This window comes from Candidatus Poribacteria bacterium, from assembly GCA_026702755.1.
Lineage (GTDB): Bacteria > Poribacteria > WGA-4E > WGA-4E > WGA-3G > WGA-3G.
Map to the genome: position 1 here is coordinate 1 of JAPPBX010000120.1, position 57671 is coordinate 57671.

The window sequence follows — 57671 nt, forward strand, 5'->3', positions numbered from 1 at the left end:
CACGCATCAAACTCAACAAATTATATCCAGCAATATAAATGTGACAGACTACTAGGCGGTTTGCGCCCATACTGATACCCGCACCTTCGGGATCGGCGTTGGCGTGATACCACTTCTCTGCCTCTATGAACGCAGGATATACTTCGGTTAAGGGGCGGTTCGGATTATATTTCTCTACAATCTCGTCTGTGATCTGATATATTCTTTCACGCATTTCGGGGTCAAGCTCTGCGGCATAAACCTCAATCAATTCAGGTGGGCATTGCAGGTGTTCGGGAACACCATCGGCAAACAACGGATTTGAGGACGTGCTAGTGGGGTTGACGAAATCCGCGGTTTCTATTGGTGTCTCAATAGCAGGTGGTGCTTCCGCCGCGGAAACCTCTGGCGGTTGTGAAACTTCCCCAGGCGCGTGTGCGGAATGCGGTTCAGCATGCCACACGTCACCATGCCAGTGTCCGCTTTCGGCAGTCTCCCCGGGCGGGGGCGGCTTCGGTGGTGCAGGTTTCTCAACCTCAACAGGTTTATAGACTTTCACAGGTTCTTGCTTAGCAGCCTTGCGCCCATAAAACAGCCCGCAGCCCATCGCTACAAGCAAGAGTATCAAAATCGGTATCCAAACTCTTTTTCTCAACATTTTTCTACTCCTTTCTGCTGTCATTTTTCAGTTTGTAAGCCCCGGTTGTGTAGGGGTTGATGTTGTAGTCCCAGCCTTGCAGTGCCTCTAATTCCTCATCGGTGATGGTGTCAAGGTTGATACGAATGACTGCGCCTTCGGCGTTCTGATCGTCGATATCGCCGATAGTGTAAGTATTCCTCACTCCATTCGTCCCCCATGTAAATTGATATCGCTCATTATTATCTATTCGGAAGGTGCGATCGCTATCGTCAGGCAACCTCAATATATTTAAGTCGGGTGTCCGTTCACCGATCTCAATCATCCGCATATTCCAAGCACGCTCTGAATCCTCTTCAAACAGCGCGAAAATCTCAGGGAAATCGAGTGTGAGTTGGACTAGCCAATCAAATCGTTCCTGCCCCAAACCTTCTCCTGCAAGGTAGGGAACGGCGTTAGATTTATACCATTTCTCTGCTGCAATAAACAGGGGCCACACCTCTGTGAGCGGACGATTCGGATTCCACTTTTCAAGGATCTCTCTACGCGCCTGATGTATTCTTTCAAAAGTTTCGGGGTCAACTTCAAAAGGTCTGTTTTCAATACGTATGTCATAAATACCGACGATCTCCGGTGGGCATTGTAGGTGTTCTGGCACGCCATCGGCAAAAAGTGGGTTCGTAGAGGCACGTGTGGGATTCACGAAGTCCGGCGGTATTTTTCTCCGGGGCACATTTGTCGTGTAGGGGTTGATGTTGTAGTTCCAGCCACCCTGACTTGCAATTTCGACATCTGTCATTTCGTCAATGTTGATGATTCGTTGACCATGGATAGGCGCAGATGGATCCGGGGGACCTAAATCATAAGATTTTACTGCCTCACGTCCCGTCTCAACGTCCATGACCTCCGTGAATCTGACGTGATACTTATAATTCGCTTTCATACGAAAGACGCGACCGTCATGAAGAACCGCAACATTCCAATCTGGGTCTTTCTCGCCCGTTTCAACAGCCACCATATGCATAGCACGAGGTGAGTCTTCCTCAAAAAGAACCAATATTTCAGGAAAGTCAAGTATCAATTGTATTAGAACATCTATTGAGACTCCTTCTGATTTTAAGTGCTGCTGCCTTTCTATCGCCACATCCCAAATCTCTGGGAGCGGGCGATTTGGATTCCACTTTTCCTTGATTTCTTCCCACATCGTTTCAACAATGGAAACAAGCTCCTCTGTCACAGATTCGTCATCTACGCGAACACCAACCCATTCTGGCGGACATTGCAAGTGTTCAGGCACACCGTCGGCAAACAATGGGTTTGACGACTTACTGGTGGGATTGACGAAATCCGCTGTCGGTTGTGTTTCTGAAACAACGGCATCGCGTTCGGTAGGTTCTGCAAGTATTTGCGGTTGCTCGGAGACCTCCGCAGGCGCGTGTGCGGAATGCGGTTCAGCATGCCACTCGTCGCCATGCCAATGTCCGCTCTCGGCGGTTTCTCCAGGTGGCGGTGGTTTCGGTGTTTCTTTTCGCTCTACCGCAATGGGAACTTTGTAAACCTTTACAGGTTCTTGCTTGGCGACCTTGCGTCCATAAAACAGACCACATCCCATCGCTGGAAGCAAAACAATCAAAAGCGGAATCCACATTCTCTTTCTTAACATATTTTTCTCCTTTCGGTTGTTCGCCGCGCGTATCTATCTCGTCTCCGTGTTGGGACAAATGATCGGTTGACACGGCGGCGGTTGTATTTCAGGGATACAAAATTCGGGGAACGGACGACAAGGTTCATCCGCAGCACGTGTAAGGTGCAGCGCGACGCTGAGTGTCGCCACGACGAAGAAAAGCGCGATGGGGACCCACCGCAAGAGGCGTGTTTTCATGTTAGGCACTCCTTTTGTAGGGGCTGGCCCCTATAAATAACACGCAACGAAACCCGTTAGCTGCTACAATAGAAACCAGCGCTGTCAAAACTACATCTTTTGGCAGTGTTACGCGTGGCGGGTGCGGGAACACCTGCTGCGCACCCCGGAAACGGGGAGGCTGCCCTGACGCGATCCACGCGGTGTTAGCGAATATGCTTCAGCATGAAATCAACGTCATGAATAATTATAAAAAAAAATGCAAAAATTGTCAAGTTTAAAATTTGGCTTGGCGAAACACAACTTAGAACTTACGCATTCTAAAGTCCCTGATAAGGCGGATTTAAGGGGGTAAATACAACGAAATACTCTCACTGCGAGGCATTTTCAACAAAATGTGATGCTCTGTTCAACTTGTGTAAATCCTATAACTTTTACCGCGCGGCCGGCGAAACACTTTCCAAATCCTGCCCAATCTTACCACTTTTTCAGCGGTTTCTAATGAAGTTTGCGAAAGTAAATCAGTCCTGCAGTGAACCCCAACGCTTTTCTGTGTGCTTTTCTGAGATGTATCGGCTATTTCTGCTGTAGGAACAAGGTATCGGGATTCGGAGACCCTCCTACGGGAGAACTAAGCCCCTCTCCTTCCCCTTAAATCCTTTGAGTTAAACGTTGAATTATGGTATCATGCCACAAACCCTGAACGGAGCCAGACGATGAAAATCAAAGACATACAGACCGTCCGAATCAACGTGCCGCCGCGAGACATCAAACGCACAGAACCCCGCCGCGAAGTGTGGAGTTCCCACGCCGAAGTCGCAAATCCGATGTCGCGCTACCCACAATACAAACGCCACCGTTCCAGTTGGATGCCGAAGAAGTGGGATACCGTTTACGTCAAAGTTACCGCTGAAGACGGCACTTGGGGTATAGGCGAAACCTCTTTCGGCACCCCAGTCGCTGCTATTATTGATGAACACTTTGCACCAATGCTAATTGGTGAAAACTGCTTTGCCGTTGAGAAGATTTGGGATATGATGTTCCGTATGTCCAAACCTTACGGTTCACAAGGCTTAACCAGTTGTGCAATGAGCGGGGTTGATATTGCCCTATGGGATCTGAACGGCAAAATCAAGAACCAACCCGTCTATGAACTACTCGGTGGACCGCTACGTGAGAAGATGTTCGCTTACGCTACTGGCAACGATACCGATTGGCAGTTGGAACTCGGATTCAAGGCGGTGAAGTTGGCGTGTCCCTATGGACCAGTAGATGGCGAATGGGGCTTGAAAGAGAACGAAAAACTGGTCGAGAAAACCAGAGAAATGGTCGGCGACGACGTTGAAATTATGCTTGATTGCTATATGGCTTTCGATGTCGATTACACCATCCGATTGGCACACCGCCTCCGTCCGTATCGTCTTAAATGGATTGAAGAGTTCCTCATTCCAGAAGACATTGACGGTTTGGTGAAAGTTAAAGAGGCTGTCGATTGGGTGAGCTTGGCGAGTGGCGAGCATCACTACACCCGTTTCCCGTTTCAGCAGATTATTGAAAGGCGGTGCTTGGATATTTTACAACCGGATACCTTCTGGGTGGGCGGCATCACCGAGTGTGTCAAAATCTGCCATCTCGCAGATGCTGCAGGACTCACCGTTATCTTTCACGGGGGTGGGCTTCGACAATCGGGACTCCATCTTTCCGCCGCTATGCCCAATACGCCTTGGGTTGAATATTATCTTGGTGTCCCACCCGGGGTGCCGTTGGAGGAGACGATACTGTTTGACGGTGAATCTCTCCCGACAGATAGCTACATCTCTCCGAATGACGGTCCTGGACTCGGTTTACACATTGAAGAGGAGTGGCTAACGCCGAGAAATCCGCGATAATATGGGACGTTATATCACCTTTCTGTTGCTATTTTGTGTAAGCAGTAACGCTTATGCGCAAACGTTAATCGATTCTGTCATTGCGGTTGTCAATACGGATGCTATCACGCGCAGCGAACTTGAAAATGAATTTCGTATCGCTGCGCTCATGCAGATACGCACTGGTGCAACACCAACGACCGCCGAACGGCGCGCAGTACTTGATACTATCATTACCCGCAAATTCGTCTTACAAGCAGCTGAGCGACGCGGCATCGTTGTAACCCAACGCGACATGCGGGTAGCGGAAAAAATAGCGGAAATCCGTGCCGAATATGCTTTTGAGGGGGATCTTCAGAGCGTTTTACAGCAGTACCAGTTGGAAGAGGAAACGGTGAAAACGCAGGTCTATGAGCAGCTAATATACGACGAATTCTTTCGCCGTATATTTTTCAATGCTGTCAACAGTGAGAAGGTCGCGAATTTAGCAAAGTCCTACTATGATGCGAATAGCACTGAATTTATTGTGCCCCCTACCGTCACCTTTAACTCACTATTTATTATCATGCCGAAGGATAAATCCGCAGCAGAAAAGCAGGCTGCTGAAGATTTAGTGCAACAACTCAGCGAGCATTTGCAACAAGGTGAAACATTTAAGACTGTCTATGAAGCTTATAAAACACGTTTGGCACTCTGGATTGAGGAGTTGACACATGAGGTAGACACCCCGTTGGGCACCATTGTGACAGAATTGCAAATTTCTGAACGGAGTGCACCGCTCCCCGTTTCAGAGGGATATCAGATCGTCGAACGCGTTCGGAATAACCCGTCACGCCAGAAACCCTATTCGGAAGTCAGTGAGGAGATTTCAGAACGGATTCGTCGGGATTTAGCAGAAAGCGAGTTTGAGGCGTGGTTAACGGAACGAAAAGAAGAGGAGACATGGCATATTTTGGATGATGAACTTGTGCAGGCAGAAGGTGAGACGAGGCAAACAGATGTGGAATAACCCGCGCTTAAAGCAGACGAGGGATAGAATTGCTCAGAAGCCTATATCTATGCGGTGGTGGAGGCATTTTGCCGTTGGAGTGCTGCTGTTTGTGTTTGCTGTGTCAGGATCGGCGGACGATATAGCAGATTATTCTAAAACGTTCCAGAAGCAGTTGAAGGACGCACAGCGTGCGTTTCAAGCGGAGCAGTGGCATGAAGCACGCCGTTTATACCGAGGTCTTGCCCAAGAGGCTCCTGAATTCCCGATTGTTTACATCGGTGAAGGGGATGCCGCCGCAAAACTGAAAGATTATCCCGCCGCTATTACTGCTTTTCAGCATGCTTTGCAACTTCTCTCAACACAGCCGCAAGGCGATATTGCAAGGGTGCGCTTAGAAATTATGGTGCAAGCCAAGCTCGCTGCTGCGTATCACCGCAACAAGCAGCTTGACCAAGCCGATACATGGTTCCAAAGAGCCATCAAGGGTGCTGGTGAGGATGCCCCGGTGGCATGGTATGTCGCTTTGGGACAGATTGAAACAGAGCGTGGGAACTTGGAGCAGGCACGCCGCTACTATATTGTCGCTGTGCAGCTGCACCCGGATACAACTGCTGCCTATAATAATCTCGGACATGTCCTGCTCAAGCTCAATCGCATTGACGAAGCCGATGCTGTCTTTCGGGAAGCACTCACCCAAGACGGGACGCTTGCCAGTGCCGCCTTCGGACGCGGTGAGGTCGGAGCAAGACGCGGGCAACTCCCTGTCGCCCAACGTTTTTATGAACGTGCTGTCCAACACGCACCTGACGAACCAATATTCCATAAAGCACTCGCAGATGTCCTCCATGATATGGGTAGCAACGAAGCATCTGAGGCTGCATTGACGCGTTACCGCCGAACCTTGACGGAACGCTACCGTCGTCAAGCGCATTGGTTCATTGAGAATGGACAGCCACAACGTGCCTTAACGCCCTTGAAGAAAGCACTTGAAACGGATGAGGCATTTATACCAGCCTTGAAAGATTATGCCTACGTTCAGATGCAGCTCGGCGAATTAGTGGATGCCAAGCAATCGTATCAACGTGTGCTCACCATAGAGCCTACTTCGCGGCAGGCACTTTTACATCTCGGTATGATAGAAGCCAAACTTGGGAATCAAGCAACAGCAGTATCACACTATCTCACGCTCATCAAACATGAACCGGATTTTATGGATGCCTACGTGCAACTCGCAAATCTGCACGAGCGTTCAGGAGATTTGAAGGCTGCGGCGCAAGCACTGACAATGGGCATCCGACACGAACCGACATGGGCACCCGGATATTTGTGGCGTGGGAAGATTTATCAGAAACAGAACAAGTCCAACATGGCAGAAGCCGATTTCCGAAAATCCATTCAACTCGCGCCAGATGTTCCATTTCCGAAAGAGGCGTTAGCGTCCCTGCTTGCAACGGAAAACAGGAAACTCACTGAAGCACTGACCCTCGCCACCGCTGCTGTTGCGAGTGAGGGGCAACCTGCACACCGTGCCACGCTTGCCTTCATCTATTACCGACTCAACCGAATTTCCGATGCGCGACGTGAAATTGGAATTGCCTTTACCCAAGTCCCTAATCATCCTTATGTTCTAAGAATTCGTTCGGAGATCCTAAAAACCGATCCATAGAGACAATTTCTGAATAACGGCTTTTTTGTATATTTTTTCTTGAAAATTAAAGAGAAAAATAGTATAATTCACTAAAGTTGTATGGTACATAGATTTGGAGAGTCACGTTCTAACCTGAACGGGCTTTATTGTCTTGAAACTGCACCAAGAGATTCGAGACTCTTCCATAACTGCTTACTTTAAGTATATAAAAAGTATATAGAATAAGGAGCCCTAACAATGTTAAAGTTTCAGATAGTTTTAATCGCCATTTTGGCATGTTGTGTTGCCTTTATATCCTGTGAACGAACTACGTCGATGATGACACCAGTTACGGATGACATGATGGCAGATGATAGCATGTCGGACGACATGATGGCTGACGACATGATGGACGACGGCATGATGGACGACGGCACGATGGCTGACGACATGATGGACGACGGCACGATGGCTGACGACATGATGGACGACATGGATGACATGGACGACATGGACGACATGGATGGCATGGACGACATGGATGGCATGGACGACATGGATGGCATGGACGACATGGACGACATGGACGACATGGATGGCATGGACGACATGGATGACATGGATGGCATGGATGGCGAGGGCATGAATGGCAACGGTATGAATTAGCCCAATAGTTCATCTCACATCATTTCTGAAGAGGATCAGTGACTACATTCTATGGTTGCTGATCCTTTTTTTATCCGCAATCTACGATGATCAAATCTTTCTATCAGACTCACATCTTACGGTGAAATCTACAATTTGCCTAAATTGCTACCGCAATTTTTCAAGTTCACTGCTGTAGGAGCGATCCCTACCTAAAACGCGGCAGACATAGCCTTATCAGGCAATTAGCCGTTTCTCGTTCACCAACAGAGTGCATGTTTGTAGAAAACTAAAGAAAGCTATCTACGCTCTATTTTTTGTTGAGAATTAAATCCCAATATGATACTATTTGAAGTGAAGTTATGTAATATAAATTTGGAGAAGACCACAATGAAGTGGATGGCTTTGCCGCTTTAAAGCCTACAACTCTTTTTCAACTTTTAAAATATAGAATAAGGAGCATTCAGTAATGTTAAAACTTCAAGTCGTTTTCATTGCGATTTTAATCATTTGTGTCGCCTTGGTATCCTGTGAAAGAGTACAAAAAGTCATAGAACCGGTTGCTGATGATATGATGGCTACCGATGATATGATGCCAGCTGACGACATGATGATGAATATGATGAAAGTGATGGACTCGAAAATGTACATGTCGTGGGCGAGTAAAGCACTTCCAGCACCGACGATGACCGTGGAAGAAGCTGCTGCAGCCATGGATTTCGCGGGAACCGGAGCAGCCCACAATCCAGGCAGCGATATTTTTACGCCACGTACCTTCTATATCAACGATATTGGTGCCGTGGCGAACAAGGCAGGCACAGCATATCCCGCTGGGACCATGATTTTCAAAGAAATTATGGATGAGACCAACACGTTTGTCGATAAACTCGCCATGATGATGAAGAGCGACGACCCGATGTATGCTAACCACAATGGGTGGGTCTACAGAAAATATGCTCGTCCCAGTGCGGATGCTGAGTATATGCAGGTCAGAGGCTCTAATCTGGCAGATGCAGGGAACGGCTGCCACGGCTGCCACGCCAAAGCCGATAACGACAGCGTCTTCGTCTCACTCTCCATGGATACCATGATGGACATAGATCCTATAGCAGATGATATGGTGGCTGGTGATGACACGACTATGGACACGACCACGGACATGACTACCGACGCGCCTATGGACATGACTACGGACGCACCTATGGACATGATGATGAAAATGATGATGGACATGGAAACGCACAAGTCGTGGGACAGTGTTACGCTTCCAGTACCAGTGGGTACCGGAGCAGCTCACGGGACGGGAGCTCGTACTGTATATTTCAATGAAGCCGGTGCTATGGCAAACAGGGCAGGGACAGCTTATCCTGCAGGAACCATGATTGTCAAAGAGATCATGGATGCTACCAATACATTTGTCGAGAGGGTTGCAAAGATGGTAAAAACCGACTCAGCAGACCCGATGTCCGCAATGTACAAAGATCACGGCTATTGGATGTACGTCCAAGTTAAACTCGACGCAATGTCAAATGTCATAGAAGGAGAAACAAAGGGCGATGTTCCTGGGGGCAGCAGTGCCGGTTGTCATGGATGCCACTCAACAGCCGCTAATGACAAGGTCTTCGTACCGCTCTCTATGGCTGATGCTGCTGGCACGGATGGTGCCGCTACGGGCATGAATGATGCTGGCGATGGTGCCGCCCAATAGTTCCATCTAACAACACCTATAAGGAAGGGATTGGTAACCGTATTTTGTGGTTATTAGTCCCTTTCTATTTTTCTACGAATGTTTTAGACAATGAACGCTCCACTCTGCGCTGCAAGCGAGACTTTTACGGAATCTCCTGATACTGTCACCTGATTTCCATTGAGGCGGTCTTCCAAGGTAGGAGCGATCTCCGAATCGCGACTCCCTCTCAACGAAATCGGGACATCAATCGTCTGAGAACATAGACTCGTATTCAATGCAACCAGGACTTTACTATCTGCTGAAGCCTGTAAATACGCATAAGTCCCCTTCTGAACGTTTAGATGAACAACTTTTCGCTTTCCCGAAGTAAGCACCGGAAACTGTTTCCGTAGTGCTCCCAAACGTTGGAAATAAGCCAACAGGTTTTTATTCCCTTCATCCCGCCACGGTATCGGCAACCGCGCCTCCTCAAAACGTCCAAGCGGATTACGTTGTGAAACGCCCACCTCAGTACCGTTGTAAATTATAGGTGGTGCGGAAAGTGTGAACAGCACCAGTGCCGCCAATCGGACCTTTGCCTTATCTTCACCTGCCAAGTAGAGAATACGGGTCATGTCGTGGTTGTCCAAAAACGCGGGGAGAGAGAAATTTTTAGGAAAGTATCCCTCGTGTGCCGCTAAGAACGCCTCAAATTCCAGCAACGTCGAGGTTTCGAGAACAAAGGTTCGCCGGAGGGCATCCGCAAGCAGGAAATCGAGACACCCATCAAAATGTGGGATATAGGACGCAATCACTTCCGAATGGCTCACGACCTCTCCGAACAGAAAAGTGTCAGGATTCACCGCTTTGCACGCTTGGCGAAAATTTGCCCAGAACGTGTGCGGTGGACCCGGAGCATAGTCGAGTCGGTAGCCATCAATGCCGTTGCGTAGCCAATGCTGTGCGCACCTTAACAGATAGTCGCTCGCCGGTTTGTGCTTTAAGTTCAGTTGTGGCATCCCCTTTACACCGAAGAAGCTTGTGTATTCGTCGGGCCATCGCTGCCATGTATACCACCCCTGATACTCGCTGTCCTTCTCGCTTTGCGCTGCCTGAAAGGTTGGATGCTGATTGGACCAGTGATTCGCTACGAAATCGAGGATAACCCGCATATCTCGCTCATGCGCTTTTTTGATCAATTCTTTCAAGTCGCTGTTTGTACCGAATCGAGGTTCAACGGTGTAGTAATCTGTTGCATCGTAACCGTGATGTGATGGGCTTGCAAAGAGGGGTGAAAGCCAGATTGCGTTGCACCCAAGCGATTGAATGTAGTCAAGTTTCTGAATTGCGCCGCAGAGCGTTCCTCCGAAAAACCCGGAAAGATTTGTTGGCTTTTTCCATGGTACACCGTCACCCGGATAAAATCGGTCCAAGAAGATATGGTAGATAACCGCATCGCGTGCCCACATCGGTGGGTCATAGTCATCAACAAAGATAGCGAATTCAGTCGCTTCCGATAACATCCGCGCTTGATTATCCGCGAAGATCCATCTGTCTGAACCCACGGTCCGTCCACCGATTCTGTAGCGCACCATTGTACCACTTGATTGTGGGGGAATCTGTCCGTACCAGTAGCGCACGTATCGCCATTCAAGCGTGTTCCATACCGATTCTCTCGGTACGAGTTCAAACATGATATCTTCGCCATCTGCATCCATCCAACAACGAACCGAATCGTAAGGGATCCCACCGGACGTTGTCACGTGGAGGGTGATCGGTTGATTCGATGTAGGGCGTGCCAGCGATCCAGACTGCGACCTTAATCGGTGAAGGTGCTTAATGCCCGCTAAGTTGCGCCGATGTTCAACAATACGGTTTTCAAAATTTCTTTGCGGACCAAACATGGTTTCCTCTTTCAGAAAATAAAAAAGCCGTGTAGCAGGTACACGGCTTTTCGATTTCGGTAGTGAGTTTGCTTACTTGTCACCCCAAGCGCGCCCGCGTGGAATTAGTAACAGTTGTCCTACGCTCAATCTCGTCCGGTCGAAGATGTAGTCATCTTGATTCGCGGCGACCAGTCGTGTCCACATCTCTTCGTTATCGAAAATCTCAGGACGTGCTGCGATGCGTTTGAGCGCAGCCTCGCCATTTGCTTCCTGAATGTCTACTTCTTGGACATGGTATTTGTAAAGCACTTCAGGACTCGTTATGCTGAAACTGAAGGTGTGTGAATTCGCAAGGGTATTACCAGCCATATCAGCGGCACCGGAGACGGTGACAGTGTACATGCGTCCTGCGCGCATCGGCATGTCGGATGTGAACGTCACAGAATCACCGGTTCCACTCACTGTCCCTGACAACGTTGCGTTCATCGGTTCACTCATCGAATCTTCTGTTTTCGTAACTGCTACATCCACAGAGACGCTGTTACTATCAATAGGTTCACTGAACGAGACCGTCAGGCTGTTCATTACATTTAGAGAATCTTCGTATTCAGAGATGACGGTGCCATCGGCTGGTTCGTTCATCGTGACGGTTGGCGGTGTTGCGTCAGTGTAGGTAAATTGCTGTGAAAGTGTGACGGGAACTTCGGGTTTCCCTTTATTGATAACGACAACAGACACAGATTGCCCCGCCATGCCATCGGGAGTCACTGCCGTGATTTGCGTTTCACTCGGAACAGTTACGCTTTGGGCGTTTTTCCCACCGAACGTCACAGTTACGCCGTTTTTCATGTCAAATTTTTCACCGGTAATCTGCACGGTTGTCCCACCGGTCTCCGGGCCCTGCGTGGGGTTCATCCCGCTCGGTATCGGTTCTGGGTTACAGCCGCCGCAGCCCATCATCCACGTACAGATAATCGTGAGGACCGCAAACACGGCTCTTTTGGCGTAGCTTGCTAGCCAAAACTTGCTGTTAAAAGGGCTGGGTTTTTTCATTAATTTGGTCTCCTTATTGGCAGAAGCAATCTCATTCCATATCGCGCCAAATCTTACGATTGAAAGTGGTGTAGTTCACTCGCCAAAACTTGCTATTAGAAAAAAGATTTCGTGGATTAGAGGGAGCCTCTAAATTACACCTTAATTTATTATACACGTAAATCGGTACAGTTGTCAACACTTTTTTCTCCTACAAGTGTCTTAACCGCGCCAAGTTGTCCGCTTTAACGGATCGCTAACAGCAACTGCTAACTCTGGACCGAAACCTTCTACTGATAGTTTTACCGTATCCCCGTCGCCAACTGCGGTGAGTGCTTCATGGTGTGTTCCTGTGGATACAACATCGCCGGGTTCTAATGTTACCACGCTTGTTACTTCTGCGAGCAATTCGGGGATGAAACGTGCCATGGAATTCGTGGAGAAATCGTGTTGCAAACCGTCGTTAATCCAGAGTTGCACGCCGAGCGCGTTCGCGTCCTCTACTTCGTCAGCGGTGACGAGTGCTGGTCCCATTGGGGCAAACGTGTGCCAGCTTTTCCCTAAGAAGAAACCACCGGGCAACCCGCGGGCAGACACGTCAATGAATTGCGTATAACCAAATACACAATCTAAAGCATTGTCTTCGGATAAATGTTTGGCTGTTTTGCCGATCACGATGGCTAATTCTGGCTCAAAGTGAAACACGGTTACGTCTGCTTCTGGGAGTTCCACTGTATCCTTTGTGGCGATGATACCGGTCGGCGACTTCAGAAAGGCATTGAAATCTCCGCGCGACGGACTATCGGGTTCGATGTAATTGCCAGCAAGGCAGACGAGTTGCCCGGGACGTGGGAGCGGTGCTTTGAGACTGACGCTGTCTAAAGCGATTGCAGTTCCATTTTCGGCCGCGTCTGCTATTGTTGAACCAAGATTGTCAAAGTCCTCAATCACCATTTGTATTAGTTCTTGCGGTGTGTGGGACGAAAGTCCACTCAATGCATCGCTGATGTTAACAATCCCGTTTTCTGTTATTACACCGAGTTGGTAGTCATTAAAGAAGGCAAGTTTCATTTAGGTTGTTGCTCCTCTGTTAAGGCACTTTTGGCGTAGCTTGCAAGCCAAAACTTGCTATGAAATTACAAGCGGATGGCTCCGCTCCTTTAGCGGCAGTTGCACCTTTGTTCCGCTGAAATGCGAAACGTATGTCGCGCTCACGCACTCAAGCGAGGTAAGCGCGTTGCGTCCGCCGAGTTCTGGTTGACTTTTGTTAAGAATCGCATCTCGCATATTTTTCGCACTCCAAATCGTGTGGCGGGACTGCCACGCTTTTCCAGAGATCAGAAACGCTGATGCGTCAAGTTCTATCTGTTCCCACGCGGGTGTATGTGCTGCAAAAGACACATCGAACGGACAGTGCCACATTTCATCTATACCCGTGTCTGGATTCGGTTTTATCATCAATTGCCCCTCCGAACCGAGTAGGTGTGGTCCCATCATCCATCCGTGTCTGGGTTCGCGGCAGTAGAGTTCCATGATACCGTAGGCACCGTTTCCACCTCCGATGTGCACGAGCATTGTGTCTCCCGCAACGATGCCGTTGTCGCGTCGATCCGTTTTGCACAACTCGCTGCTGTGCATAATATCCGTTTCCGTTACATCGTGTCCCTGATATGTGATATGTGCCTGGATCCAAGAGATGCCGTCCAAGAAGAAATCCATCTCATCAAAATAGTGCACCCCCATCTCCATCAACTCGAATCCAGCTTCGCGTCCTTTGCCGACTTCGCGAATTGAACGAAGTTCACCGATTTTACCCGCATTGATGAGGGATTTCGCGTGCCGAAAGAGCGGTGTGAATCGGAATTGATGACTGACTGCCAAGTGCACGCCCGCTTCACGACATGCCGCGAGCATTTGGTCTGCCGTTTCTAAATCAACAGATAGCGGCTTCTCACATAAAACGTGGATACCCTCTTTTGCGGCTGCAATCGCTATCGGAGCATGTAAGGGGGCATGCGTACACACGCTCACGATATCCAAGGCTTCGCGTGCGAACATCTCTTCATAGTCGGCGTATCGGTTTGGGACATTGTATTCGTCGGCGCGAGCGTTAAGCGCATCACGGTTTATATCGCACATTGCGACCAGATCGACTCCCTCTAAGTTCGCGTGTGCGCCGGCGTGGCTCCGGCTAATCCCGCCGCAACCGACAATTCCTGCCCGTAATGTCATGAGTTTCTCCTGAATCCAGTTTGTGCGTGCTAATTTAGGGCGTATGCGGGTTCTGTGTTAAAGTGTATTATACGCTGATGGAAAAAGAGTGCAAGCAATTTATCCTGTCCCGTTCCTGTTCATCTCCAGCAATTCCTGCCATTGCGCCTCGTCCACAAGTACCCCTTTTTCAAGGCTTTCCTGTCGTGTCCGTAGCATACCTTCTCCCGGATACCTGACACTCTCATCTTCATCTAATGGAGTTGCCGTGTGGAAATCGTCAATGATTGCCGCCACCGTTTCGTCTAACGCTGCTTGTCCCATCATTCCAGAGGCGTTAATCGCAATATACACCTGAGAAACGGCATATTCCGAGCCTTGCTTTCCGATTTCGTGTGTCGCTCGTCCGCCTGAGATGACGGATGCCATCGTATCGAGCACCAGTGCCAAGCCTGATCCCTTCCAGTAACCGATAGGGAGTGCCCTGGCAGAATCAAGAATTTCTCCGGGTTCAACCGTTAGTTCACCCTTCGTGTTGTAACCACCCGGTAAGGGGAGTTGTTTCCCTTGCAGCTTGAGCACTTCCAATTTTCCGTTTGAGTATTGACTCATCGCCATGTCCAGCAGAATGTGTCCACCTTCTCTTGGAATACCAATCGCCATGGGATTGTTTCCAATCTTTTTTTCGGCAGAACCCCACGGCGGCATGAGTCGCGTCGTGTTGGTCCAGCATATCCCGATGTACCCGGCTTCCGCGGCTTGTAGCGCGTAAGCACCGCCGCGCATCCAGTGATTCGTATTTGAAAGCCCGACACATCCAATGCCGTGTATTTCAGCGAGTTCTGTTGCCCGTTGCATGCAGAAATGGGCGTTGACAAGTCCTACTCCCATCTTGCCATCCCACCGTTCTAATGCACCGAAACCCTCGGTTTTCTCTGGTTGCGCACGGAAATCGATCTGTTTGCTCTCCAGTCCAGCAACGAATCCAGGAAAACGATTGAGTCCGTGGGAGTACACGCCGTCGCGCTGATTCTCGGCGAATAGCCTTGCACATAACATCGCTCGCTCGTCGGTAAATCCGACAGTTGCGAGCACACTATAAAATTCATCACATAAAGTTTGGAAAGGCACACGTTTCATATGCTATAATAGACTGTTGTTCCAGCGTTAGCTGCTGTTATATTGCGGGTGTTACCACATTTCGACCCATTGCGTGAAGGGTGTCACGGGTTGTGTTTCGCTACGGATGACCCACTTGAAATCGGGATCCTGCCAGTAAATTGTGCCTGGGTGATCACCGTCACGGAGATAGCGAATGTCAATCGCCCAACGGACGATCTGGCTGGTAGTATGTGGTAACGAGCGGTGAAGTGTCAGGTTGTGGAACACTAAGGCATCCCCTAATTCCATAGGACACGTCACGACACAAGAGTCCTCGATAAGTTCGTCCATTACCTCAAGAAATTTCCCTTCCCGTTCTTCTGTGTGATGGTTGACGACACCTAATCGATGTGAGCCTGCGACCACTTGTAGACAGCCATTCGTCTCATCGACTGGTACCAATGGTATCCATGCAGTCGGAATGAGCGAAGTTTCGCTGACTGTGCCAAAGTAGCCGCTGTCCTGATGCCACGGGACGACGGTCAATTGCTGACCGGGGAGTTTCGGACGCGCATTGAAAACCGGATGTCCGATGACATCTGTGCCTGTGAGTTGCCCGATTGCATCCACGAGGCGCGGCGCGTGGTGCAGCTCGAAAATTTCAGATGTCGCAACTTGGTTACGCCAAGAACGACCAAAGCGGTTGGCATGTTCACCGGCGACCTGCACGAATCGCGTTTCAAAAGGAAGTTCTGATCCTTCATCTTCGATGATCCCATCCGCTTTCAACTCGCGAATTATGCCATCTACGACACCAGCAAAACTATCCCGCACACCGTTGATGGCAGATTCCGGAACAACGTTTTTCAGTAGTAAGTATCCATCATTTTCCCACTGATCCATCTGTTCAGGCGATAGTGGCGTTAACCGTTCTTGATTGGTACTCATCCGTTAGCTGCTCCTTGCTTGTAAGCGTGTGAGTTCCGCTTGGAGTCGTGCGTTCTCCGCTTCCGCCTCCTGTCGCGCGATGGCCTCCTGCTCTGCGCGTGTTTCTGCGGTTTCTGCGCGTGCTTCTGCGTTCTCTGCGCGTGTTTCTGCGGTTTCTGCGCGTGCTTCTGCGTTCTCTGCACGTGCTGACGCTAATTCCGCTTGTGCTAATGCTGACTCGGCAGGTGTCTGGAGCCAAGCATCACCAACTGGATCGTAAATACCTAAACCCATAACATCGGCAGGGAAATCTAAATTCGGGACAGGGGAATGCAGCCAACGTCCCACATCACCAATATGGAAATCTAAATTCAGGGCAGGGGAATGCAGCCCACCATCCACATTTGCAGAAATTGGGACGTATACACCATCAACCAAGGTAAAACCCATCAGCGGCGATGGCAAATATAACCCCTCTATGTCACATAAGAAGTAGTCTTGGATGCCCAATGAAGCATAAAGTTCCATCTTGTGCCCTAAGTCGTTTTGATATGTGTTTTTGCTGGAAAACTCCATCGCGAAATCGGGGACCTTGCCCTCTACCCAGACGAGATAGTTCCCTCGGGGTTTCTTGCCTAAGCCGAAGGCAACCAGCACATCGGGTGAAACCGATTTACGCGGGTCACCCTCCACATAATACATGAGTATATCGCCGGAGACATAAGCACCCGGATCTTGTTTGAAATATTCGTCAAAGACTTGTAACGTCCGCATGAGGATTCGTCTGTGAAGATCGCTCACTGCCATCGGTTCTCCATCTTCTTCAGGGTAAAATATTGACGCGTCTGTAGGAGCAGAAGGGATGTGCTCCTCTTTTTCATGGATTGCCATCGGTGTTTCTCCTTTTCCGTAAGATGCGTGAAAAACAGGTGTTAAGCGTTTAAATAAGGATTTATATTGCATTCTTAAGTATATCCACAAATCGCGATGTTGTCAAACAATTTATTACAATCACCGCCGCTGAACACGGCAACACAGTTGACATTTCGGTTAGAAAATGATACCCTATGCATCAAAGGAGGACGCATAATGGCAACTTTAACGCAGACCGAAAACCAGATCAGACCGTTGTATATTGATGGATACACCCACCAACTCAGTTATGCACCCGGTGAGGAGATTGCGTTCCATATCTCAACGAGTGCAGAAAATTACTCACTTGAGATTGCTCGTATCGGTGCGACGCGCGAGGTCGTTTGGCATCAAGATGGACTTCCCGGTGAAGCACAACCGATTCCCGCAGATGCGTCATCGCAGGGATGTGGATGGTCCCCTATCTTTACGCTTGAAGTCCCTGAAACATGGCAGAGCGGTTACTATGAAGGGACGCTCCGGGCAACAGACGGTGGGGGTGACGTTGTCTATCGGAACCATCGCACTGCTGAAAGCACGCTATTTTTTATTGTCCGTCCCGCGAAACCGGGAGAGAATACCCCAATACTACTTCAACTCTCTACCAATACCTATAACGCCTACAACAACTGGGGTGGCTTCAGTCTTTATGGGTATCATGGCGCAAGTAAGATACAGGGGAATCGCGTCTCGTTTGACCGACCCACTCGCGGCATCTTCAGTAATTGGGAATCCGCTTTTGTTGTCTGGGCGGAGCAGAACGGGTATACGCTTGATTACGCTGCGAACTCCGATTTAGAATTTCACCCTGAAATGTTGGAACATTACAAACTCGTCTTGAGTGTCGGGCATGATGAATACTGGTCTGCTCCGATGCGCGATAGTCTTGAGGCGTTTATCGCAAATGGTGGGAACGCTGCCTTTTTTAGTGGAAATTCCGTCTGCTGGCAGGTCCGCTCTGAAGATAACGGCAGAGCACTCGTCTGCTGGAAACAGACCTACAATCAAGATCCAGTCTACAAGACTGATGATTATAGTACCCTCAGTACACTATGGAGCCACTATCTGGTAGGTCGTCCTGAAAACGAACTGACTGGTGTCGGTTTCCTTCAAGGCGGTTATCACTTGAGTCATGGACAGTTTATGGATGGTGCCGGGGAATATACGGTCCATCGTCCAGAACATTGGGTATTTGAAGGAACAAACCTCGCGCGAAATGATGCCTTTGGTGGAGAAAATACCATTGTCGGCTACGAATGCGACGGATGTGAGTGGACCCTTGTAGATGGCTTGCCGGTCCCGACCTATAACGACGGCACACCTGACAGTTTCACAATCCTTGCGACGGCTCCCGTCCGTTGGCATCCTGATGATTGTGAATGGTACGAACATTGGGAAAGAGGGAGAACCGGTGCCGCAACGATGGGTATCTATACACAAGGTGGGACCGTCTTTACGGCTGCCACAACCGACTGGTCGCACGGGTTAGCCGGTGGTGATCCCATGGTTGAACGCATCACGCATAATATTCTTCGCCGACTTTCAGTATAAGCACGCGTGTTGTTGAGTTTATATCTCTTTGCGCTGAAATAAGACATGTGCCGCCGCAAATAACGCTATAAAAAAGAGCAACAACAGCGTCACGTCCAGGATCGCGCCTTTGAATGCTTCTCCTAAACGTACTTGATCCTGAAATTTGGGAACGCTTTCAAAAGAGACGGGTTTATCAGACATACCTTCCCTGACGAAAGGAACGTGTGGACTGTCTGGATCCGCGCGATCGGCAGAGATGAGAAAATCATTGAAGGCATCGGCATAACGCTCGACGTTTTCTAAGAAATTCAGATGTCTTTGAAACCCCGTTCCGGCGAGAGATTCAATCGCGTATTGGGCAATTGCTGTCGGTGAGATACGATTGAACTCTCTCGCAATCTGAATCTGGTTTATTTGTGCGTTTAAGTATGCTCTGTGTAATTTTGCGCTTTCTCTTGCCTCCTCGTTTAGAAACTCAGCCCAGAGTAGTGTTGCGGGTGTCGGTGGACGTTCACGCGTAGGAGCTTCATCTTCTAATCCGCGTGCTATGTAGCGTTCTTGGAGTCCACTACGTCTGAAATATACTGGGCTCGGACCCCGACGGATTGATGGCTGGTTCAACCCACTCATGATTGTGCCAAGCATTGACGGCACGAGAATAACCCAAATTACCCATATCAGTAGCAGAATTACAAGGCTTGTTGAAGCGTTATTAACGAGCGTGGATATGAGAAACCCTAAGGCGATAAAGACAGAGATATACATTAAACCCACGACGAAAATACCGCTGATTCTGCTCCATTCTTGGGCATTGAGTTGAAGCGTTCCAGAGAGATATAGTAACAGGAGATTAATCAACACACCGCTCATAAAAACAGTACCGAGACTAATAAGACAGCTTAAAAATTTACCAGTGAGTACCGTCCGACGCGCAACAGAATTGGATAACGTTAATCGGAGGGTACCATGTTCCACTTCACCAGAAATCGCGTCAAATGTAAAGACGAGCGCGAGAAAACTTAGAACATTGGAGATAATGAGAATCCAGTCGATTTTTAAGAACACCGGGAAAATATCTTTCGCTTTTATGGGTGGGAATCCACTATATTTCAGTCGCCAGATACCGGAGACGTTGTAGGTGTTCCCGTTTATAACCGGGTTCCTTCCCCATCCTGCGCTTTTTCCTGATGCGAATTTCGGCAGATTATTTTCACTGCCGTGTGCACAGAAAGAGAGTGGTGAAGGTTTCTTGTGAAGTTCACCCGGACCATTCAAAACGAGTTTATAGAGGTTACTGCTGTTCTGCTCAAGTCTTGCTGAGTAAGCTGAAACCTTCCGTCCATATTCTACTTGGCGTGTTTTATATTCGTCAATGTGCCCTACGGCGTTAACGAGCATTAGAAAAACTATGAGCAGCATCGCGAGTGCGAAACGGAGGCTGTTTACTTGCTCAAATAATTCTCGTTTCACAATATGCCAGAGCATCTCAGACCTCCTGCCGACTGAAAACCGCGAAGGTAATCATAAATAGCATTGGATTCAAAAGGAACAGTAGAAATAGGTCGCGGAGTGCCCGGTTCCTGGTATCCTCAAATACACTCGGTGGTTGATAAGAGAATCGTGGGACATCATCCCATCGGACGACCCCTTTATCACTCGCAAACCATTGCCGTGAACCGAACGCCTTTTTATCGTAGAAATAGTCCAATATTGTTTCCCGATAGTGTCGTCCTGCTTCAAAAAAGTCTTGCATTCTCGCCAACCCTGTACCTGCCCACGCTTCTGTTGAGAGGTGATATAAGCCTGCCGGTGAAAATCGGAGCGCGTTTCGGGCGATACTTGATTTACGAATATAGGTTTCAGAAAAGGCTTTCTCGCGTATCCGCCAGACTATGCCAGCAGTCCGAATCCGACCGGATGTTAGTTCTTGGAAATAGGCTTTAACAGTGGGGACATAGATCTCCGATGCATCTGGGATGAACGTAATATTTTTCTTTAAATGCGTGTAACTGGAACTCCCAGCACCTGACTCGCTGCCCTTTAGTAACGACGGGTTCTTAAACGGATCCCCAGGTGCTTTTTCATTCCAGTAAAATTGTTCCAGGATCTGTTCAATTGCTTGATCCGCTTGTCTTACCCTCTCTTCCGTATCAATGAAGCGATTGACGAGGAACAGACTTACATTTGGATAGAGCAGGGTCAACGCCACCCAAATAAACATTGAAACGATAAGGGAGGTCGCTGTGCGGTGAATCACGCTGGAGATAAACAATCCGATGAGATAGAACGTAGAGGTATAGATGACTGTTGTGAGAAGGATACCGCCAATCCGGAGGAAGTCATCCGCATCATAATGAATGGCATTAGATTGTAGTTGCACCAGCAATGCTAACAGGAAACTTATCAGTAATGGAAGGGTCAGGCATAGCATGGCACCTAAATACTTTGACAATACAATCAATCCGCGTCCGACCGGGTTGACAAGGATTAGACGTAAGGTGCCATTCTCGCGGTCGCCAGCGATTGCATCGTACGCGAAAACCAGAGCGAGAAGGCTAAAAAGGATTTGAAAGACGGATACCAAATCTATATCGGAAAGCAGATAGCGGAAAGGGTTACTGAAGCCTGTGTGACGACTGACATTACCCCATAAGAATGGGACCTCTCCAATCTTGATTTGGAGCGAGTTTTTCACCCGCTTGTCAAGTCCCTGATTAAAAAGGCTCAGTGGGTTGGGGGCTCTGTCGAGGGACGGCATGAAAGATGAATACGTTCTTCCGCTAAAGTTACCTTCTTGGTGTTTTTGGAAATCTTCATTATAACTCGCGAGTCTCCGCTCATAATTGTCCGTTAAGACGATGCTCCCCGCAAGCACAAGAGACATAGATGCAATAACCGTAACCAAAAAGCGGAACGTCATTAAATTCATTAAGAGTTCATGTCGAATCAGCGTCCAAAGCATTGGGTATATTCTCCGTACGATACAACTTTCACCTATACATCTGCTTGGATGCACTTTTCAAGCGTTTAGCGGAATTAGGGTTGGAGGGTCGGGATTCGGAGATCCCTCCTACAAATGTGTTGCCAATTGTATGATGACGTGCTATCCTATGTAACATGGATAGGACTTACGCATTCCTCTTAAAGTCCCCCTGATAAGGGGGATTTAGGGGGTTAAAAATACAGAAATTACCGATTTTTTGCGTCTGAATGTCCGATACTTTCTCAATTTGCGTAAGTCCTGATGGAAAAGGAAACGCTAATCCTTCAGCAACGTCAATAGGAGATTTGAACGTCATGCAAAAGGTTGCTGTTATCACTGGCGCAGCAAGCGGCATCGGGCGCGGACTGGCGGAACGGTTCGCAGCAGAAGGTATGAGGGTCGTCATCGCTGATGTTGAAGACCAAGCGTTAGCCGAACTTGAAGCGGACTTAAAAACTAACGGGGCAACTGTTCTCACCGTCAGGACGGATGTCTCAAACGCCGCCGAGGTCGAAAACCTTGCGGTGCAAACGCTGGACACTTTCGGCGCGGTGCATATCCTCTGCAACAATGCTGGTGTTGTCTGTAGTCGTCCTATCTGGGAGCATACCCTTGCCGATTGGGAATGGGTGTTGGGCGTTAACCTGTGGGGCGTAATTCACGGTATCCGGGCATTTGTGCCACGTATGCTTACACAAGGGGACGCGTGCCATATCGTAAATACGGCTTCTATTTTGGGGTTGGTAGGTGGGAGCGGCGAAGGCATCTATAAGGTAAGCAAACATGGTGTCGTCGCGCTTTCCGAAACCCTCGCCGATGAATTGGCACAGAAAGGTGCTAATATTCAGGTACATGTACTTTGCCCGGGATGGGTCCGCACAGGTATTCTGGATTCCGCCCGAAACCGTCCGGACACATTACAAAATCCAAAAGTGGAAACGCTCCCACGTCAAGAAACCATCGGTGGTTCTCGAAACGTCCGCGCCGAGATGGAGGCGGGGATGTCCCCCGCAGAAGTAGCCGAGCATGTCTATAACGCTATCCAGAACAGCACCTTCTATATTCACACACATCCTGAGCACAAAGCATGGATTCGCCAGCGTATGGAGCGTATTCTTGCATAGTTTCTGCGTTAAAATATAGAAAGTAAAATGTCTCTTTTTTCTTGACAAAAAAGTGGAAGAGGTGTGAAATATTAAAAGAGGGGCGATGTGGGTCGCCCCATACCAACCAAATGAACTGAGTAAATTTGGTCATTTTGTGTCGGCATTCTTATTTTAAACTGCTCGCCATAAAATGTCAACCCAATTTTTATGGAGGAAAAAATGGCGATAAAAGACGGATTTTTCGTTGCGGATTGCGTTGAATTTATGAGTCGTATGGATGAAGGAGTCGTTGATTTGACTGTGACTTCTCCGCCTTACGATAATTTACGGGATTATAAAGGTTATTCGTTTGATTTTGAGAATATTGCAAGGCAGTTGTATAGGGTGACAAAGTCGGGTGGAATTATTGTTTGGGTAGTTGGCGATAAAATTAAAAAAGGTCGCTCACTTACCAGTTTCCGGCAAGGTCTGTTTTTCCAAGAAATTGGTTTCCAAATGCACGACGTTATGATTTATCAGAAGAAAAACACGCCTTTTATGCGAAGTAATGCCTACACGAACTGCTATGAATTTATGTTCGTGTTATCAAAAGGGAGGCCAAATACCTTTAATCCGTTAAAGGTCGAAACAGCCAGACATGGACCAGAAATGCTTGTCTATAACAAAAAATCTGATGGTATAAACAAAAAGACGCTCAAGGAGCTGAAAAAGGAAAAGACACGTACTAACATTTGGTCCTATGCTGTCGGTCTTGGAGGCACTACAAGCGATAGGATAGCTTTCAAACATCCAGCCGTTTTCCCCGAAGGGTTAGCGGAAGATCACATTTTGTCTTGGACAAATCCAGGAGATCTTGTGTTTGACCCTATGTGTGGAAGTGGCACAACAGGAAAAATGGCACTCATACACAGACGCAGATTTATGGGGGTTGACATTTCCGAAGAGTACATTGCCATCGCAAAAAAACGTATAGAAGCACTAAACTTAGAAATGCTATGAAAATAGATGATTTTGTTATTGCAACACAACCTATCAATGGAATTGTTGTGAATTCCGTTGGGATAATCAATTCAATTTGTGAAAAAGGTGTACAGGTCTATTTCATTGGGAGAAATGAGGTCGTAATAGCACCATTTAATTCTCTTCAAGTTATAAATATTGGTGAAACTGGAGAGGAGTACTCGGTCAAAATTTGCAACGTCTGTCACATTCTCAAACCAAAAGATGAGTTTGACAGAAATCAAACCAATGCCAGCGGAAGACCTACCACACGCCCAAGTTGTAAAAACTGTCGGAAAGTTATTGAGGGAGAAAAAATGCCGACATCAGAGCGGAGGAAGATGAATGCAAGACGACCGTCGGATCAAACGGTTTTTATATGCCCCATCTGTGAGAAACGGACAATTGTAGACGTAACTGCAAAGATTGTTGCTGATCACGACCACGACACAGGAGAAGGACGCGAGTGGATCTGTGATAGTTGCAACACCGGTTTAGGTAGATTCAAAGACAACATTGCGATTTTAGAAACGGCTATTGAATATCTGAAACGTTTTGAAGACGATGAATCAGAGGATTCGGATTCACAATAAAGTGTAGAGTTATTATCTTTTGGAGGGAATCTATATTATGAGAACGAAAATCACGTTTTCGACAATTAGTTTTGTGATGTTGCTGATCGCGAGTTTATCCTTTTCCACATCGGTTTTCGCACAGCAGGCACTGGAGAATTCTATAACAAAAGACATCCCGTTGACGCATCCACATATTGATGGTGATGGTGTGCTAACGTTAGACCTATCTAAGGATTTAGGGCTAACCGCCGACAAAGTTGTTGAATTCGTCAATGCTCTATCTGTATCTGCAGGAGAGACTGGGACACTTGAAGTTGCTACTAAGGGTGGTACAATTGCACTGCTGAAACCAGCAAATTCTTCCATTCATCCCAAGGCACTTGTCCTTCGCGAGATCAAAACTGAACTCGTAGCAGAAGTAGCGGGCGTGGATGGTAAAGATGAAGAGTTTATATTTCGATTGACACCGCAACCTTTTCCAGACGAATCAATTATCCAGATTAAAAAAGTTGTCTTAATTAAGCTTTACAATACGACCAAAAGTCGAATCAACCTCCAGGATTGGCAAATTCGATTCACCTCTGGTGTGAACCCCGATGCAACAACTGAAAGGGTTATTGACACAATGAGCAATGTGGATGAAAAGACTTGGGCGCATGGCAAACAGCACGATGCACAAAATATATTCTCTGTAAAGAGTCTCATAATGTCTCGTCAGATTGATTTTAAGCTTCTTACCGATCCAATGAAGACAAAGGATGAGCAGTTATCAGCTATTTCAGATGGCACTCTGCAGACAGGTTGGAATATCAACATGAAGCCTGTTAAGCCTGAGCCGGTTGGGAATGGATTACCCCAATGGATTGAAATTTACAACCGCAAGGATGGAGCAACAACAATCCGGGTTGAGATGCGTGAAACTGATGAACCTGTAGTTCCCCCTGAAAATCCAGAAGTCATTATTGATCCTGCACCGCCAACTGAAGATTTCTAAAAGAATTAAGCAAGACTCGTTTTGTAATTTTTCTACAGGGGCGGTGCTTCTGTGCCGTCCCTTTTAGTTCGGTTTGAAGCGTCGCTGTCCTTATAGTTTCTCTTTTAAGAAACTGAGTGCCTCGTCAAGAATCAATAAGAAGAAACCTCCGTAAATTATTATTACGGCTTCAAAACCAGACAGTCCGACACCGTTTGTGATTGATGCAATAACAACAAGCAGCATTAGGATATAAATAACGGCTTGTCTGAAAGTTCGCATGATGTCTCCTTGTTAAGTCAAATCAAGCACACTCCGTGCGACTTCACCTTTTGCCAAAGCCTCAAATGCATCGTTAATCCCTTCCAGGGGATAGGTGCGCGTGACGAGTTCGTCCAGTTTGAGTTGTCCGCCTTTATAGAGCGAGACCAAACGCGGGAAGTCCACATGTGGGCGCGCGGTTCCATACATCGAACCGATAACCATTTTCTCCGGCATCAGCATCCGTGCGTCGAATTCGACAGGGGTGTTCTCGGGTGCGTGTCCGACGAAAACCGTCAGACCTCTGCTCCGTGTGCAGAGAATCGCTTGCCGGAATGTTTCACCGATCAACCCGATTGCCTCAAACGCATAATGGACACCACGTCCATTCGTAATTTCCCTAATCTGTTCTACGGGGTCTGCTTTGGCGGCGTTAACGGTGTGGGTGGCACCGAACTGCCTACCGAGTTCAAGTTTGTTGTCGAGTACATCGACTGCGATAATCGGTTCGCCGCCAGAAAGGGCAGCACCTTGGATGCAATTGAGTCCGACCCCACCGCATCCGAAGACAGCGACTGAACTGCCGGGCGCGACTTGTGCTGTATTGATAGCCGCACCAACACCCGTCATTACGCCACACCCGATGAGCGCGGCTTGGGCAAACGGCATGTCCTTATCGATAGGAACAACTGCATCCTGTGGGACAAGCGTCTCAGTCCCGAACGTTCCTAATCCGGACATCTGGTCTATCTCTCGTCCACTCGATTTTATAGCCGGTTTGCCTGATCCGTCAGCGGGAAGCGCACACAAATTCGGATATCCTTTCTGACACATCTCACAGTATCCACAGTTCCGTTTCCATGAAAGGATAACATGATCGCCGACTTCCACTTGAGTTACATCGCTTCCGATCTCTTCTACAACACCAGCACCTTCATGTCCCAGGATAACAGGTAACCTGACGAAGGGCCAATCCCCCTTAACGACATGCCAATCGGAATGACAGACACCACTCGCTACCAATCGCACCCGTACCTGATTCGCACTTGGACGCGGTAGGTCAAACTCTTCAATTTTTAAATGCGTGTCGGTTTCGTATAATACTGCAGCTTTCATGGGGTTCCTCCGAAGTTTTATATGGCGAGATCCAATCTACTTTCGCTGAAAATAGAGGCTGTCCTGAAGGAAAGGGATTAAAGCAAAAGTTATTGCTTGCGTGTAATTTTGGAGTCTATCTATTTCTCCGTTTGTAAAGAATCCGCTGGCACTCTGTTTCTCTTTTGTGTTGGTATCTTTCGCGAGTTCATCAATAATGTGTGCTAATTCGATACCTGCCAAAAATTTCTCTACGATCCAGTCAGGCAATTCGTACAATCCACTCGTGCTGAAACTGTCTCGGTGCTGCGAATCCAGTATATGGATGACGGTAAATTGGAACCACCTTTTGTGCAATTGAAGGACTCCACCTTCAATGCCGACAAAAAAGTCAGCATTGAGGCACTGTTCATCGTTGATCCGTTTTGCGTGTTCCGCACGGTTCTTGGCACCTGTGAATGTGTCTTCATTAAAAGGCTGGACGGAAACGCCAGAATCGACACGTAATCCCTTGATCTCCACAGGTTTGAAAAATTTTGAAAAACTTCGTCTCGCACTCTCAATTTTTACTTTGTTTTCTGAACCGATTAGAATTTTAGTGGGGGTCATAGGTATCATTATATCACCTTTAGAAAAAGATACAAAGCGGATTTTAGATTGACATCTGTCCCCTAAAAACGGTATAATAAACAGGTGAAGTGGGTTTCTATAGGAAATCTGCAAGCTGCCCTTAAAAAATGTGAAAGAGGAGAATTAACGTGTTTCGTTTTAACTTGCCTCGCAAGTTTATACTAAAAGGTCAGAGAATCGCGTTCGTTGGTATCTGCGTTCTTGCTATGTTTTCGTGTGGGAGCGGCGTGATTCAGAATTTTGAGGGCATCCAACTTCAATCGGACCCGCGCGTTGACAGGATCGATCTACGGATTTATCTGGTTGACAAAAATGGAATACCGCTGATATGGAACCAAAGCATTCTCAGCCCAAGTGTCGGCGTGAGTACGATCTCTGAGGCGGACTTTACCACCAGTGCCCAAGTTTACTCCATGCGCAATGGGGTGCAACATAAAAAGGTCTACGATGGACGACTCATTGATCTCCGTTGGTCTCAGGAACTCAATCGACTCGATCGGCTCATGACCGCAGAGATTCCACGCTACTTAATAGAGGAAGATCCAGAGCGCGATACACCTTTAGGGATCATCACCGTTGAAATCCAGACGGAAAAACAGGGGCCCTTCTCGGATACCTTAGAAAGAACCGCCATCTACAAGTATTAAGATGGTTGTCAATTATCGGTTACAAGAGGATTCTGTTAGACGAGGGGAAACGCCCAAGCAAAAACACCTCCTAACTGAAAACTGACCACTGAAAACTACTAAAAAAATATGCCTATTCACACGCAGGACTACCGACATTGGGAAGGAAAACTCAACCCCAGCCATTATACACGCTGGTGGATTATTGCAAAAGCAGAACTGAAACTGCTTGCACAACGCAAAATTGTCCGACTCATCGTTGCTATTCCGCCCGTAATCTACATCTTGGCTCACGCCGTAATTATCTATATCGTTAATCAGTTTCCAGGTTCCGTGCTTCCAATCAACATTGACGTTGTATTTTTCAAAAATTTCCTATTTAACGCCTCACTTTTCATCGCACTGATTGCTGTTTTTGGGGGGTCCGGGTTAATCGCCACGGATCTGAAGAACAACACGCTCTCCCTTTATCTATCCAAACCGATTTCATGGATCGATTACCTTATAGGGAAATTTGCTGTCATGGGTATATTGCTTAGCTGTCTTACACTGATCCCAGGGCTTTTGTTGTTTCTTGAACACGTGCTGTTAACCGATACCTCCTTTCTAAAAGAGAATTATTGGATGCCTTTTTCAATCATCGCCTATTCCATAATTATCATCCTCGTTTCCAGCCTGTTGATGTTGGTGTTTTCATCGCTCACCTCAAACTCTCGCTATGCCATAATAGGCTTCTGCGCTGTGTGGTTCGGTACGCCTGTTATCTATGAAATCCTCAAAGTCATTACACGCACCAGCAAAGTGGCTTTAGTGTCTATTTGGGCGAACTACGATATTCTCGGCACAGCCCTATTTGCCGTTTCACGTAACTATGCCGTGCATTGGGTCTGGGCACTCCTCACCCAAGTTGCCCTGATAGCCCTCTGTATCTTCGTTCTTCACCGTCGGATCCGCGCTGTCGAAATTGTTAAGTAACTATTGCATCGCGATTCGGAGATCGCTCCTACGGGTTACCGTAATCTGGCACCGTTCGCATCCCACATCTCAGACTCCGAATAAACTTGCGGCGGCGTTAGCGGTGTTAGCGTTGGCACCCAGTCCGCGCGGAATTGCTGAACCAATCGTACTGCGTTCTGGTAGGCGATCTGTTCCTTCGTTTGATCGTCAATCTGTGCAGATTCGATCTGTGCTTGGACGAGCCGAAAATCGTAGTACGGCAGATCGCTGCCGAACATAATTCTATCTTTGTTGAGATTATTGACGAGATGCACGAGATCCCAACTTGCATCTGCGCCTTCCGGTTTTTGCGCGACATCAAACCAGATATTCTCCTGTTTTCCACACTGCTCGATAGCATCAAGATGCCCCGCTTTGTTCATTGAAACATGCCCGATGATAAACGTTATTGACGGGAACCTTCGGGCGTAAGCAGCAATATTTTGAGTGGAACCTGCCTGATGGAGTAGACATAGTCCATTGTGCATCGCTACCACTTCCAAGAATCCGTAGAGTTCACCACCGAGTGAATGTCCAGAGAGTCCCGGATGGCACATAAATCCGACTAAGCCATCTTCCTGCATGGCTCTATCTAATTCGTCACAGCCTGCCTGCTCGTGTCGAACTTCGGCCATCCCAAGTCCAATCGGAAAGCGTTCTGGATACAGCCTGCATGCATTGGCGATTGTCTCGTGTTGCGCGCGTGTATCCAGAACGCCACGTGCCTGTGGGGAGCCGCCTGTTGGGCACGGAATCGCCCCGATAACGTTGGCGGAAGCCATCCGCGCGAGACAGCGTCCGACACTCTGACCCACAGTCGGTGCGCGTGATACCGTCATGCCGATATGACAGTGTACATCAAAATACGGGTACATAGGTTATCCTTTCGGAAGAGATTAAAATTCCGGGACAGGTGCGTATGTATTAAAACCGTCTGTCCTATCTTCACCTTGCAGCAGATAAATATGGTGCTTGCGCCGCCACTCCGCACCCGGATAACGAACATTCGCAGGCATGTAGCGCATTGTATAGCCACATCGCCGTTTCTGTGAGACGTTCGGGCTGGAGTTGTGGATGGTCCACGCATCGTGAAAATGAGACTCACCGACTTCCAATTCCAAATTGACCACTTTTGATGTATCGAGGTCTGCCTCCACAACTTCGCTTCCGAAGAGATTATTTGTGCGATCAACCTCTTCATAGCGACGATCACGTAATCTGTGGCTGCCGGCGATGACGCGCATACAACCGTTTTCAACCTTCGATTCATCCACGGCTAACCACATTGTGATAACGTGCATCGGATCAAGAGACTTACCCCAGTAAACACCGTCTTGGTGCCATGGAACTGCCATGCCATCGTGTTCCCGTTTGCTGATGAAATGGCTCGACCAGAGGACAATATCCGGTCCGATAAACCGTTCGATGACTTTCAACACCCGTGGATGCGTCAGGTATTTGAACAAAAAGGGATGCTCGAAATGCGGTACATCCATCTGTTCTGGACGTCTACCTTCCGGCAGATTCTCAATCATCTCGTCCACGTAGTCTCGGAGTGTATCCAACTCCTCTTTCGTGAAGATGCGTCCAAATGTAATATACCCATTTTCGTTGTAAAATTCGACCTGCTCGTCAGAGACACTCGTTTCCAGTTGCCAATCCATTTTTCTTACCTCCAAGATTATGTTAGATTTTGGCACAAAAGTGCCTCGGATGTCAAGCAATTTTTCAGTTTCCAAGTCCATTTAACTCTCCGTTTTAGGTAGAGCGTCGGGATCCAGGAATCCGTCTTACTGAAGAACTGAACTTGACAAATCGCTGTGCTTGTGATAGACTTTCGGTTATGAAGATTATAGTTGCGCCTGATTCATTCAAGGGGAGCGTGAGTGCGCTTGAAGCCGCGTATGCAATCGAGCAGGGACTCCGTCGCGTGTTTCCCGATGCCGTTATTGAAAAAATTCCGATGGCGGACGGTGGCGAAGGGACGGTGCAGTCGCTCGTTGATGCCACCGGTGGGCATATTCAAACACATCGTGTGGTTGCGCCTCTCGAAAACGAGGTTGACGCGCAATTCGGTATCCTTGCAGGTGAAGAAACCGCTGTCATTGAGATGGCATCTGCCTCCGGTCTCACACTTGTTCCAGCGGATAAACGTAATCCACTTCGCACGACGACCTACGGCACTGGACAACTTATCCGCGCTGCTTTGGAAGCAGGATGCAGACGCTTAATCATCGGTATCGGTGGGAGTGCTACAAACGACGGTGGTGCCGGAATGGCGGAGGCACTCGGTGTACGATTACTGGATGCCGACGGCGCGCAGATTCCGCGCGGTGGGGCAGGGCTTGGACAGTTAGCGTCGATAGATATAACGGGTTTACACCCCGCTATCGCTGAAACCGAAACAGTCGTCGCGTGTGATGTCAACAACCCTTTGACCGGTCCCGATGGTGCATCGCACGTTTATGGACCGCAGAAGGGTGCTACGCCTGAAATGATTGAAACCTTGGATCAACATCTCGCACATTTTGACTCCGTCTTGACGCGGACTCTCGGAAAGTCCTTCAATGATGTTCCGGGCGCGGGCGCGGCTGGTGGGTTAGGTGCAGGGTTGATGGCATTTCTCAACGCGGAATTGCAACTCGGTGTTGATATTATGATTGATGCCGTTAACCTTGAAGAACGGGTGAAAGGTGCGTCCGTTGTTTTCACGGGTGAAGGGCAACTGGACTTTCAGACAGCGTTTGGGAAAACACCTGTTGGGGTTGCAAAGGTCGCGAAGGCACGTAATATCCCTGTCATTGCGATTGCTGGCGGCATCGCTGAAGGGGCTGAGGCGGTTTACGACGCAGGTATTGATGCAATGTTAGGCATCGTCCAAGAGCCGATGTCTCTTGAAGAGGCCGTCGGAGACGCGTCGCGGTTGATCGCTGACACAGCAGAACAGGCTGCACGGTTAATTAGAATTGGCCAGGGTGAACTTTTTAGGTAGGTTAAGGCTAAGGTAAAAGAAAAATGGGAAGGGCGGAAGGATGGAAGAGTTTGACTGGAAGGATGGAAGCGTGAAAGAATGGAAGCACTCCATCTTTCCATTCTTCCTTTTTTCCATCCTCTTTTTCCAATCAATATACATCTTACGTTGGCAATACCGGCGTGTCTTTCATGAAATCGTCCGTCTCGATTTGCCACATTTGCATATCTGCAGCAAGAGACCGAATGCGGTCAGCATGCTCAGGTAGATCGGCAAGGTTTGTTGTCTCCCAAGGATCCTCAACTAAATCGAAAAGTTGAATGCAATCTGTACCTTTACCCGTTTCTTTGGAGATATAATAGCGGATGAGTTTCCAACGTCCATCGCTGATAGTGCGATGGATGTCTCTATACGCCGCGAAGACTGTCGCTCGGACCCGGTCTACACAGCCTTCCATCAGTGGGGCTAAACTCTTTCCTTCAGTCGTATCTGGGCATTCAACATTGGTCAGGTCGCAGACAGTGGGAAAGACATCGTACAGATAGGTCAGTGCATCGACTGTTACGCCTTCTGGAACTCCTGGACCCGCGAATATCGATGGGACGCGAATGCTGTGGTTGTAGAGATTCTGTTTGCCGAGCAGACCGTGTTGTCCGACAGCGAGTCCGTGGTCGGCGGTGTAGATGACTATCGTGTTATTGAGCTGTCCGGTGGCTTCCAATGTGCTGAGCACGCGCCCCATTTCAGCATCCATGTGGGTAATCATCCCGTAATAATCGGCGATGTGTTGTTGAACGATCTCAGGGGTGCGTGGGAATGGTGCTAATACTTCGTCTCGGATACGCATTTCGCCATTGTCGAATGGGTGTTCTGGAACGAAGTTTTCCGGGACAGGTATATCCTCTGGTGGATACATCGTCGCGTATTCTCCAGGTGCTGTTCTCGGATCGTGTGGTGAAGTAAATGAGAGGTAGAGGAAAAATGGATCCGTTTCGTCGTAGTTTTCTATAAATTGCACGGCGGCATCTGTAAACAATTCTGTAGAAAACTTTTCTCCAATGTACCTGTCGTCATTCGGATATTTTCCTGTCGGATCGAAATCGAAAACGGGTACTTTATATTGATCGCTCATGCCACCAAAGAAGATCTTAGCACCCTCATCGAAACTATTGGTAAACGTTTGTCGGTCGTTGTGCCATTTGCCGCTAAAAAATGTATGATACCCCGCCTCGCGCATGACCTGTGGCCAAACCGCCAAATCGGGGTTAAGCTGGTTTCCACCGCTACGGAACAGGTTCGCGCTGGTAAGGACAGCCGCGCGGCTTGGTACACAGACCGCGCCAACGAGGGAACCCATGATGTGTGTTTGGCGAAAAGTCGTTCCACGCGTCATGAGTGAATCCAGGGTCGGTGTTTTCACGGTCGGGTCGCCCATGCCGCCAATGGCATCCCACCGATGGTCGTCGGCGATCATGAAAAGAATATTCGGTTGTGAGGACATATTTTTAATTTTTCCTTGCGGTTCGGTCAGGTGGGTTTTACTTATAAAGTGCCTCTCCGTAGATCCGTTCTCCAAATGTAAAGCATTCTCACTGCGAAGCAAAATTATGCCATTTAAGGCATAATTTCATTACGAGCTACGGGTTGTGAGGCTACCAAAAAAGAAACATCAAAATTACCAAACAGAGTTGAAACCTAATCAGAAACCACCGCGTAATGAAATGGAGCGGTGACCAGGAGGCCATAGTTAAAAGAATGAAAATTGCTACGATTGAACAATTCTACCCACGTCGCCGGATGCGCCTTGTGAAAATTACAACGGACACCGGTATTGTCGGATGGGGAGAAACTACGCTTGAAGGTAAACCCAAAAGTACTTGGGCGGCTGTTGAAGAACTTGCCGACTATTTTATTGGTAAAGATCCGTTACGTATTGAACACCACTGGCAGCACGTTTATCGCTCTGCCTTTTTCCGAAGTGGGAATATCCTCATGTCTGCCTTGTCCGGTATTGATCAGGCGTTGTGGGACATCGCTGGTAAATATTACAATGTGCCTGCCTACCACCTCTTAGGGGGTGCTGTGCGAGACCGTATCCGCGTCTATGCACACTGGGGCATCGGCAGTTTAACGGACGAAGGCAAAGCGGCTGCCAAAGAACGCCTTGAATTCTTACAACAGAAAGGCGGTTACACAGCATTTAAGAGCGGTCCCGGCGGCAAGTGGCGTGGACATGAACCTCCCTCGGTGATTGATGAATTTGTAGAACGCGCCTATCTTATGCGCGAGTGGGTCGGTCCTGACGTTGAACTCGCCTTTGATTTCCACGGTAAGATGACACCTGCTCTTGCGGTTGAGATTTGCCATGAACTTAAAGGGATGCGTCCGATGTTTGTCGAGGAACCTATTCCGCAGGAAAATGTTGACGCGCTCAAACTGGTATCCGACCATGTGCCGTTTCCGATTGCGACGGGAGAACGGCTGCTCACCCGTTGGGGGTTTCGCGAGATTTTTGAGAAACAAGCGGTCGCTTACCTACAGCCCGATACTTCACACACTGGTGGCATTACTGAACTGAAAAAGATTGCGAACACGGCGGAGATTTATTATATGCATATCGCTCCGCATTGTGCGATTGGACCGGTTGCCTTTTCTGCTTCCCTTCACGTCGATGCCGTTGTGCCGAATTTCCTGATCCAAGAACAGATTGACGCCGGGTTAGGGGACGGTCTATTCACCGAGGATTGGCAGGTTACAGACGGACACATTGAATTGCCAACAAAACCCGGACTTGGCTTTGAGATTGACGAAAAGGAAGCGGAACAAACGCTTGATACCTACCCTGAAGAACTCGGCGGCGAGTACTATTATGACACCGATGGCAGCGTAGCGGATTGGTAGAGTTTGGCTGTCGGAAACCGTCAGCAATGAGTAGGCGAGGTTTTCAACCTCGCCATCAAAAAATTGGAAGATTTTTCTTGTAACTCGACCTACGCTTTAAACGACCTGTTTGCGGTTTGCAACGTAAGGCGGTTCCAACATTAATTTCTGGTCTTCGTCCGACATCAGGTTGCGAAGTTCGTCGTCGTATCTGCCTTGACCCCATGAGGCGTGCCCTGGTGAATACTTGAACAAAATCGAGCGTCGCTCGTGCGATGCAATCCACGGGAGCGTGCCGTGTGTCAATGCCTCCGTGAAGATGACGACATCTCCGGCTTTCTGATGCACCGGTGCCATACAAGTTTTGTTGTCTACCACCGGTCGGAACTGCGACGGACACGGGTAGTTGCTCTTGTGGCTGCCGGGGATACAACAGAAACCGCCATGCTCCGGAAGCATATCGGTTAGTGCCCACGAGGCGACAGTTAACCCATTATACATCCGATCATTTCGGAAGACATAATACTGCGCTGGGTCATAAGGTGTACCACCGCCGTGGAGTGTCCCGCCCGGATTGCCTTCTATCATTAAGATGCCGTAGACGTGATCCAACCGAAATTTTGGACCGACAATCTCTGCTAAAAATGGCATGATACGCGGGTGATTAAGGAGTTTCCGAAACGCGTCGTTCTCCCAATTCAAGAAGCCACCAAATCTCTGTGAATAGACATCATCGTCTACTGGAGCTGGATAGTCTTGGGCATCGATGAGGGCGTTCAGTTCCGAGAGTTCGTCTGCCCCCAAAACGTTTTCGATGTTGACATATCCCCATAAGTCGAATAGGTATTTTTCTTCGGGGCCCATTAAGACACCTCCGTTAAAGGTAGCAGGCACACGCCGTGTGCCGTAGTCTCTGTCTTACTGATGTGCCGAGCGCGAAGTGGGTTCAAGCCGTGTAACAACGATTTGTTCTCTGTCGATCAGTTCGCCGACGCGCGGTGAGATTTCGTTTACCCACCGGTCATCTTCATAAACGGCTGCGTAGAGTTGTTCTCGCTGCGCTTCACTCTCAAAACGGCGAATCCAGACGTAAAGATCGTCCTCTTCTTCACCGATAAAACTACCAATCACAACCATCCCTTTAGAAATCTGGAACGGGAGGATCGTTTCTTCCATGTATTCCACCCAGTTTTCGTGTTGACCGGGTTTCGTTCTATACTGTCGTAGTTCAAAAAAAGCCATAAAAATCTCCTTTTAATAGCGGTCAGTTGTCAGTCGTCAGCGGTCAGTCAAGAGAGCGTTGTGGTAAGTAAAATGTTCGCAATTGCCACACGCGTTACTGACTGCTGAAGGTTTCCGACAGCTTCCGATAGCCATTTTACGTTAGGTCCGGTTATAGCCGTAGCTTTTGCCTGTAATTTCAAAAAGTGCTGCTGCTGCTTGGAAGTGAATTTCTGCATCCTGGTCTTGAAGAATCAATTCCAGGAGGGACACTGCGTTGGCGTTTTTCGCCTCACCGAGTGCTTTGATAGCATCAAGTTGGAAGCCTCTTGTGACTTTGGCTTCATACAACGCGGTTAATTTTGCTACCAACGCGTTGACCGCCTTGTCTGTTCCAATCTTGCCCAATGCGCGCGATGCATCGCGACGAATCTCCACATGATTGTCATCGTTGTTCATCACTTCGATAAGTGCGTCAGTTGTTGTAATGTCTGTCAATTCACCAAGCCCTTGAGTTGCTGCTCGACGGACATCCTTATTGACTTCGGTTTCACCCTTCATCATCTGAACGAGTTCTGGTATGAGTTCACTGATTCCAGCTTGCCCAATGCTAAGTGCTGTGGCTTTTCGGGTATCCACATTCGGATCGGCTAATCGTTGTTTAAGTTGTGAGATGTCCAAAGTGAAGTCATCTGTATCACACCTGCCCAAGGCAACCATTGCAGCATTTTTGACAGCGACATCTTCCCATTCATCTTCAGCTCGGGCAGCCATTTTTGGTGCGACAAACGCCGGTAGGTCGAGTTTTTTAGCGGCGTTGACAAAGACCTCCCAACTCCAGTTCCGTTTCAAATCGTCTGCACCAATGGCTTTTCTGTTTACAGCGTCCTCAAGGGCGACAATATATTCAGTGTCGTCAACAAGTCGTCTCCCGACGGCTTCCGCTGCGCGTGTACCACCAATTTCCCCCAGTGCTATTGCGGCTTTTGTCCGTGCGGAAGCGTTCGCTAATGCTGCTGTACCCGTATCCATAACTATCCGCTTGTCTTCCAAAATAGCGATGAGTTTAGGTATTGCCGCTTTGCTTTCGAGTTTACCCAGAGCAACAATAGCATTTTTCGAGATGTTTCCGATTCGGCTGTCTAAAGCGCGAAGCAACACAGCTTCGATTTCTTTATTAGTGGTGACACCAATGTTTCCTAATACTGCAACTGCTGTGTTTCGGACTGCATCCGTTTCCAAAGGGTTTTCAACCATGGTTATCAGTTTAGAAACGGCTTTTGCATCCTTAAGTTTCCCAAGGGCAGCCGCTGCTTGCAATCGAATCTCAGCGTTTTCGTCCTCAAGTGCAGCCAGCAGTGGTGCAGAGGCACGTTCATCTTTAAGGGCTCCAAGCGAAAACGCTGCCGCGGCACGAATGGATTTCATTTCATCTCTGTTTTCAAGAACGGCTATTAAGGGTTCAACTGCCTTGCGTTCTTTAAAGCCACCTAACGATTCTGCAGCACGCCTTCGGACGACATAACTCGGATGTTTCAATTCTTCGAGCATCGCATCAACAGCGACTTTTTTCGCAGTCGCCCCGAGAATATGAACGAGTGCCCATCGAGTCCACTCATCATCTGCAGATTTAAGAGCATTGAGCGCAAATTCCGCTGTTGGGATGTTTCCATCTTTGATTAATGCACCGATAACCTGAGCTTGAACAGATTGCACTTCGTATCCATCATCAAAACTTCCTAAGCCCTTTTTAACGATGTCAACAAGCCCTTTATCCCCGGCTTGAATCTCTCTGAGTGCGACTGCTGCCTGGAGGCGGGTTGTTTCATACTTATCGCTACGTAGGACATCTAACAGCGGATCCACAACCTTTTGCCCTTTTATTTTCCCAAGAGCAATAGCGGCTTCCTGTCGGACAGCACCTTGCTTATCTTTCTTCAAAGCAGTAACAAGGGGGTCAATTGTGGCATCACCCTTGACTTCACCGAGTGCCCATGCGGCACTTTGTCGCACCGTTGCCCGTCCGTCGTCCTCAAGTGCGCGAACGAGGGGTTCTATCACAGTATCGCCTTTGATGATACCGAGTGCGCGTGCGACTTCACTCCGCACGAGACTTGGGATCGGTTTGAGTTCACCCCATGTCCGGTAGTTTGCACGCGGATAGTCAGGGGTCCACTGGATCTGGAAGGAATCGACCTGTGTTCGGAGGGCATCAAGCGTTTTATACTCACGTTTCATGTGCCGCTGAAAGTCTGAGATTTCGTCAAACTGTGTAGACAATACCCAGATTAACACTGGAATGCTTTCAGTGGCTTGGATTCGACTCAGTACCTTGACAGCGTTGGAACGTATGACAGGGCTGGTTTCGTCACTGAACATCAGAAGTAGCATCGATTGTGTCGCTTGTTCAGGTTTGAGTTGCCAGAGTGCCTCAATAGCGGCGGTACGCACAGTTTCACGCATCTGTTTGTCCATTGCCATGATAATCAACTTTTGGACGGCATCTTCTGTAGATACGTTGATTTTTCCAAGTGCTTCCGCTGCTTGCGTCGCTGTGGTATCGTCATAAGAGAGTGCGTTCGTAAGAGCGATGACTGTCCTGTTATTCTCACCACGTGCCCGCATATTACCGAGCCCAACGGCTGCAATTGCCTTTACCTCTTTATATGGATCGCTGTCCAATGCCTCAATCAGTGGAACAATTGCGCGCCGGTCACCGATTTGCCCGAGCGCATCAGCGACCTTGACCCGAATTTCATCTGTCCCGTTTTTGAGCGCGTCAATCATCGGTAGAACAGCAACACCGCGCATCTCGACGAGTGCCGCCAACGCTTTATCTTGCAACTCTTCGTTTGCTAGCTCGTCTATCAGTGGCTCTACTCCATCCTCCGATTTAAGCAACCCGAGTGCTTGAATCGCGGCGGATAAGGTTCCAATCCTATATTTTTTCATCCACAAACCGTCAATATAAGCACTTGCGATGTATTGGTATTCTGTGGTGAAGCCGGTATCCTCATCGGGGATGAGGTTTCGCGCTTTCGTGTCCAATATTTCAAGTAGCGGCGCAGTGGCGGGTTCCCCGATACGATTGAGCGCATCTATGGCTGTATTTTTGACATAACTGTTTGGATCTGCGAGCAATCTGATAAGATCGGGGATAGCGTTTTCCGCTTGGATGCTTCCGAGTAGTTTTGCGGCGTGCATCCGAACCTGCGCGCTGTTGTTTCTGAGAGCGAGTTGGAGTCCCGGCACAATAGATGCAGGGTCGGAGACTGCCCTCATCGATTGCTCAAGCGCAACGATTGCCCTATACGCGACCTCCGGTGCGTTTCCAATGTTAGCGAGTACTTCTTCAAAGACCGGAATGAGTTCGGGGTTCCGCATCGCACCGAGGTGGCGTATCGCCTCTTTTTGTATTGCTGTATCCTTATGTTGTATTGCCTGCCGCAATAGTTCAACAACTGCTTCCCCATTTCCGAGTTTTGCGGTAAGGTCTGCGACAGCTGCGCGTGCTTCCGGTTGATAGCATTTTTCTGCGGCTAAAAGCCCTGTAACGACAGCAGCATCTGTGTATGCTATGAGTTCAGGGAGTAGTTCTGCGCGTTTTTCGACGGCTTGCGCAAGCGATACGGCGAAGAGTCCAGAGATAGAGTGTTGTGAGCGGACGAGTCTTTCTTGTCGATCAAGCTCGTCAGAATCTGGATCTTCCTGTAATGAGATAGCAAGGATGTCCGCAGTCAATGTATCAAGATAAGCGTTTGATGCTGCAATCGCTTCGTGCCAGCTTTCCGCTTCGGTGCGCGTCCGATTTTGTAGGAAAGCCTTCAGGTGTTGTGCCTCCTGATTTCCAGCGTCTGTTCTTTGAACGGCTGCTTCTGCAGCGGTATAATCCGCTCGAACGATAGCGGCTCGCGCTTCAATAATGTCCCTATTCTCTTTCTCACCACACCCTATTACGAGGACAATAGTTAAAATGAGTAAGAGATGGATGCAGATTTTCAATGTATTACATAAGAGATGTTGTTTCATGTTTTTCTCCTGTCGTAGCGGCAGGCGCGCTTAGCCGTTCTTCCAAGTTTTTTACTCCCCAGCGATCACGAGTTTCGTCAAGTCTGCGACAGCATGGATATTTTGCGCGATTCGGTTCAACAATGCCAATCGGTTCGTACGCAGTGCTGGTTCTTCTACCATAACTAAGACATCGTCAAAGAATGTGTCTATTGCGGGTTGTAAAATGGCGAGTTGCGTTAGCAGCTTAGCATAGTCACGTTCCTGAATATTTTCTTGGAAATGTGGTTCTGCCTCAGTGATACAGGCGTACAGCTGCTTTTCAGCAGCGTCGCACAGAAGCGCGGCATCTACAGTTTCTGGCGCGTTTGGTGGTAGAATTCTCAGCACTCGATTGAGTGCATTATATACTTCCTCAAAATTTGGTGTCAAGCGAAATTCGGCAAGAACACTGGCACGTTTGAGAATATCGATGATGTCAACATCGCCGACTGCTAAAACGGCATCGGCAAGGTCGGGGGCGTATTGCTGTGCTTCCTGCAGGATAACGCGTAGGCGTTCCTTGATGAAACCCAAAACGCTTGTTTTTGTATCGTCGGCTAATTCGACGGTGTAAAGGGAGATTGCTTCTTCAACAACAGCATCTAAAGAGAGCGGCAGTTTCCTGTCTTGGAGAATTCGGATTGTGCCAAGGGCATGCCGTCGTAGTGAGTAGGGGTCTTGTGAACCCGTGGGGCGTTCTTCTATGCCGAAATATCCGACAATGGTGTCAAGTTTGTCAGCGATGGCGAGCAATGTGCCGACTTCGGTTTCGGGCAGCGGTGTATCCGCGCCAAGCGGTTGGTAGTGCTCCGCGATGCCAGCGGCGACGGGTTCAGACTCCCCTGAGTTTAGGGCGTAATAGCTTCCGGTGATTCCCTGCAATGACGGGAATTCGATGACCATGTGGGTCGTCAAGTCTGCCTTACAGAGCCACGCTGCGCGCTCCCCATGGCTAACAGTCGTTTCTTTCGCATTTAACGCTTCCAAAATAAATCGCACCAACGCTTTGAGCCGTTCCGCTTTGTCTAAGAGTGAACCGAGTTTCGCATGAAAGACAACCGCCCCCAGACGTTCAACTTTATCGGCAAGACTGGTTTTCTGGTCTTCGCTATAAAAGAACTCAGCATCGTTGAGTCTTGCGTGCAGCACACGCTCATTCCCATGTCGAACACCGTCGATATTTCCGTCTGTTCCATTGGAGATGGTAATAAATTTCGAGGCAAGGGCAGACTCATCTTTCCACATCGGAAAATAACGTTGATGCTTTTTCATCGCGGTAATCAGCACTTCAGGTGGTATTTCCAAATGCGACTCACTGAAATTGCCAACGATGGGCTGCGGGTTTTCTACGAGATAGTTCACCGTATCCAGTAGTTCATCATCTACTTTTGGGAGACAGTTTTCAGCGTCTAAAACGTCTCTTACCTGTTTTTCAATGGTGTGCCTACGTTCTTTCGGACAGGCAATGACACCGGCATTACGCAGGTTTTCAACGTAAGCCTTTAAATCGGCAGATGCCAAAGTTATCGGTTCGGGATACAAGGAACGGTGTCCATAAGTTAACCGTCCTGCGTCTGCAGCACCGTAACTGCAGTTGATGACCTCATCCCCCAATAGTGCCACAAGCCATCGGATAGGACGCGCGAAGCGAGCGAACGCACGCGGTTCTTCGGATTTGGTTTCCCAACGCATGGTTTTGGGGAAACGGAGTTCCTCAATCCATTCGGGCAGGAGTGGTTGCAATACTTCTGATGTGGGTTCCCCCGTTTCGAGTTTGGAGGCAGCCACGTACTCGCCTCGTTCGGTATCAACGATACGCAGTGCTGAGAGTTCAACACCCTGTGTCTTTGCGAAGCCAATAGCCGCTTTGGTAGGCTCGCCGTTTTCGTCGTAGGCGATACGTTTTGGGGGGCCCACCACCTCTGTTTCTTGACTTTCTTGAAGGGTCTTTATGTCCTTGATACTGAGCGTAAGGCGGCGCGGTGTGCCGAGTGTCTCAATTTCACCAAACGAGATTCTATGATTCGTAAGGGATTCGGCTGCGATCTTATGTAGCTGCTCAAGGACAGGTGGTACGTAACTCGCGGGGATCTCTTCCGTACCGATTTCAAACAAGAGATCGGCGGTTTCAGTACTGTTAGAAACCGCACCTACCGTGGTGGAGGCTGGTTCGGTGCAGTTGGAAACCGCGCTTACCATGGTAGGAGTTGCCTCCGTGCTGAAGCGTCCCATGAGCGGATGTTCCATTTCTTCACGCTGCTTGACATACGCACGTGCGATCCGCTGTGCAAGTCGTCGCACGCGTTCAATGTAACTCACCCGTTCCGTGACACTGATGACCCCGCGCGCATCTAACATGTTGAAGGTGTGCGAGCATTTCAAGACATGATCGGTTGCCGGTAGCACTAACCCCGCATCTAAACATGCATAAGTTTCCTTCTCGTAGGTGCTGAACAGGTCAAAAAGCATCTCTACATTTGCGTGCTCAAAGTTATAAGTCGAGTATTCTATCTCGCTTTGGCGGTGGACATCACCATAGTTAACGTGTTCATTCCAGCGGATGTCAAAGAAGTCGTCAACATCTTGCAAGTAGAGTGCGATGCGCTCAAGTCCGTAGGTAATCTCGGCACAAATCGGATCGAGATCAATGCTCCCCATCTGTTGGAAGTAGGTGAACTGCGTGACTTCTGCACCGTTCCACCAAACCTCCCAACCGAGTCCAGAGGCACCGAGTGTCGGGGATTCCCAATCGTCTTCAACAAATCGGATGTCATTTTTGCGAGGGGAGATACCGAGACTATAAAGGCTCTCAAGGTAGAGGGGCAGCACGTTTTCAGGTGCTGGTTTCAGTATCACCTGATATTGATAATACGCGCCGACGCGGAAAGGGTTTTCGGCGTATCTGCCATCAGTGGGACGACGGACGGGTTCTACATAGGCTGTCTGCCACGGTTCTGGACCGAGGCATCGCAAAAAGGTTGCAGGATTGAATGTCCCTGCACCGACTTCTATATCGCACGGTTGTTGGATAATGCAGCCGTGGTCTGCCCAAAATTTCTCTAACGCTAAAATTATTTCTTGAAGAGTCATATCTGTTTTTTCTTTGCACACTCCATTTTGAATTGATTGATGCACATTTATTGTAACATAACAGGTTTCTTTAAGCAAAGGATTTTCAAGGCGTAAATTTTCATTGCATTTTCAAAGGAAAATGGGATATAATAGTTGATCAACGGATTTATTTCTCAGATGTTCTTCTGCTTTGTGGTGGAGACAAGGCATCACAAGCGTGGGATATTGAATGCGCAAAAACCTATTGGCGAGAATACAAGAAGACATACCCATGAGAGAAATGGGAAACTGGCGCGAGTACCAAATTGAAAGACTGGCTAAAGACCGGGAGGCAGCAATTGACTATCTCCAGTTGACATTGGAGGAATACCTTATTGATGGTGATTTGCCTTTTTTTCTAAAAGGACTCCAGACCTTTGTAGAATCACAAGGTGGAGTTTCTGAACTTTCCAAACGCACCAATATTGAACCTGAAATTTTCTTGGATGTGTTATCCAATGGAAATGCCCCACGGTTAGACATGCTCAGAACTATTCTGAACGCGCTTGAGTGTCGGTTATCAATTGAACCCCAAGCGCGTGTGAACATCAGTCTTGAAACTGCTACTGATTCACCGTAAGCCTGAAAATATGTAACCATAGGAGAAAAGCATGAAGCAGATCGTAAGAATCGCCTTACTCAGCCTTACGCTTTTCGGTTTCCTTGTACTCGGAAACCATACTGTGCGCGCCGAAAATCAATCCGACTCGGAGCCGAAGGTTCAACGCAGTACGAAAAAGAAACCGCAGCTCCGCCGTGCAACTGTTAAGAAACAGAAAAAGAAATCGGAGAAGAAAAGGGTGAGAAACACACGCCGTATCACCAATCTCCGGAAGACTTGGGCACGAAACCGCGCGAAACAAACGCGCCAAGACCAACGCACATCTGTGCCAGCAGAAACGCGAGTGCGTCAGCCTGCTGATCCCGCCGCTACGCTTCAACCGCAGGATGCCGTGAGGCTCGGTCTCCAATCGCCGGAGTCTGTGTTACCGCAACCGTTTTACGTCGATATACAAAGCGACGGCGATAGACACAGGCTCGATGTGGGTGTTCAGACCGAAGACGGTTCGGCTCTTAGTTTCCATGTGGCGGAAGAAGCCAGCACAGAAGGGATCACCAAAAGTGTTGGTGTGGGCGGGTCAGTCACCTTTGACGAGATGCCAGGGTTTATCACGCGGACGCGCGACATCTTATTTTATGTCCCGAAAAAGATCGGTGCCGGTGTCGTGTATTTCGGCAGAGGGGTCAAGCGTTTATTCTCGTGGTAAGTGTTAAGTCGGATATAATTGCCTCAAGTGCTACACTCACAAAGCCATTGTCTGCTATCCGCTTTTGTACTGATATAAATTCTAAACATCATTTCCCTCCGAAACGGATTCCAACCAATCAATAGCAGCCTTTTCATCTTGTTTGAGCAAAAAAACTTGTCTTAACTTTACTGATTTTGTGGTCTGAATAAACGGTAGCACTTCAAGCATTTTTGCATGGGCAGATTCTAAAATCGAATCCCGAATGAAGGTACTGGCATTTAAAATTTCAATACCGATGAGTTCACCGTCCGCGTTTAATTCGGCAGTGATATTAGGACTGAGTTCAAGACTGTTGCTTTCTGGTTCCTCGGAAATCGCCAGATGCAGTATATCCTCTTTCTCAAAGTAGACCATCTTTGTTTTATTTAAGAGTGTACCTTCCTGTCCTAATTCGCGTCAGCATATCCCCATTTTTATTGACATTATACCTTATTTTAGGATATTGTCAACTCATTTCAATAATGACCAGTCGGGTTCGTCTTCTGGGTCGCCGAGGGGACCATGGGCGTTACGAACAATGCGGCGTTGCGCGTCGTACCAGTCCATATAACTGGTTGCGGGTTGGAGTTTGTCGTTGCGGGTATCCATCAGGCTGGTGAGGGTGTTCTCCATTTTATCTGCCAACGCTTTTGCTTCGGGTTTGTCAATCAGGTTGTTCATCTGCAGCGGGTCTGTCCCTACGTTATACAGTATACGTTTGCCGTCGAGCCAGCGTGCGTAGCTGTGTGTCTTTGTGCGGACACCGCGCCACTCGTTACCATCGATGAGATAATCGTAGGTAGATCCGAAGTTCATCGTCAGGACTGCATCTTGTTCAAAGGCATCGGTTTCACCGCGCCAAGACGCTGATAGATCGTAGCCTTCCACGGTTCGAGGTGGCTGAATGTCGCACAAACCGCAGAGCGATGGAAACAGATCAACAGGGGATGTGAGTGTGTCACAGGTGCGGTGGTTTCCATCGAAAACACCGGGCAGACGCATAATCAACGGCACTTTAATGGATTCTTCATAGGGTTCTCGCTTCGCCCAGAAATTGATGCCTTGCGCGCCGCCTTGCGTTCCGTGGTCGGATCCGAAGATGAGTAGTGTATTTTCGACACGTCCCGTCCTTTCGAGATACGCCATCAGTTCACCGAGCATATCGTCCACCGTTAACGTCATTGCGAGATAGTGTCGGTAAATTTCTAACGACTGTTCTTTAACCGAATCAGGAACGTTTTTTGGGAGTTGGAGTTCAGTAGGCAGCCGATCGTAGTATTCCTGCGGTGCAAACTCATAAGGTGTGGAGTGTGCTTGATGAGGTGAGATAAACAGACAGAATGGTGTATCGTTCTCCATATCGTCCATGAATTGAAAAGCGTATCGGTTCAGGGCATCGGTTTCGTAACCCTCCCATCTTTCGTTCCGCCAGTCTGTGTCGAGGTTCACAGTGCCGTTGAAATAGTCGGTATGGAAATTGTAGCCGCGCCAATGTTGGAAACCGAGGCGATCGCGTCCTTCAGGGACGTAATCACGTCCGCCGATTTCTGGGAATGAACCGGTGTGGAGATGCCATTTGCCGACCCACGCCGTTCGGTAACCGTTTCGACTGAAAACGTCTCCGAATCCTATTTCATCGTGTCGGGTTTTGACGAAGTTAATGAGATGTCCGGTCGTTTGTGGGTGTCGTCCGGTGAGTAGCATGGAGCGGTAAGGCGTGCAGACGGGCGCAGTAGCAATCGCGTTTGAAAAAACGGTGCCTTCTTGCGCAAGTCGATCGATATGCGGTGTTTCAATCTGTGTGTCACCGTATACCGGTAACGAATAGGCACGGATCTGATCGGCGAGAAGATAAACGATGTTCGGTTTGTCTGTCATATTTTTCGTAGGGTTTGCAAGTTTCCAAAACCTGCTTTTGGCAGTGATGTTCCTTCAGGACAGGATTAGTGTGGACGAAGTTCAATCGTTCCGGTTGAGAATGAAATATTGACATCAAAATGCCTCAGAAAATTCAGACCTAATACACCATCTATAATTGAATCTTCAGGTAGATCATGGCATAAGACATCAATATTCTCAACAATCTCCCCAATTGCTGTCAGTTTCCGTACGGTAATGCGTTTCATTAACTCAATGCCACTGCCCGCGAGAATTTCCTCTTCTCTTGAGTTTGAGAGATCATATCCTAAATCTAAAGCAATTTTTGTTGGAATTGAGGTAGTTGAAACTCCAGTATCTAAAGCCACAAGTAGATCCCGGAAGTTATCCGCATTGATGCCTTCAACTTTAAGAGGTAGAACGATTAACCCAAACGAGAGATTAAAGGGAATACGCGCCATTATAATAAATAACCCATCCCTTCTGGAGGTTTACCAATATAACGTATTGCTGCACCGTCTTTGTACTGCCCGGAGGCGTTATAAATATCTGTCCGGGATTTACTATGGACTAAGACGCGTCCTGATAACAGTTCGGTATTTTCGCTATGTTTGCAATCAACGATGAAGAGCCATTCATCGGGATATTTCTGTTCCATCTCTTCAAGTGTCAAGTGCTCGTTTGCCATTTTTATCCACTCCTTCTCAAAGGGTGCTCAGAGGGTGTTAATGAATTGATACGTATCTATTATAGCATAATAACTTCTGTTTTGGCAAAGGTTTCAGCGCGCTCAGAGGTATTCGATTTTTAGTCGGACTTGGGCAGCTGGTTCACAAATTCTCTGATAAGAGGGATTCAAGGGAAAATAAAAAGAAAAATTAAAGTCGGTCAAATTCGTCTGGTGTTAACCCCGCGTGTCGTAGAATAGTCCGCAACGTTCCAACTCGGATTTCACGATGATTTGGAACCATCACTGTCCGAACTTCATTTCACTTTCACGGACAAATTTTACATGACTGCCGCGTTGATGAACTATAGTAAACCCTGCTTTTTCGAGTTTGCGTTTAATCTGCCGATAGGGGAGCGGTTTCATTAAAACTGATGTTAACCTCAAATTTGCGGATCTTAGGCATCACAGTTGGACGTGGCGGCTCGAAATAGAGTTCTAACGCCTCTCTGAGATTGTTAATTGCCTCGTCTTCACTTTTGCCTTGGCTAGAAACATCCACTTCCAAGCATTGCGCAATAAACCATTTGTCTTCTTGCGTGATGCTCGTCGTAAAAGTTTGCGTTTTCATTTTCTCTCCCGCGATTTTCGGCTCGCGATACCCTTCATAATTAATCTCCCGTTTCCATAGTACTTAGAACTGTAACCCCAAACTCACTCGGTGTGTCTGTTGTAGATGTCCGAAATCGGCGTAAGCATAGTCGAGGGAAAGGACCCTTTTACCGAGATTCAGATGGATACCCAAGCCGAGTGTAAGTCCCTCTTCATCGTCGCTGCGGTCTTCTCCTAATCGGAATTTGTAGCCCCCACGAATTGCCGCCATTTTTCTGTACCAGTACTCCATACCGATGTTCAGGCGTTCGCTGTTGTCGTTGGGATGGTTGGCATCAAGCGCGAGGGTAAGGAGATTGTCCCCAGAATCAACGACATCATAAGCGATACCGAGCCGAAAATTGGAAGGCAATGGAAACTCGATAGTCTCTAAAGCTGCCTTTCGTGCCGGATTCGTTGTAGCTGGAAAGGGACGATAGTCTGCTGTCCTCGGATCACCCGCGACCTCAGCACCGCTTGCCAGATTCGGACCGCTGAAGCGCATTTCCGGTCCAAAGTTCGAGAAACACATACCAATGCGTAAGCTCCGCCAGCCCGTATGATACAGCGTGCCGACATCAATTGCCACACCTCTGGCACTCTCCCGATGAATCTGTTGGTGGATGTATTTGGCGTTGATACCGAAGGAGAGGTTAACGCCAGATTCCTTTGCGTAAAGTTGTCTGGCGTATGCTACTGAGATTGCGGTATCATAAGCGGAGTACCAAAGCCCAGTGCCATCAGGCTTTGCGAGTGTGGTGATCTCGGTATCAGGGACATTGAGGAATGTGACGCTTGCTCCCAAAGTGCCGATCTTTTCTATTGGAGTAGCAAAGGCTAAATAGTTGTAGCGAACATCGGCAAGCCAAACCGTGTGGGTGTCTGATAAACTGGTTTTTTCGAGTTGGCTTATCCCTGCTGGATTCCAGTAGATACTGGTTACATCGTCGGCAAGCCCACCAAATGCACCGCCGAGACTGTCCACGCGCGCGCCCGGACCGATTTTCAGAAATTGTGCACCAGCTGTACCGACATTGGTTGTAGCATGACTCGGAATAACCCACATTAAAAGAAGAATGAATAAAAGAGCATAAATTGTATGTCGCATTTAGTTCTCCTGTTCCTCCGTGTTATCGAATAATGGCAAATCTACCGACTTTATTACCGACAACTGCGTCGCTTTGGTCTCGTGCTTCGACGTGGTAGATATAAATACCGCTTGCGAGTGCCTGATTATAGCGGTTGAGGAGTTCAAACGATGCTGTTCCACCCTTGTCCCCTTGTAACGAACGGTCGTCTGGAGCGACATCTGGATGGTAAGCGGCAGTGCTTTCATGTTCAAGTTTCTGGACGAGTTCACCTGCTAATGTATAGATCCGAATGGTACACCGTGGTGGGAGGCGCGTAAAGAAAATCTTGTCTGTTCCTTCTGAGAGCACCGCTCTGTTCGTGACGAAATAGGGGTTCGGTACCACACGAATTCGCCCAAGGTCAGCTTCAATGTTTGCAGCGGCAAGGGTCTCCTCTTTTGTTGTCAGAAGAAATTCATCGCCGTCTTGTGGCGCGCTGACACCGCCCATTTCAACAGTAAAGGCATCACCTGCGGAGATTTCACCGTTCGGGTCTTTTATAAACACATATCCGCCTCGAACGTAAATCCGGAAGAAACCCGGTGTCTCTGCTGGAACGTATTCATCACGCCAGCCGGTGCCTGTCAGAATAGCGTATCCGTCGACGCGCTCGGCGTTGAATTGGATTTCTTCGCTTGTGTTTTCATCCATCACCTTGACGTGTGTATCGTCAGTAAACGTGATTGAATAGGTATGTGGACGGTAATACGTTGACCACCAGACGTTGGGCCATGTGTTCTCACCAAAACCGGGCGATTGAATATCTACTGACCAATCTGTTACTGTGCCCGCCGTCAGTTTAACGTCGTTGATCGGATTTTCCATTGGAGTTCCATAGGACACATCAACCCCTGTTATCTTCAGAACGATGCCATCAAACATCGGCGAAAGGGCTTCAGCGGCTTCCTGATGCTCCGGGTCATACCAGTCAAAAAACTGTTGCTCGACGACGGTTTCGTTTGTCGTCGTGTTGACAATTTCATAAGCAGGTGGCTGATACCCGGGGCCCGTGATGTATCCCGCGGGACCTGTCTGTTTCGCGCCCGACCAGACAATCTTGTATTGATGACCTGTGACCTTGTTTGGTGCGAGTACCATCGGTTCGACAGTAACGCTTCCCTGTCCCTGCTGTTGTATTTCAGCAGTAGGTTCCCGGTATCCAGCAGGTTCGGCGCGCGGCACAACATGAACCATTGTCTCAATCTGACTGCTCTCCATTGCAATCAGCCCTGCTTTAGGGTTGCCTGTGTCGTAAGAAGTGACGGCGTAGGTGTATTCAAGTCCGTTGGTTAAGCCTGCGTCGGTGTAGAAGTTCTTGATGCCTGCATCTTCACCGAGTGCCTGTGAGGGCGTGGAAACGACGCGGAAGATGTCACCAGCGACGGGTGGTCCTGAGGGACCATCGGAAATCTGCACGTAGAGTCCACCGAAATAGATACGGGCACCAGAACGATACGTTCCATCAGGATACGGTTCACCTGTATTTGGATCTTTGATGACAACATATCCACCACCATTTGCTGGAAAGGCGGGGTTGTGTGCCATAACTTCCCACAGCGTTGTGTTAACGACTTCAAAGGTTGTGCTGGAGTTGAATTTGATCATATAAACAGCACTTTTGAAGAAACTCGCAAAGAAAGGTTCGTCGCCCATACTTTCAATGACGGCATCCGACTTTTTACCGACATGGGACACTGTAAAGAAATTACCCGTTGCACTCGGCTTGTCGAACTCCATCAGCATTGTCCAATCTTCGACCGGATCACCAGTGGATTCATCATAAGCAACATCGCGCCTATAAACTCGGTATCCCTCGAAGATTTTCTCTGGGTCAGTCACATCAACATATTCTTCGATATTTTTACTGACACCTGCATCAACCCAACGTCCTTCGCTTTCCCAAACGAGTGTCACCTGTCCATCCGCAGGATAAGCGGAGACCAGTGGTGAGGGCGGCGGTGCCGGAGCAACGTAGCCGTCATCATACAACTTCTGTGCCCAGTCTGCGGAGGCTTGCAAACCTGCAAGTCCTTCACCGATTGCCACAGCGATAATAATGTTGAATGACTCTCCCGGGGCAAGCGATTCAACCGGTCCATAAGATTGGATAAAGCGTTGATCGTCATAGTTTGCCGGAAGTGGTTCCACACCCGGAGTGCTGATGAGCGCGTACATTTCTGCATCGGTCGTTGGGTCTGTGGAGATTGTAATCCGCTTGTGCGCCGCGAAAGGAATTTTTGCCGCCGGATCCTCCGCATTCTCCCCGATATACGCATCCAAGACCCGTAAGCCGATGTAACCGGGGGCGGAGGCGTTGGAGAATCCGTAGGAGAGGTAACGGTTAGGATGATCTACTGGATTGAGAGCATCTGGTGTCTGATCCAATGCAACGAAGTCGTCAGCGGAGTAGCTTGCTGTCCCCGTCTCATTACTGGAGATGTCCACATCGTATCGAAACGCCATGAATACATCCTCAAGGACATCAGTGCCAGCATTTTTGACGTTATACTCAAGAATAAAGAAATCGTAGAGAGGTGCGTAACTCCACTGAAATCCATGCACTTCAAGTTCTAAACCGAGAATCAAATCTTTATTTGCATCAGGGTTCATGTCAGAGCATTTGAACATGATGGCTTGGTTCGTCGGTGTCCCTTTCGTCGTCACACCGGGTTTGTTTGAAATAACTTCTGGCGCGTCATCGGTGGGCCAAATTTCACTTTGTCTACCATCTGCTTCAGAAACGCCAATCTCTCCATTCTTTTTTGCCCCGATCCAGATATCGCCTTCAAAGATGTAAGAATCGTTTGTTCCAGCGGGCCACCATCCCGAGGGATTGGCAGTCGGGTTACTCGGATACCCGACGACTGCAGTGTTAAAGATAGCAGACGATAAATTGCCTACATCGAGTGCTTTCCAATCCACTTGTGCACTTGTAGGTAGTGCTATGAGTGCTAAAATTGTGGATAGATAAATATATCGTAATAATTTCATAAATTGCTCCTATGAAGATATATGATTATTATTCGTGAACTTCCGTAATTTCATAAACCCGATACCGTTGTGTTTTTCCATTTCCAACATCTATCTCACCTTCAATGAACAGCGGATAATTGTATGCTGTTTCTTTGACAGAGAAGATGTAGGGAATTGCCCCTGCTTCACGTGCTATTTTGGCTTGATTCTTGAAATCGCGGGGCTCTTTTCTATGCACATTGTGAATCTGATACGTTGACCGGTCGGCGTAGTACATTAGATCGAAGTGTGCGCCGACGCGTTCATCGTCAAGAAAGAAACAGGCGTTTTCTGGCATCTCACGTTGGAGACGGGGTCCGCTCTTTTCATATAGCGGGATTTTGCTATTGCGCTCCGTGACTTTGTATGCAGCATCTATATAACCTCTTACATAGAATAAGGCAATCAGCAGTGCGACTATACGGAGTCCAAGCCATAGCCACTTTTGCCAATTATACCGGCGAACCAGCATATATACACCCGCGAAAATCGCGAGCAGGATCCCAAATCCGAGCAGCTGCTCAACAATCCAAAAATTCGTCTCAATAAAGGGCGCGAATTTCTTCAGTCCGTCAAACTGATCTCGTCCTTTGACCAGGGTGCGTCCACCGGAGATGATAGTAATCACTAACATTCCTGCACACCAAATTGAGGTGTAAACCCAGTCCCGCCGCTGCCATGCGCGACTGATGACCGCTGCCAAGCAGATGAGTAGCGGTGGCACGGCAATCATTGTCGCTGAGGGCGTTTTTGTCTCCGCGAGTGTGTGCGGAACGATAACGCCGATACCCCACGCCAACACGAAAAGTTCGGCTAAGTTCCAGCGTTTGAACATAACCACCAGCAGACACAAGACCGCTGCAACAAGCGCAGCATAGAACACCGGATAGAATAGCGGCATGTAGTCAAATAACGGTCGATCCCAACTCGCGCCCCAGCTTTCAACGTCTGTGTTAAGATGGTCAAGAACGCGTTTATGTTCCCATAAGAATTCCTTTCGGTAGTAAATCAGGCAATAGATAACCCACGGCGCCACTGTCGCAATTGCCGCCAAAAGTTGTATACCGATGTCGCTGAGCCGAATCTTTGCGTCTGCCGCCTCGTTTTGTGTGCTGTCATCCGATAGGTATCTCTCGCGATAAATCTGTTTACCTCGTGCGACGCACCAAACAACAAGCGCGATCCCGAAGGTAATGCAGGCGAGGTAGCTTTTTGAGAGGTACGCGATCCCCATCGCGACACCAGATAAAATATAATTCCTCCGTTTTCCGGTCCGAACTGCGCGAAGCAGGAACCAACACGAAACCTGCACCCAGAGTAGTAAGGCGATGTCGATATGGTCCGAATAGCGATAGCCATGAACGGACGCAAAGAGAAAAGGATTGAATCCGTGAAGGAACGCTGCAATAAGCCCCGCTCGTTTGTCAAAAAGATCTGCGGCAGTCCGAAATGTCAACCACGTCGTCACGACAAGACTGATGACAGATGGCAACCGGAGCGCGAACGTGTTAATACCGAAAATCAAGTGCGAGATCCAGATTGTCCACATGGCGACAGGCGGTTTATGCAGCCAGATGTGGTTCTCGCCCCACCCTTTATAGTCATACGGGAGCCAAGGTTGATCGTAGAGCGTGAATTTGAGCGGATGTTTCGTCAAATTCCGTGCCACGACAGCGTGAAAACCTTCATCCCAATAGGTGATCCCGCTATGTCCGACGTGCCTCAACACCAGAACACCAGAGGCGATCAGGATGCAAAGTAGGATAATTTTTGTAACCGTGGATTCGCTTTTGAAGTTGACACCCGCAAAATTCATCTCTTATGTCGTAAATCTGTCTGAAATAGTTGTGTCCCTTTTAACGCTTCTTCAGTTCCATTTCTGTCTTCTACAATTTTGGACGCTCACAGGATGCGTTGAAATAACAAAGACATCGCAATTCCACCAATGACCATAAGTATACCCATAACCAAAAAGAAAATACAAGCGGTCAGATTCGTATCGGCGGATGAAACTCGAAAATGCTCGTTCATTGCATCAGCGATCTTTTTAAGGAGCGAACTGTGTCCACGCTGTTTGATTTTGATCTGCCCCGATCCCATCCATGACTGAATGGATACTTGTAAGTCGACTTCAACAGAGGTAAGTCGTATTGTAGAAAGCGTTTCTTCGTAGGGTAAGTCTAACTTCTGTAAAGATGTAAGGAGCGCGTCACGAAACGACGTATCTGTAACTGCGTATGCGACGTAACCCCTCAAGGCAAAACACATCATCACAAGGAGAAGCGTAAATATGGCGGGGTTTAACCACTTTATTATAAATGAACTATCCCCTGGTAGAAAGACAGGTATTAAAATTGCTGGTACAAGACCGATGAACATCACTAACAGCAGCCATCTACTTGAAATTAAAAAAGGACGCTTCGTGAGGATACCTCGCAGCCCAATCACAAAGAAAAAAACTGCGAAAATCCCGAACCAAATTGGAACCATAATCGAAAATAGCGTGATGTAGAAGTCAGAATCCATCATCAACCTCCTTTGGCGCGTGACTTTTATGAATTAAGATTGAACGAGCACAGCCTTTGACAACCTGTAGCGGAAACCTTCACCACGCCAATTTCTCCAACTTTCGTAGAAGTCGGTAAAGCAATTCGTCGACAAACGGTTACTGCTTCAACAATCTGTTCTTCTGACAAACCGAAAGCGAGTGTGCAGTGCGGCACCCACCGTCCAACAGTGTAATATTCCCGTTGTTCCGCTGCGTACTTTTTGAAAATTTTGTGAAATGTCTTGTGTAGATTAAGCAGCTGCTCAGTGACCGTTGCACCTAAATAAACGACCCCTTCCGATGTAGAGAAGATACCTATGTTTGGAAACGACAATCGAAATGGTGCAACACCCATCGCAAAGGTTGACAATTCCTGTTCAAGTGAATCTGTTTCAAGATGGTCGCAAACCCCAAGAGATATATGTGGACGGTAACCCCCTTTGGGCATAGAATCGCTAATCTCTGCGTCATCAATCGCTTTCCATACATCACGGATGCATTCTTCGGTTGAGGGGTCAAAATACAGTTCAACAACAAATGGCATATATAATCTCGAAAATTTTGATTACTCTGCACTACAATAAGTGCTACAGATCAGATTCGTTAATCTTGTTATAGATGTCGGTGCCCATGTTGACTAATTTCTCGCGGATTTCATCCCAATCTTCTGGATGGTCTTTACCTTTGTTAATGACATGAAACCGAACCATTGCACGTTTACGCGATTCGCGGGGATCGTAGTCGTAATCTGCTTCCGGGAACAATGCGATAATTTCGTCTCGACGCTCAATTCTGTTCTCTCCCCAACAGAAAAAAGAAACATTACTGTAATTCTTACGACAACCGAGTATTATTCCCACGCCGCGGCCGCGGATCCGCTTTGAAATCCATCCGTCTTCTCCAATAGGCACGGGTTTACCAGCAAATAATTCTCCAAATTCACCACTACGGATCGGCTGCCAGAATTCGCTATACCCAGCTTCGGCTTTCTTCTCGGTTTGGATGTCTATATCTGGTGCAAGACGAACAATGTTTGTTCCAGCAGCATATCGCTCTCCACGCGCACCTCTTTTCCAAATGTACTTGTCAACAGCTCGGACAGAGACACCCACACGTTCTGATGCTGCTTCTAACAGGAGAAGGGACTCAATATCTGAGACCTTTCGGTTTAAAGTATCAGATAAGAATCTGATAATGTGCACGTCCGGTTTTGTGGTATTTGCACCGAAAAGCATTCGGAGGTACTGAAAGCCAGCAAGTTTAAAATGCTTGATATTTAACCCATAACACTCCTCAGGTCTGGCTTGAATTGCCCATTGTTTAAGGAACTCTTTTTCGGGAACCGTTGGAATTCTTTCTACAATTTGGCAGACAAACTTTACCACTTCCTGAAGCATTTTTGGCTTCACCTTGGAATTGTGATTAAGCTCATCAATCATGAAAGCATCAGGCGATTGACAGTTTGCCATGAGATTCGCTAAATCGTTGATCTGTTGTATATCAGGATGTTTGTTCCTGAAATTTTTCAGTCGAGGAATCACGAATTTGTCATAATTTCTGCGAAGTGATAGAACGCAGTCGATCACCTTAATAGCAGTAGGTTGGGGATTCACCAAATCTTCCGGGCTTGGAAGATCCGATGCAAATTTTGCTACCTCAGTTACTACCGCAGCTACATCAGTTTCTGCAATGTTGATTTCTCTCATTTAGAACTCTCCTTTTAAAAATCCAGACTCACACCCATTATAATCAAGCATAGAGAACTCCACGACAGCGGGTGTAAATGCTTCTTATCGTCAAGCAGGATATCGTATTGATCATACGTCAATAATCAGACTGCCTGACTCCTCTGGGAAATGGTGTTACAAAGCCTATTCCGCTCCTCAATAATTGTTTGTGAGACAGGTTTCCCCTTGACCTCAATGAGTTGCCGTTCAATTGTGTCAGTGACAGGAGGGTTCTTCACTTCTTTAACTAAGCCTTTCGATAGCAAGACTTGATGAAATACTTCCAGTTTATCAGCTTCGTCCTGCTCTTTCAATAGTCTCCGTAAGTGATACCGATCGGTCGGACTTAACGTCTTTATTGCTTCTGCGATTTCTTGCATTCGCATTGTTTGCCCCTTATTATCTTCAACTAAAAGTCCAGACTCACACCCATCATAATCAAGCGTGGAGAGCTCCACGACAGCGGATGCGAATGCTTCCGGCTGGTAAGCGGAATCCCGTATCGGTCATACGTCACCGGATCAAGGAGATCGTCCAGATTTTTGGTGTTGAAGACGTTCCGAATGTCCGCAAAGAAGGTATAGGTCAACCCACCAATCCGGCTCCGTTTGCTGATAAGCGCGTCAACATTATAGGTCGGCGGATACCGCTTCGAGTTGATGTCGGGTTTGGTCGGTGAGCTCGGATTGGGTGTATAAGGTAAACCGCTCCCGTACCTGCCAATCAGGTTGACAGAAGAATCGAAGGGCAGTTGGATATCCAGCATTCCTGAAAAAATGTGTCGCTGATCCCATGCTAATGGGTGGCTTTCCGTTACATCGGGCTGCTGCCGGTAGTAGGTGAGGTAGCCCAGATTTCGGCTGGAGCCTTTCCCCTTCGCGACGGAGTAGGTGTAACTGAGCAGTCCGGAGACCGGACTCCCACCTGTACGCCACTTGCGAATGGTGAGTTCAAATCCCTGCACCCGACCATAGATGCCGTGGAGCATACCCTCGAATTCACTATTAAGGAAGTAGCTGTAATCGTTGGTAATATCGACATGCACGCTGTTAACGAGTTTATTGATGTTCTTGGTGAATCCGGTGATGTCAATCGTTAGGTCATCGGTGAATTGCCGGATGACCCCGACTTCGTAGGCGATAGTTCTCTCTGGCTCCAGATTGGGATTACCCCTTCTTCGGATTGCACCCCGCATATCAAAACTAAGATTTTCGTAGAGATCATCACCCCGTGGAATCTGGTAGTAATGTCCATAAGTAAAGTGCAGCTTTGACCGATCGGTAACTGGGAAGGAGATGCCGAGACGTGGCGCGATCATGTGTTTGGTGGAAGACTCAACCGGATCTTTGATAATCGGTAGCCCGACTTTATAAGTGCTTTTGTCCAGTTTGATTGTACCATCGTCGTTCAGTT

At 48.1% G+C, this 57671-nt stretch carries 51 protein-coding genes and 2 pseudogenes (1 of these 53 running past the window's edge); 17 read left to right on the forward strand and 36 right to left on the reverse strand.

Features of this window, described 5'->3' with window-relative positions:
* From OXH39_23780 to OXH39_23790, 3 genes are all read right to left on the reverse strand, one after another.
* Positions 1–637: hypothetical protein (locus OXH39_23780; GenBank protein MCY3553489.1), on the reverse strand; the 637-nt coding region annotated here is incomplete at its 3' end.
* A gap of 4 nt (positions 638–641) precedes the next feature.
* A complete protein-coding gene (locus OXH39_23785; GenBank protein MCY3553490.1) occupies positions 642–2279 on the reverse strand; it encodes a hypothetical protein in 1638 nt (545 codons plus the stop codon).
* A gap of 33 nt (positions 2280–2312) precedes the next feature.
* On the reverse strand, positions 2313–2498 hold the full coding sequence (locus OXH39_23790) for a hypothetical protein (GenBank protein ID MCY3553491.1): 186 nt from the start codon (positions 2496–2498) through the stop codon (positions 2313–2315).
* 695 nt (positions 2499–3193) lie between these two features.
* On the opposite strand from OXH39_23790, the gene OXH39_23795 reads away from it, so the two are divergent.
* From OXH39_23795 to OXH39_23815, 5 genes are all read left to right on the forward strand, one after another.
* Positions 3194–4366, forward strand: a complete 1173-nt coding sequence (locus OXH39_23795; protein MCY3553492.1) for an L-rhamnonate dehydratase — start codon at positions 3194–3196, stop codon at positions 4364–4366.
* A 1-nt stretch (position 4367) separates the two neighbouring features.
* A complete protein-coding gene (locus OXH39_23800) occupies positions 4368–5354 on the forward strand; it encodes a SurA N-terminal domain-containing protein (protein ID MCY3553493.1) in 987 nt (328 codons plus the stop codon).
* Positions 5344–7002, forward strand: coding sequence for a tetratricopeptide repeat protein (locus OXH39_23805; GenBank protein MCY3553494.1), 1659 nt, complete (start codon positions 5344–5346; stop codon positions 7000–7002). The genes OXH39_23800 and OXH39_23805 overlap by 11 nt, the downstream gene beginning before the upstream one ends.
* 297 nt (positions 7003–7299) lie before the next feature.
* Entirely contained in the window at positions 7300–7629 is a 330-nt protein-coding gene (locus OXH39_23810; protein MCY3553495.1) for a hypothetical protein, read from the forward strand.
* A 448-nt stretch (positions 7630–8077) separates the two neighbouring features.
* The gene (locus OXH39_23815; protein MCY3553496.1) at positions 8078–9316 is read left to right on the forward strand and encodes a cytochrome P460 family protein; all 1239 of its coding nucleotides are present in this window, start codon (positions 8078–8080) and stop codon (positions 9314–9316) included.
* Between the two features lie 83 nt (positions 9317–9399).
* On the opposite strand, the gene OXH39_23820 is transcribed toward OXH39_23815, so the two are convergent.
* The 7 genes from OXH39_23820 to OXH39_23850 all read right to left on the reverse strand — a co-directional run bounded on the left by OXH39_23820 (position 9400) and on the right by OXH39_23850 (position 17325).
* Positions 9400–11181, reverse strand: a complete 1782-nt coding sequence (locus tag OXH39_23820; protein ID MCY3553497.1) for an alpha-amylase family glycosyl hydrolase — start codon at positions 11179–11181, stop codon at positions 9400–9402.
* Positions 11182–11253: 72 nt separating this feature from the next.
* Positions 11254–12216, reverse strand: a complete 963-nt coding sequence (locus OXH39_23825; GenBank protein MCY3553498.1) for an Ig-like domain-containing protein — start codon at positions 12214–12216, stop codon at positions 11254–11256.
* Between the two features lie 201 nt (positions 12217–12417).
* On the reverse strand, positions 12418–13266 hold the full coding sequence (locus OXH39_23830; GenBank protein ID MCY3553499.1) for a fumarylacetoacetate hydrolase family protein: 849 nt from the start codon (positions 13264–13266) through the stop codon (positions 12418–12420).
* 57 nt (positions 13267–13323) lie between these two features.
* On the reverse strand, positions 13324–14427 hold the full coding sequence (locus tag OXH39_23835; protein MCY3553500.1) for a Gfo/Idh/MocA family oxidoreductase: 1104 nt from the start codon (positions 14425–14427) through the stop codon (positions 13324–13326).
* 99 nt (positions 14428–14526) lie between these two features.
* Positions 14527–15546 (reverse strand): 3-dehydro-L-gulonate 2-dehydrogenase, encoded by a 1020-nt coding sequence (gene yiaK, locus OXH39_23840; protein MCY3553501.1) that lies wholly within the window; start codon positions 15544–15546, stop codon positions 14527–14529.
* Between the two features lie 51 nt (positions 15547–15597).
* A complete protein-coding gene (locus OXH39_23845; protein ID MCY3553502.1) occupies positions 15598–16455 on the reverse strand; it encodes a phytanoyl-CoA dioxygenase family protein in 858 nt (285 codons plus the stop codon).
* Between the two features lie 3 nt (positions 16456–16458).
* Positions 16459–17325, reverse strand: a complete 867-nt coding sequence (locus tag OXH39_23850; protein MCY3553503.1) for a Uma2 family endonuclease — start codon at positions 17323–17325, stop codon at positions 16459–16461.
* A 198-nt stretch (positions 17326–17523) separates the two neighbouring features.
* Here OXH39_23850 and OXH39_23855 point away from each other — a divergent pair, with 198 nt between their 5' ends.
* Positions 17524–18897 carry a hypothetical protein gene (locus OXH39_23855; GenBank protein ID MCY3553504.1) on the forward strand — a complete coding sequence of 458 codons (1374 nt, stop codon included), beginning with the start codon at positions 17524–17526 and terminating at the stop codon, positions 18895–18897.
* A gap of 18 nt (positions 18898–18915) precedes the next feature.
* On the opposite strand, the gene OXH39_23860 is transcribed toward OXH39_23855, so the two are convergent.
* Positions 18916–20364: an ABC transporter permease subunit gene (locus OXH39_23860; GenBank protein ID MCY3553505.1), complete on the reverse strand. Its 1449-nt coding sequence runs from the start codon at positions 20362–20364 to the stop codon at positions 18916–18918.
* 1 nt (position 20365) lies between these two features.
* Entirely contained in the window at positions 20366–21841 is a 1476-nt protein-coding gene (locus tag OXH39_23865) for an ABC transporter permease subunit (GenBank protein ID MCY3553506.1), read from the reverse strand.
* 335 nt (positions 21842–22176) lie between these two features.
* On the opposite strand from OXH39_23865, the gene OXH39_23870 reads away from it, so the two are divergent.
* From OXH39_23870 to OXH39_23890, 5 genes and pseudogenes are all read left to right on the forward strand, one after another.
* Positions 22177–22986 carry an SDR family NAD(P)-dependent oxidoreductase gene (locus OXH39_23870; GenBank protein MCY3553507.1) on the forward strand — a complete coding sequence of 270 codons (810 nt, stop codon included), beginning with the start codon at positions 22177–22179 and terminating at the stop codon, positions 22984–22986.
* Between the two features lie 201 nt (positions 22987–23187).
* Positions 23188–23967, forward strand: a complete 780-nt coding sequence (locus tag OXH39_23875) for a site-specific DNA-methyltransferase (GenBank protein ID MCY3553508.1) — start codon at positions 23188–23190, stop codon at positions 23965–23967.
* Positions 23964–24266 (forward strand): annotated as a pseudogene (locus OXH39_23880) (Hpy99I family type II restriction endonuclease). Before OXH39_23875 ends, OXH39_23880 begins: the two are co-directional and overlap by 4 nt.
* A 42-nt stretch (positions 24267–24308) precedes the next feature.
* Positions 24309–24560 (forward strand): endonuclease VII domain-containing protein, encoded by a 252-nt coding sequence (locus OXH39_23885; protein ID MCY3553509.1) that lies wholly within the window; start codon positions 24309–24311, stop codon positions 24558–24560.
* Positions 24561–24597: 37 nt separating this feature from the next.
* Positions 24598–25536 carry a hypothetical protein gene (locus tag OXH39_23890; protein ID MCY3553510.1) on the forward strand — a complete coding sequence of 313 codons (939 nt, stop codon included), beginning with the start codon at positions 24598–24600 and terminating at the stop codon, positions 25534–25536.
* A gap of 90 nt (positions 25537–25626) precedes the next feature.
* Here OXH39_23890 and OXH39_23895 read toward each other — a convergent pair whose 3' ends face one another.
* Genes OXH39_23895 through yjjX form a run of 3 tightly spaced genes read right to left on the reverse strand, consistent with a single transcriptional unit; the run spans position 25627 to position 27480 of the window.
* Entirely contained in the window at positions 25627–25797 is a 171-nt protein-coding gene (locus OXH39_23895; protein ID MCY3553511.1) for a hypothetical protein, read from the reverse strand.
* Between the two features lie 12 nt (positions 25798–25809).
* A complete protein-coding gene (locus OXH39_23900; GenBank protein ID MCY3553512.1) occupies positions 25810–26892 on the reverse strand; it encodes a Zn-dependent alcohol dehydrogenase in 1083 nt (360 codons plus the stop codon).
* A 36-nt stretch (positions 26893–26928) separates the two neighbouring features.
* The gene (gene yjjX, locus OXH39_23905) at positions 26929–27480 is read right to left on the reverse strand and encodes an inosine/xanthosine triphosphatase (protein MCY3553513.1); all 552 of its coding nucleotides are present in this window, start codon (positions 27478–27480) and stop codon (positions 26929–26931) included.
* Between the two features lie 149 nt (positions 27481–27629).
* Here yjjX and OXH39_23910 point away from each other — a divergent pair, with 149 nt between their 5' ends.
* Positions 27630–28148 (forward strand): hypothetical protein, encoded by a 519-nt coding sequence (locus OXH39_23910; protein MCY3553514.1) that lies wholly within the window; start codon positions 27630–27632, stop codon positions 28146–28148.
* A gap of 108 nt (positions 28149–28256) precedes the next feature.
* Positions 28257–29102 carry an ABC transporter permease subunit gene (locus OXH39_23915; GenBank protein ID MCY3553515.1) on the forward strand — a complete coding sequence of 282 codons (846 nt, stop codon included), beginning with the start codon at positions 28257–28259 and terminating at the stop codon, positions 29100–29102.
* Between the two features lie 35 nt (positions 29103–29137).
* Here the strand turns inward: OXH39_23915 and OXH39_23920 are convergent, their stop codons facing one another.
* Entirely contained in the window at positions 29138–29998 is an 861-nt protein-coding gene (locus OXH39_23920; GenBank protein ID MCY3553516.1) for an amidohydrolase family protein, read from the reverse strand.
* A 21-nt stretch (positions 29999–30019) separates the two neighbouring features.
* Complete coding sequence (locus OXH39_23925) at positions 30020–30868, reverse strand: phytanoyl-CoA dioxygenase family protein (GenBank protein ID MCY3553517.1); 849 nt, start codon at positions 30866–30868, stop codon at positions 30020–30022.
* A gap of 98 nt (positions 30869–30966) precedes the next feature.
* Here OXH39_23925 and OXH39_23930 point away from each other — a divergent pair, with 98 nt between their 5' ends.
* Entirely contained in the window at positions 30967–32115 is a 1149-nt protein-coding gene (locus OXH39_23930) for a glycerate kinase (protein MCY3553518.1), read from the forward strand.
* A 142-nt stretch (positions 32116–32257) separates the two neighbouring features.
* On the opposite strand, the gene OXH39_23935 is transcribed toward OXH39_23930, so the two are convergent.
* The gene (locus OXH39_23935; protein ID MCY3553519.1) at positions 32258–33595 is read right to left on the reverse strand and encodes a sulfatase-like hydrolase/transferase; all 1338 of its coding nucleotides are present in this window, start codon (positions 33593–33595) and stop codon (positions 32258–32260) included.
* Between the two features lie 254 nt (positions 33596–33849).
* Here OXH39_23935 and dgoD point away from each other — a divergent pair, with 254 nt between their 5' ends.
* Entirely contained in the window at positions 33850–34995 is a 1146-nt protein-coding gene (gene dgoD, locus OXH39_23940; protein ID MCY3553520.1) for a galactonate dehydratase, read from the forward strand.
* A 96-nt stretch (positions 34996–35091) separates the two neighbouring features.
* On the opposite strand, the gene OXH39_23945 is transcribed toward dgoD, so the two are convergent.
* The 4 genes from OXH39_23945 to glyS all read right to left on the reverse strand — a co-directional run bounded on the left by OXH39_23945 (position 35092) and on the right by glyS (position 43335).
* Complete coding sequence (locus OXH39_23945; GenBank protein ID MCY3553521.1) at positions 35092–35838, reverse strand: phytanoyl-CoA dioxygenase family protein; 747 nt, start codon at positions 35836–35838, stop codon at positions 35092–35094.
* 54 nt (positions 35839–35892) lie between these two features.
* Positions 35893–36216, reverse strand: a complete 324-nt coding sequence (locus OXH39_23950; GenBank protein MCY3553522.1) for an NIPSNAP family protein — start codon at positions 36214–36216, stop codon at positions 35893–35895.
* Between the two features lie 141 nt (positions 36217–36357).
* On the reverse strand, positions 36358–40224 hold the full coding sequence (locus tag OXH39_23955) for a HEAT repeat domain-containing protein (GenBank protein ID MCY3553523.1): 3867 nt from the start codon (positions 40222–40224) through the stop codon (positions 36358–36360).
* A 51-nt stretch (positions 40225–40275) separates the two neighbouring features.
* The gene (gene glyS / locus OXH39_23960) at positions 40276–43335 is read right to left on the reverse strand and encodes a glycine--tRNA ligase subunit beta (GenBank protein MCY3553524.1); all 3060 of its coding nucleotides are present in this window, start codon (positions 43333–43335) and stop codon (positions 40276–40278) included.
* Positions 43336–43588: 253 nt separating this feature from the next.
* Here glyS and OXH39_23965 point away from each other — a divergent pair, with 253 nt between their 5' ends.
* Both OXH39_23965 and OXH39_23970 read left to right on the forward strand, forming a co-directional pair.
* Positions 43589–43936, forward strand: a complete 348-nt coding sequence (locus OXH39_23965; protein ID MCY3553525.1) for a hypothetical protein — start codon at positions 43589–43591, stop codon at positions 43934–43936.
* A 31-nt stretch (positions 43937–43967) separates the two neighbouring features.
* On the forward strand, positions 43968–44624 hold the full coding sequence (locus OXH39_23970; GenBank protein ID MCY3553526.1) for a hypothetical protein: 657 nt from the start codon (positions 43968–43970) through the stop codon (positions 44622–44624).
* A 201-nt stretch (positions 44625–44825) separates the two neighbouring features.
* Here OXH39_23970 and OXH39_23975 read toward each other — a convergent pair.
* The 14 genes and pseudogenes from OXH39_23975 to OXH39_24040 form a co-directional block, all read right to left on the reverse strand.
* A pseudogene (locus tag OXH39_23975) lies at positions 44826–45020 on the reverse strand (DUF2283 domain-containing protein).
* A 96-nt stretch (positions 45021–45116) separates the two neighbouring features.
* Entirely contained in the window at positions 45117–46523 is a 1407-nt protein-coding gene (locus OXH39_23980) for a sulfatase (protein ID MCY3553527.1), read from the reverse strand.
* 65 nt (positions 46524–46588) lie between these two features.
* Entirely contained in the window at positions 46589–46984 is a 396-nt protein-coding gene (locus OXH39_23985) for a retroviral-like aspartic protease family protein (protein ID MCY3553528.1), read from the reverse strand.
* Positions 46984–47211: a hypothetical protein gene (locus OXH39_23990; protein ID MCY3553529.1), complete on the reverse strand. Its 228-nt coding sequence runs from the start codon at positions 47209–47211 to the stop codon at positions 46984–46986. Before OXH39_23990 ends, OXH39_23985 begins: the two co-directional genes overlap by 1 nt.
* 282 nt (positions 47212–47493) lie before the next feature.
* Entirely contained in the window at positions 47494–47616 is a 123-nt protein-coding gene (locus OXH39_23995; protein MCY3553530.1) for a type II toxin-antitoxin system HicA family toxin, read from the reverse strand.
* Positions 47588–47821: a type II toxin-antitoxin system HicB family antitoxin gene (locus OXH39_24000; protein MCY3553531.1), complete on the reverse strand. Its 234-nt coding sequence runs from the start codon at positions 47819–47821 to the stop codon at positions 47588–47590. Before OXH39_24000 ends, OXH39_23995 begins: the two co-directional genes overlap by 29 nt.
* Before the next feature lie 63 nt (positions 47822–47884).
* Positions 47885–48949 (reverse strand): PorV/PorQ family protein, encoded by a 1065-nt coding sequence (locus tag OXH39_24005; protein MCY3553532.1) that lies wholly within the window; start codon positions 48947–48949, stop codon positions 47885–47887.
* Between the two features lie 22 nt (positions 48950–48971).
* Entirely contained in the window at positions 48972–51962 is a 2991-nt protein-coding gene (locus OXH39_24010) for a hypothetical protein (GenBank protein ID MCY3553533.1), read from the reverse strand.
* 28 nt (positions 51963–51990) lie between these two features.
* A complete protein-coding gene (locus OXH39_24015) occupies positions 51991–53799 on the reverse strand; it encodes a glycosyltransferase family 39 protein (GenBank protein ID MCY3553534.1) in 1809 nt (602 codons plus the stop codon).
* An 86-nt stretch (positions 53800–53885) separates the two neighbouring features.
* On the reverse strand, positions 53886–54512 hold the full coding sequence (locus OXH39_24020; protein ID MCY3553535.1) for a hypothetical protein: 627 nt from the start codon (positions 54510–54512) through the stop codon (positions 53886–53888).
* Between the two features lie 23 nt (positions 54513–54535).
* Complete coding sequence (locus OXH39_24025) at positions 54536–55075, reverse strand: 2'-5' RNA ligase family protein (protein ID MCY3553536.1); 540 nt, start codon at positions 55073–55075, stop codon at positions 54536–54538.
* A gap of 43 nt (positions 55076–55118) precedes the next feature.
* Complete coding sequence (locus OXH39_24030) at positions 55119–56237, reverse strand: hypothetical protein (protein ID MCY3553537.1); 1119 nt, start codon at positions 56235–56237, stop codon at positions 55119–55121.
* Between the two features lie 125 nt (positions 56238–56362).
* The gene (locus OXH39_24035; protein ID MCY3553538.1) at positions 56363–56644 is read right to left on the reverse strand and encodes a hypothetical protein; all 282 of its coding nucleotides are present in this window, start codon (positions 56642–56644) and stop codon (positions 56363–56365) included.
* A 23-nt stretch (positions 56645–56667) separates the two neighbouring features.
* Positions 56668–57671: the 3' end of a TonB-dependent receptor gene (locus OXH39_24040; GenBank protein MCY3553539.1), read on the reverse strand. The gene runs 2071 nt beyond the window's last position; only the last 1004 of its 3075 coding nucleotides appear in the window; its start codon lies off the right edge, out of view; its stop codon occupies positions 56668–56670.

What these genes read in the sequence shown, in the direction of transcription:
- OXH39_23815 (MCY3553496.1), top strand. Translation starts at nt 8,078, where the DNA reads ATGTTAAAACTTCAAGTCGTTTTCATTGCGATTTTAATCATTTGTGTC.
- OXH39_23795 (MCY3553492.1), top strand. Translation starts at nt 3,194, where the DNA reads ATGAAAATCAAAGACATACAGACCGTCCGAATCAACGTGCCGCCGCGA.
- OXH39_23800 (MCY3553493.1), top strand. Translation starts at nt 4,368, where the DNA reads ATGGGACGTTATATCACCTTTCTGTTGCTATTTTGTGTAAGCAGTAAC.
- OXH39_23995 (MCY3553530.1), bottom strand. Translation starts at nt 47,616, where the DNA reads ATGAAACCGCTCCCCTATCGGCAGATTAAACGCAAACTCGAAAAAGCA.
- OXH39_23955 (MCY3553523.1), bottom strand. Translation starts at nt 40,224, where the DNA reads ATGAAACAACATCTCTTATGTAATACATTGAAAATCTGCATCCATCTC.
- OXH39_23980 (MCY3553527.1), bottom strand. Translation starts at nt 46,523, where the DNA reads ATGACAGACAAACCGAACATCGTTTATCTTCTCGCCGATCAGATCCGT.
- OXH39_24030 (MCY3553537.1), bottom strand. Translation starts at nt 56,237, where the DNA reads ATGAGAGAAATCAACATTGCAGAAACTGATGTAGCTGCGGTAGTAACT.
- OXH39_23900 (MCY3553512.1), bottom strand. Translation starts at nt 26,892, where the DNA reads ATGAAAGCTGCAGTATTATACGAAACCGACACGCATTTAAAAATTGAA.
- OXH39_24020 (MCY3553535.1), bottom strand. Translation starts at nt 54,512, where the DNA reads ATGATGGATTCTGACTTCTACATCACGCTATTTTCGATTATGGTTCCA.
- OXH39_23970 (MCY3553526.1), top strand. Translation starts at nt 43,968, where the DNA reads ATGAAGCAGATCGTAAGAATCGCCTTACTCAGCCTTACGCTTTTCGGT.
- OXH39_23935 (MCY3553519.1), bottom strand. Translation starts at nt 33,595, where the DNA reads ATGTCCTCACAACCGAATATTCTTTTCATGATCGCCGACGACCATCGG.
- OXH39_23785 (MCY3553490.1), bottom strand. Translation starts at nt 2,279, where the DNA reads ATGTTAAGAAAGAGAATGTGGATTCCGCTTTTGATTGTTTTGCTTCCA.
- OXH39_23875 (MCY3553508.1), top strand. Translation starts at nt 23,188, where the DNA reads ATGGCGATAAAAGACGGATTTTTCGTTGCGGATTGCGTTGAATTTATG.
- OXH39_23865 (MCY3553506.1), bottom strand. Translation starts at nt 21,841, where the DNA reads ATGCTTTGGACGCTGATTCGACATGAACTCTTAATGAATTTAATGACG.
- OXH39_23965 (MCY3553525.1), top strand. Translation starts at nt 43,589, where the DNA reads ATGAGAGAAATGGGAAACTGGCGCGAGTACCAAATTGAAAGACTGGCT.
- OXH39_23810 (MCY3553495.1), top strand. Translation starts at nt 7,300, where the DNA reads ATGATGACACCAGTTACGGATGACATGATGGCAGATGATAGCATGTCG.
- OXH39_23930 (MCY3553518.1), top strand. Translation starts at nt 30,967, where the DNA reads ATGAAGATTATAGTTGCGCCTGATTCATTCAAGGGGAGCGTGAGTGCG.
- OXH39_23925 (MCY3553517.1), bottom strand. Translation starts at nt 30,868, where the DNA reads ATGGACTTGGAAACTGAAAAATTGCTTGACATCCGAGGCACTTTTGTG.
- OXH39_23950 (MCY3553522.1), bottom strand. Translation starts at nt 36,216, where the DNA reads ATGGCTTTTTTTGAACTACGACAGTATAGAACGAAACCCGGTCAACAC.
- glyS (MCY3553524.1), bottom strand. Translation starts at nt 43,335, where the DNA reads ATGACTCTTCAAGAAATAATTTTAGCGTTAGAGAAATTTTGGGCAGAC.
- OXH39_23915 (MCY3553515.1), top strand. Translation starts at nt 28,257, where the DNA reads ATGCCTATTCACACGCAGGACTACCGACATTGGGAAGGAAAACTCAAC.
- OXH39_23890 (MCY3553510.1), top strand. Translation starts at nt 24,598, where the DNA reads ATGAGAACGAAAATCACGTTTTCGACAATTAGTTTTGTGATGTTGCTG.
- OXH39_23945 (MCY3553521.1), bottom strand. Translation starts at nt 35,838, where the DNA reads ATGGGCCCCGAAGAAAAATACCTATTCGACTTATGGGGATATGTCAAC.
- OXH39_24035 (MCY3553538.1), bottom strand. Translation starts at nt 56,644, where the DNA reads ATGCGAATGCAAGAAATCGCAGAAGCAATAAAGACGTTAAGTCCGACC.
- OXH39_23825 (MCY3553498.1), bottom strand. Translation starts at nt 12,216, where the DNA reads ATGAAAAAACCCAGCCCTTTTAACAGCAAGTTTTGGCTAGCAAGCTAC.
- OXH39_24010 (MCY3553533.1), bottom strand. Translation starts at nt 51,962, where the DNA reads ATGAAATTATTACGATATATTTATCTATCCACAATTTTAGCACTCATA.
- yiaK (MCY3553501.1), bottom strand. Translation starts at nt 15,546, where the DNA reads ATGAAACGTGTGCCTTTCCAAACTTTATGTGATGAATTTTATAGTGTG.
- OXH39_23885 (MCY3553509.1), top strand. Translation starts at nt 24,309, where the DNA reads ATGAATGCAAGACGACCGTCGGATCAAACGGTTTTTATATGCCCCATC.
- dgoD (MCY3553520.1), top strand. Translation starts at nt 33,850, where the DNA reads ATGAAAATTGCTACGATTGAACAATTCTACCCACGTCGCCGGATGCGC.
- OXH39_23790 (MCY3553491.1), bottom strand. Translation starts at nt 2,498, where the DNA reads ATGAAAACACGCCTCTTGCGGTGGGTCCCCATCGCGCTTTTCTTCGTC.
- OXH39_23845 (MCY3553502.1), bottom strand. Translation starts at nt 16,455, where the DNA reads ATGAGTACCAATCAAGAACGGTTAACGCCACTATCGCCTGAACAGATG.
- OXH39_23895 (MCY3553511.1), bottom strand. Translation starts at nt 25,797, where the DNA reads ATGCGAACTTTCAGACAAGCCGTTATTTATATCCTAATGCTGCTTGTT.
- OXH39_24005 (MCY3553532.1), bottom strand. Translation starts at nt 48,949, where the DNA reads ATGCGACATACAATTTATGCTCTTTTATTCATTCTTCTTTTAATGTGG.
- OXH39_23850 (MCY3553503.1), bottom strand. Translation starts at nt 17,325, where the DNA reads ATGGCAATCCATGAAAAAGAGGAGCACATCCCTTCTGCTCCTACAGAC.
- OXH39_23920 (MCY3553516.1), bottom strand. Translation starts at nt 29,998, where the DNA reads ATGTACCCGTATTTTGATGTACACTGTCATATCGGCATGACGGTATCA.
- OXH39_23830 (MCY3553499.1), bottom strand. Translation starts at nt 13,266, where the DNA reads ATGAAACTTGCCTTCTTTAATGACTACCAACTCGGTGTAATAACAGAA.
- OXH39_24000 (MCY3553531.1), bottom strand. Translation starts at nt 47,821, where the DNA reads ATGAAAACGCAAACTTTTACGACGAGCATCACGCAAGAAGACAAATGG.
- OXH39_23860 (MCY3553505.1), bottom strand. Translation starts at nt 20,364, where the DNA reads ATGCTCTGGCATATTGTGAAACGAGAATTATTTGAGCAAGTAAACAGC.
- OXH39_23855 (MCY3553504.1), top strand. Translation starts at nt 17,524, where the DNA reads ATGGCAACTTTAACGCAGACCGAAAACCAGATCAGACCGTTGTATATT.
- OXH39_23835 (MCY3553500.1), bottom strand. Translation starts at nt 14,427, where the DNA reads ATGACATTACGGGCAGGAATTGTCGGTTGCGGCGGGATTAGCCGGAGC.
- OXH39_23820 (MCY3553497.1), bottom strand. Translation starts at nt 11,181, where the DNA reads ATGTTTGGTCCGCAAAGAAATTTTGAAAACCGTATTGTTGAACATCGG.
- OXH39_23990 (MCY3553529.1), bottom strand. Translation starts at nt 47,211, where the DNA reads ATGGCAAACGAGCACTTGACACTTGAAGAGATGGAACAGAAATATCCC.
- OXH39_23985 (MCY3553528.1), bottom strand. Translation starts at nt 46,984, where the DNA reads ATGGCGCGTATTCCCTTTAATCTCTCGTTTGGGTTAATCGTTCTACCT.
- OXH39_24015 (MCY3553534.1), bottom strand. Translation starts at nt 53,799, where the DNA reads ATGAATTTTGCGGGTGTCAACTTCAAAAGCGAATCCACGGTTACAAAA.
- OXH39_23870 (MCY3553507.1), top strand. Translation starts at nt 22,177, where the DNA reads ATGCAAAAGGTTGCTGTTATCACTGGCGCAGCAAGCGGCATCGGGCGC.
- OXH39_24025 (MCY3553536.1), bottom strand. Translation starts at nt 55,075, where the DNA reads ATGCCATTTGTTGTTGAACTGTATTTTGACCCCTCAACCGAAGAATGC.
- OXH39_23805 (MCY3553494.1), top strand. Translation starts at nt 5,344, where the DNA reads ATGTGGAATAACCCGCGCTTAAAGCAGACGAGGGATAGAATTGCTCAG.
- yjjX (MCY3553513.1), bottom strand. Translation starts at nt 27,480, where the DNA reads ATGACCCCCACTAAAATTCTAATCGGTTCAGAAAACAAAGTAAAAATT.